We start from the raw sequence: 41,104 nt of genomic DNA on the forward strand, positions 1-41,104 counted from the left end.
GACTCGTCGCGGTGCGTCGGCGGTACGTTTATCTGCCTACTGGTGAACACTGTCGCACCGTGCGTAACGAATCCCCGGTGTCGCCCACACCGCCGGCGCGTCCGCTGTCCCCCGGACGGGGGCGCGACCTCACCCGTTAGCCCCGCGAGCGCGCGGCCGGGCGGGCGCCCTGCCGCCTGACGGAGCGGCCGTGTGCCGGCGGGCCTGCCGCGTGACGGAGCGGCCGTGCGACGGGCCGGGCCCGCGCCGGCGGGCCGCTTCGGCCGTCCGTCAGAGGGCCTGGGCCTCCGTGGTGTGATCGACCAGCTCGGCGAGGTCGACGGCCTCGGCCATGGCGCGGAAGCCGTGGTCGTTCGGGTGCAGCCCGTCGCTGGAGTCGAAGCCGGGCAGCAGCCGGTGCGGCGCCGCCGGGTCGCGCAGCACTCGGTCGAAGTCGACCACGGCGTCGAATATGCCCGCCGTCCTGATCTGGTGGTTCACCTGCTGACGTATCTGCTCCAGCTCCGGCGTCCAGCCCGGATGCCCGCCGAACGGGGCGAGCGTGCCGCCCAGCACCCGCAGGCCCTCCGCCCTGGCCTCCTCGGCCAGCCGGTTCAACCCGTGCACGATCGCCTGGGCGTCCGTCGCCCGGGGCTGGAGCAGGATGTCGTTGATGCCCAGCTGCACCACCAGGGAACGGGCGCCCGGCTGGGGCAGCACGTCGGTGTGGAGCCGGCTCAGCCCGGCCGCGCCGTTGAACAGGCGGTCGGGTGCGCCGTCCCGCAGCAGCCGGTTGCCGCTGATGCCCTGGTTGAGCACCGCGAGGTTCGGCGCCTCGGCGTCCCCGCGCAGCCGCGCCGCCAGGAAGTCCGTCCAGCGGCGGTTGGCGCCCGGCGTCGAGGTGATCCCGTCCGTCAGGGAGTCGCCCAGCACCACCACGGCGCCGTCGGCCTGGGAGGTGAAGACCTGGACGCCGGTGAGATAGCGCCAGACATCGGAGGCGTGGGCGAAGCCGGAGCCCGACAGCCGGCTGGTCTGGTCGCCCCGTGCCAGGTAGTTGGGCTGCTGCGCCATCCGGTGGTAGGTCACGGGGCCCGAGGACTCCGGCGTGTAGAGGGAGACCAACAGGTCAGCGGCGTGCGGCAGTTCGAGCGGGGCGGCGTCGGACAGCACCGAGCCGCCGGCCGGCACGGTGACCGAGGTGCCGTCCCCGAACGTGACCCGGTGCATCGTGCCCTCGTGCGCGGCGGCACCGCCGAGCGCGGAGGAGAGCGCGACCGTGACCCGGGTGAAGGTGACCGGGCGGCTGCCGTAGCGGTTCGACAGCTCTATCCGCACCCCGTTGCCCCCCACGGAGGTGCGCACCACGTTCCTGATCGTCTGGTCCGGGAGACCGTCCCTGGTGCCGGGCTCGGCGCCCGACGGCGCGGCCGACCACGTGGCGACCCACTCGCCCTGGGCAGCCGGCACCACCTCGGGCGCCGAAGGCGCCGGGGCGGCGATGTCCACCCGCTCCCCCCGCCCCGTGCCGATGGCAAGGGCGACCCCGAGCAGAACCACAAGCAAAGCGGCGAGCAGGCCGAAGGCCCCTCGCTTACTGACCACTCCCACGCGTCGATGATCCCACGAGCCACTCGGGCGGGCGCACCGACTGTCCACAGGTTGCGGATCATCACACCGGCCTGTGGATGGCGGATGCGGTGGAAACGGCGGAACGGGGGATGATGCGGGAACGGCGTGCGGGGTGTGCGTCGTTGCCAACGGCGAACGCGGAGGGAGCGGATGGCGATGCGGACCGAGGGCGCCGAGCGCGCCGTGGGCGGGGGCGCGGAGCGCTCCGTGAGCGCGAGCCAGGCCGGCGTGCTCACCGCCGCCGACGAGTTGAAGCGGCGCGGCCTGCGCCGGATGAAGGGGGTCGCCACCGGGCTGTTGGTGGTCGTCGCGGTCGTCTACGCGCTGGCCACCTGGGCGGAGCACAGCGGGGCCGGCCCCTGGGCCGGCTATGTGGCGGCGGCGGCCGAGGCCGGGATGGTGGGCGCGCTGGCGGACTGGTTCGCGGTGACCGCGCTCTTCCGCAGGCCGCTGGGCCTGCCCATCCCGCACACCGCGATCATCCCGACGAAGAAGGACCAACTGGGCCAGTCCCTCGGCGAGTTCGTCGGGGAGAACTTCCTCTCCGAGGAGGTGGTCAGGGACAAGCTGCGCTCGGTCGAACTGGCCCAGCGGCTCGGTGACTGGCTGGCCGTACCGGCCAACGCCGACCGCGTCACCGCCGAGTTGGCCACGGCGGCGCGCGGCGGGCTGCGGGTGCTGCGGGACGCGGACGTCCAGGCGGTGCTGGGCGAGTCGATCACCCGCAGGGCTGGCGCCCAGGAGGTCGCGCCCACGCTCGGCCGGCTGCTGGAGAAGACCATCGCCGACGACGGCCACCGCAGGCTCGTCGACCTGGTGTTGGAGGCGGCGCACACGTGGCTGACCGCGCACCGGGACTCGGTGCTGGACGCGGTGGCCGGCGGCTCGCCCGGCTGGACGCCCCGGTTCGTCGACCGCAAGGTCGGCGAGCGGGTCTACCGCGAGCTGCTGCGCTTCGTCACCGAGGCCAGGCAGCAGCCCGACCACCCGGCCCGGGCCACGGTGGACCGTTTCCTGGCGGACTTCGCGCAGCAGTTGCAGCACGACCGGGAGACCAGGGAGCGCGTCGAGCGGCTCAAGAACGACCTGCTGAACCGGCCGGCCGTGCAGGATCTCATCGCCTCGGCGTGGAGCGCGCTGCGGGCGATGATCCTGGACGCGGCGGAGGACGAACGCAGCGCGCTGCGGCTGCGGGCGCGGTCCTTCGTGCTCACCACGGGCGGGCGGCTGGCCTCGGACGAGCGGCTGCGGGCCAAGCTGGACGGCTGGGTCGCGGACGCCACCACCTATGTGGTCAACGGCTACCGCGCCGAGATCACCTCGTTGATCACGGACACGGTGGCCGCCTGGGACGCGCCGACGACCTCCCGCAAGATCGAGCTGCACATCGGCCGCGACCTCCAGTTCATCCGCCTCAACGGCACGGTGATCGGGGCGCTGGCCGGCCTCCTGATCCACGCGGCCACGCGGGCGTTGGGGGGTTGACATGTCGTCCCTGCCGGGCCATCGCGGGATCTCCTTCGGAACGGCCTTGCCACGGGCGGCTGTCGTAGAATCGCCGGCACGAGCGGCCGTGATGGAACTGGCAGTCATGCTGGGTTTAGGTCCCAGTGCGCTTCACGCGCGTGAGGGTTCGAATCCCTCCGGCCGCACCGTTGGCCTCGCGCCACCGCCGAGACGGCGGGCCCCCGGCACCCGTCGACGGATCGGGTGCCGGGGGCCCAACGCGGTGCCTCAGTCGAGGAGTTCGGCCTCAAGGGTGATGGGGGCGCCGGCCAGCGCCTTGCTCACCGGGCAGTTCTCCTTGGCGGTGTTGGCGGCCTCCTGGAAGCCCTCGGCGGTCAGGCCCGGCACCTTCGCCTGGACCTTCAGCACGATGCCGGTGATGCCGGTCCCCGGCTGGAAGGTGACGTCGGCCGAGGTCCGCACCGTCTCCGGCGGGGTGCCGGCGCCGGCCAGCCCGTGCGAGAGCGCCATCGAGAAGCACGCGGAGTGCGCGGCGGCGATCAGTTCCTCGGGGCTGGTCCGCCCCTCGGGGGCCTCCGCGCGCGAGGGCCAGGTCAGATCGAAGGTGCCGAGCCCGGACGAGTCCAGGTTCACCTTCCCGGCCCCCTCCATCAGAGAGCCTTCCCAGTTGGTCGTCGCGGTGCGTGTGGTTGCCATGGGCGATCCTCCCGAAGGAATAACCAGAAGCAGGTCGCGTACACGCTATCGCTGCGCCGCCCACGCCCGGAAAGCGGCGGCCCGAGCCGCCACCCGGCCTACCGCCGGGCGGGTCCCGGCGCGGAGCCGCGCCGCCGCCGGTCAGCCCAGGGCGGCGACGAGCGCCAACGGCACCCGGGCGGCCAGTTGAGGATCGCTTCGCACGCAGGACGGGCAGGCATGGATCACCCAACCCCCTCCCGAGAGGCTGACCTCCAGGCAGGGGAGGACGAGCTCGGCCGTCTCCTCGCAGCTTTCGCGGAACGGCGGTTCGGGCTGGGCGGGACTGCTGGGGGAGACGGGCATGAACGCTCCTTGGTCAACGCGAGCAACGGTTGGTGCGTTCAGCCTCGTTGGTTGTGTGCGGCCCCGACAGGGACGCGACGTCCCCGTTCGGTGGCGTTAGGTGACTGGTGCTGGCGCGTCAGGTGACACCCAGGAGGTCGGCCAGGCGGCGCAGGCCCGCTGGGGGATGAGGGACGGCGGACAGGTCGCGGACCAGGGAGACGGCCAGGGTGTGGTGTCTGATCCAGGTTGGTGCGACGCGATCGAGTCGCTCCAGGACGCGGACCGCACTCGGCGCGTCACCCAGGTCGGCATGGGCCCAGGCCACGTCCAACAGCAGCCAGGTGCGCCAACTCGGCGGCACGTCCGCGCTCAGCCGCATTCCCTTCGCCAGGGCCAGCGCCTCGTCGGGACGCGCGTGTTGCACGGCGAGCCGCACGCGTTCGATGCGGACCGAGGAGCGGGAGAAGACGGAGACCAGGCGGCCGTCCGCCGACGGGGGGAGCGCGGCCAGGCGACCGGCGGCCGCTTCGGCGGCGGTCATCATCTCGTTGGCGCGTTCGTAGTCGCCCGCGCGGGCGGCGGAGGTGGCCGCCGACATCAACAGTCCGCCCCAGACGCGGACCCCGTCCGTGGTTCCGGCGTGTTCGTGCTCGACCTGATCCGCCGCGTGGACCGCGAGGTTCCAGGCGTCGTCGAGGCGGGCCTGCCGCTGGTATGACCAGGCCACCGAGGTCGAGATCATCCCCGGCAACAGCGGGTCGGACGACAGTTCGGCGGCGGTCATCGCGCGTTCCAGGGCGGCGAGCGCCAGGTCGGTCCTGCTCAGGCGGATGGCCAGATGGCCGCCCAGTTGCAGGGACTTGGCCAGCAGCCCGTGCCCGGCGGCGCGCTGGCGGTCGTTTCCGGCGGCGGCGGCGAAGCGGGCGTTGTTGATGAGCCCCGGCAGCCGGGCGAGTACGTCGTCGAACGTCGCGGCGTGGTAGAGCGTCCAGGTCTCCGCGATGGACGCCCGCAGCGCACCAGCCGAGAGGCCCGCCTCGCTGGGTTCGGGCGGGCGGCCGAAGAACGGGGGAGCGATGGCTCGGCGCAACGTCACCAACTGCGGCGGGTCGGGCTGTTCGACCGAGACGGCGGGTGGTTCGCCGAGCAGCGAGGTCAGCTCCACGCCCAGCCCGTGGGCCAGCGCGTGCAGGGTCGGCAGGCGGGCGGAGTGCTTCCGCCCCTGCTCCAGCTTCTTCACCACATCGACCGACACCCCGGCCCGCTCCGCCAACTGCTCCTGGGTGAGCCGGCCGATCCCGCGCAAGCGGGCGATGCGGTCGCCGAGTTGAGCCATGTGTCCAGGGTAACGACGTCGATACCGGGCAGATCCGTGCGCGCGACGGGAGGAGTCGTGTCCGATGACGAGGGGCACGGATCACGGTTGTCGCTGCCGAAGGCGGGACGGACGAAGCGCCCATGGCGGGGGCTCCTGAGCATCGCGGAGGGCGCTCGGGTGCAGACTGAGGGTCAGGCGGCTCCGGGGCTCGGGTGTCGGGGCCGGTAGGCGCGACGCGTGAGGAGTCGTTCGGTGTCCGTGGTGAAGATCAACGTGTTGGAGGTTCCCGCCGAGCAGCGGGAGGAGTTGGAGCGGCGGTTCGCCGGGCGGGCCGGGATGGTGGAGAGCCAGGACGGGTTCGAGTGGTTCGAGCTGCTGCGGCCCGTCGAGGGGACGGACCGGTATCTGGTGTACACCCGCTGGCGGAGCGAGGAGGACTACCGCAGGTGGGCGGAGGGCTCGATGCGGCAGGCCCACGGCGGCGGCAACGGAAGCGGCGGCAACGGAAGCGGCGGCGCGGGGCGGAGGCCCGCCGCGACCGGCTCCGAGCTGTGGTCGCTTGAGGTGGTGCGGCAGGCCGCGCCCAAGGGCTGAGCCGGGGAGGGCCGGGGCGCCGCCCGGCCCGGGGCGGGCGGCCTCAGATGGTCAGCGACAGCAGCGTCGTGGCCGCCTGGCGGTTCAACTCCTCGGCGGCGCGGCGGAGTCGGTGTGCCTGGCCGACCGGCAGGGACAGCGCCAGGCACCCCACGGTCGAGCCGGCCGTCAGCGGCACCGCCGCGCACAGCGTGCCGATCGCGTACTCCTGGAAGTCCAACACCGGCATCGTCGGCGGCTGCCGCTCCAGCGCGCTCAGCAGCACCCGCCGGTCGGTGATGGTGCGGGAGGTGAGCCGGGCGGCGCGGTGGCGGGCGAGGTGGTCCTCGCGGCCGTCGTGGTCGAGCTGGCTGAGCAGGCACTTGCCGATGGCCGTGGCGTGCGCGGCGGAGCGGAAGTCGACCCACTCGTTGACGACCGGCGCCTCCGGGGTGTCGGAGATCCGGGGCACCTCCAGCTCGCCGTCGGCGTAACGCGCCAGGTACACCGGGGCGTTGAGGGAGTCGCGCAGCGCGTCGAGGGCGGCCTGGAGCCGTTCGTCGCGGAACCGCCGGCGGCCCTCCTCGCCGTCGTCCCCGACGCCGCCGAGCATCAGCAGGACGCGCCCCGGGGCGAAGACCCCCTCGACCGGCTCCTCCACATAGCCCTCGGCGAGCAGCATCCCCATCAGGTGTTCCCGCTGGTCCGGCGGGAGTCCGGCGGCCTGGGCCAGGTCGTCCGCGCGTATCCCGTCCGGGTGCCCGGCGATCGTCTCCAGCAGTCGCAGGGCGTATCGCACCGAGTGGAACGGGGCCGTGCGCCCGGGCGTTGTCGCCACGTCGTCCTCCTGCCAGCGTTCACGAGAGCCCCGCGTCGCCGGGACGCGGAGGGCTGAGCATCCACCAGCGTAGCGAGAACGGCCCGGGTGGTGCGCCGGTTCACGAAGGAAGAAACGGCGCCCCACCGGGGCCGGCCGACCCGCGCGCGGCCACCGGCCCGCGCGGCCGCCTACGGCGGCGTCCACAGCGGCGTCCACGGCGGCGTCGCCTACGGCGGCGCCGCCTGAAGCGCCGTCGGCTGAAGCACGTCGGCTAAAGCACCGTCGCCAGGAACTCCTTGGTGCGGTCGTGCTCCGGCTCGCTGAAGATCTTGTCCGGGGAGCCGGACTCCACGATCTTCCCCTTGTCGAACATCAGCACCGAGTCCGAGATGTCCCGCGCGAACGACATCTCGTGGGTCACCACCAGCATCGTGATGTCGGTGGAGAGCGCGATGTCCCGCAGCACGTCCAGCACGCCGGCGACCAGCTCGGGGTCCAGCGCCGAGGTCACCTCGTCGAGCAGCAGCACCTGAGGCCGCATCGCCAACGCGCGGGCGATGGCGACCCGTTGCTGCTGGCCGCCGGAGAGCTGGCTGGGGTACTTGTCCAGGTGCTCGGAGAGGCCGACCAGTTCGATCAGCTCCTTGGCGCGCTGCTCGGCCTCGTCCTTGGACAGGCCCAGCACGTGCACCGGCGCCTCCATCACGTTGCGCAGCACCCGCATGTTGGGGAAGAGGTTGAAGTGCTGGAAGACCATGCCGATCTTCTTGCGCACCTCGCGCACGTGCTTGTCGCTCGGCTTGACGAGCTTTCCGTTCCGTTCCTCGTGGGTCAGGTACTGCCCGTCGACGGTGATGGTGCCCTCCTCGGGGGTGAGGAGGGTCATCAGCAGCCGCAGGATCGTGGTCTTGCCCGATCCCGAGGGGCCGATCAGGGTGACGTGCTTCCCGGTGTCGACACAGAAGTCGAGCTGGTCGAGCACCGTCACGTCGCCGAACCGCTTGGTGACGTTGTCGAACCTGACCAGCTCCTTGCCGGCGGCCCGGCTGGACGACTCCGACGGGGCCGACGAGGCGGCCGGCGCCGTGGCGTCGGTGTCCCCGGCCGTGGCGCTCCCGTCGTTCTTCAGGACGTTCTCTGGGTTTTCAGCTGGTGAGGGCAAGACGACGCTCCAGAACTCGGATCAGCAGAGAGGCCGGGTAGGCGATGACCAGGAAGGCGATGCCAACGACGGTGTACGCCTCGATGGTGAAGGTGGTGTTGCTGAAGTTCTCGGCCGCTCCGAGCATGTCCATCGCCCCGATGACCGCGATCATGGGGGAGTCCTTCAGCATCGCGATGACGTAGTTGCCCAGCGCGGGCACGACGCGGCGGATGGCCTGCGGCAGGATCACCGCGATCCAGGTGCGGCCGCGTGGCAGGCTCAGCGCCGTGGCCGCCTCCCACTGGCCGACCGGAACGCCGGCGATGCCGGCCCGGTAGACCTCCGCCGTGTACGTCGAGTAGTGCAGGCCGAGGCCGATGATGCCGGTGGTCAGCGCCGACATCGACGGTCCCCACTCGGGCACCACGAAGTACAGGAAGAACAGCTGCACCAGCAGCGGGGTGTTCCGCACGAACTCGGTGAACGCGGTCACCGGCCAGCGCACCCAGGCGTAGGGCGCGCGCTGGGCCATGGCCCAGACCAGGCCGAGCGCGAAGGCGATCAGGCTGCCCAGCGCCAGCGCCTGGAGGGTGACCAGCAGCCCGTCCCAGAATTCGGGCATGAAGTCGTTGACGACATCCCAGTCCCAGTTCACTTGGCCGCACCCCCCGTGGTCAGCGCGCCCGAGCCCTCACCGGCGCTCTCCCGCAGGGAGAGCCTGGCCAGCAGGCCGCCGCGCGGCTGCGGCTTGCCGACGTTCGCGTTGGCGCGCCGCTCGATGACCCGCATTCCACGGGTCAGGGTGAAGGCGAGCACGAAGTAGAGCACCAGCAGCAGGGTGTAGATCGGCGCGGACTCGTTGGAGCCCAGGCGCACGAGGTTGCCGGCGTAGGCCATGTCGGCCACGGTGATCACCGAGACCAGCGCGGTGCCCTTGAGCAACTCGATCAGCAGGTTGTTGAACGGCGGCACCATGTCGGGCCAGGCCTGCGGGATCTCGATCCGCCGCAGCCGCTGCCACCGGGTGAAGCTCAACGCGATCCCCGCCTCGCGCTGCCCTTCCGGCACGGCGGCCAGCGCGCCGCGCACCACCTCGGAGCCGTAGGCGCCGTACGTCAGGCCGAGCGCCAACACGCCGGCGAACATGGGCACCAGCCGCCACTCCAGCAGCAGCGGGAGCGAGAAGACCAGCCAGAACATCAACACCAGCGCGGACATGCCACGGAAGATCTCGAAGTAGCAGCCCGCGAGGAAGCGCACGATCCACAGCCGCGAGGTGCGCAGCGTGCCGATCGCGAACGCGACGACCACCCCGAGCGCCGCGCTGTAGAGCGTCACCTGGATGGTGATCCAGATGCCCGGCAGGAAGTAGTTGGTGAACATCCCCTCGGTCATCATCAGCAAAGCTCCTCAGCGGTGAGTTCGGTCATCTCCGCCTCGGTGAAGCCGAAGGGCGCCACGATCTCCAGCAGTTCCCCGCTCTGCTTGAGCTTGTGCAACTCGTCGTTGAACGCGTCCCTGAGGTTCCGCTCGGACGGCCGGAATGCGAACGCCCCCGCGCCGTACGCCGGTTCGCCGTCCACGATGGGAACGAACGGCTCGGTGGACTCGACCCGACTGTTGCCCTCGACGACGTCCATCACGGTGACGTTGGTCCCCGCGAACGCGTCGGCCCGGCCCTGGCTGACGGCGTCGAGGCCGGCCACCTGGTCGGGAAGGATCAGAATCTCGCCGCGCGGCACCCCGGCGGCCACCGCGTACTCGATCTCCGCGTAGGCCTGTCCGGTGGCCAGGGTCAGGCCCTGCTCGGCGATGTCCTCGTATCTCGTGATGTTGTGGGGATTGCCTGCGGGAACGATGAAGGAGTCGGGCATCTGGTAGTCGGGATCGGCGAAGAGAACCTGCTCGCATCTCTCCGGGATGATGTACATCCCGGCCGAGACCACGTCGAAGATCTGCGCCTTGAGCCCGGGGATCAGGGCGCTGAAGTCGACGGGGACCGGTTCGACGTTGTCCACACCCAGGCGCGAGAAGATCACCTTGGCGATCTCGGGCGCCTCGCCGGTGGGCTCGCCGTCGTCGTTGATATAGCCGAAGGGGGGCTCGCTGGCGATGCCCACCTTGACGGTGCCCCGTTCGCGCAGCCGCTCCAGCAGATCGCCCCCCTCCACCGCGTCCTCGGCGGCCACCCGGCTGCACCCGGTGGCCGCGAGGCCGCCGAACACCGCCAGCCCCGTCAGCAGGGAGCGGCGACTGAGCCCGGTCTCTCGGCGTCCGTTCTGAAGAAAAACTCTTGTCGGTGGAGCCATGGGCGCGCGGCTACCCACACCCTTCACATCTATGCGGGCCCGACTGTGGTCCATGTCTCACCGTTGCGAGGTCGTTACGCGCGTCCCACGCAGGCCCCACGCGCGCCCCTCAGGGGCGCCGTGCGCCACCGCGCGCCAGCGCACGCCCGCGCAGCGTGAGCACGACGGAGGCGCTCGTCGCCGCCAGCAGCGAGGCCAGCAGCACGGCCGCCTTGACGTGCTCGGTCAGCTGGTGCTCGCCGACGAAGGCGAGTTCCGCGATCAGCAGCGCCACCGTGAAGCCGATCCCTGCCAGCAGCGCGCCCCCGACCAGGTCGGGCCAGCCGAGCCGGGGGTCGAGCCGGGCCCGGGTGAGGCGGACGGTGAGCCAGGTCGCGCCGAGGACCCCGAGCAGCTTGCCGAGGAAGAGCCCCAGCACCACGCCCACCGCCTCCGGCTCCCCCGCCATCTCGCCCAGCGCGGCCGGCGAGACCGACACCCCGGCCGCGAACAGCGCGAACAGCGGCACCGCGACGCCGGCCGACAGCGGGTGCACCAGATGCCCGACGCGTTCGGCCGGGGTCTGTTCCTCGCCGGCGCGCGGGGTGGCGCGCAGCAGCATCCCCAGCGCGACGCCGGCGACGGTCGCGTGCACCCCGCTGTGGTAGGTCAACGTCCAGACGGCGCCGGCCAGCGGCAGATACCAGTACCAGCCGTGGACGTCCCGCGTGTGCAGCAGCCGGTAGAGCGCCAGCCCGGCGACGGCGCCGGCCAGCGCCCACACGTTGAGCCCCGAGGTGAAGAAGACCGCGATCACCAGGATGGCGAGCAGGTCGTCCACGATCGCCAGGGTCAGCAGGAACGTCCGCAGCGCGCCGGGCAGCCGGCGGCCGACGACGGCCAGCACGCCCAGCGCGAACGCGATGTCGGTGGCCATCGGCACCGCCCAGCCGTCGGCGGAGCCGCCCCGGGCCAGCGCGAAGGCCAGGTAGACCAGCGCCGGGGTGACCATGCCGCCGACGGCAGCGACCACCGGCAGCGCCGCGGCGGCCGGGCGGCGCAGCTCGCCGACGGTCAGCTCGCGCTTCAGCTCGGTGCCGGCCACGAAGAAGAAGACGGCCAGCAGCCCGTCCGAGGCCCAGTGCCCCACCGACAGGTCCAGGTCGAGGAGCGGAACGGCCAGGTGGTGGTCGCGGACCGTCGCATAGCCCTCGCTCCACGGGGAGTTGGCGAGCACCAGCGCCACGGTCGCGGCGACCAGCAGCAGCAGGCCCCCGGTGACCTCAAGCCGCAGGAACTCGGCGAGCGAACGGCGGTCGCGCACGGCGGGCGAGGGGGATGTCATGGGTGCCTTCCTGGTGGACGAACGACGACAGCGACTCGCCGACCAGACTTCCCGGCACACCCGGGCGCGGCTCTCGGCCACGCCCTCGCCGCCCACCGTACCCCGGGGCGTCCGGCGTTGGCTCAGGTCGGTCCGTTCAGCGCGTGGAGCCCGTTCGGCCCGGGTCAGGTCAGCTCCGCGAACGCCTCGACGGCCGCCGTTCTGCCGGTCACCACGATCACATCGCCCGGGTGCACGACGGTCTCGGCCGTGGCGTGGGTGAACTGCTGCCCCGGCCGCTTGACGCCCACCACCGTCACCCCGTGCTCGCGGCGCACCCCGCTCTCGCTCAGCGGCATCCCCGTGGTGGACCGCGGCGCGATGGTCTTGACCAGGGCGTAGTCGTCGTCGAACTCGATGAAGTTCAGCATCCGGCCGGTCACCAGGTGGGCCACCCGCTCGCCCATCTCGTGCTCGGGGAGGATCACGTGGTGGGCGCCCAACCGCTCCAGGATCTTGCCGTGTTGGCGGCTGATCGCCTTGGCCCAGAGGTTGCGGACGCCCAGCTCCAGCAGGTTGGAGGTGGTCAGGATGCTGGCCTCGATCTGGGTGCCGATGGCCACCACCGCGCGGGGGAACTCATGGACGCCCAGCTGCCGGAGCACCTCCTCGTCCGTGGCGTCGGCCAGCACCACATGGGTGAGCACGTCGCGGTGCTGCTGCACGAGCCGTTCGTCGGAGTCGATGCCCAGCACATCCCAGCCCCGGCGCATCAGCTCCTCGGCCAGCGAGGTGCCGAACCGGCCGAGCCCCACCACGGCGACCCGCTGGTCGCGGTGGTGCTCGGCCGGCGCGTGCGTGGCGGCCGCGCGCTTGCCGCGCCTGCGGCGCATGGCGTGCAGCTGTGAACTCATGGCGCTCCCGTCACATGGTCTGGCGTCACCCGATGATCGGCCGCTCGCGCGGCAGCCGGTACCGCTGTTCCCGCACCCGCATCGCCAGCGCGGACACCAGGATGATGGGGCCGATCCGGCCGACGAACATCAGCACCATGATGATCAGCTGCGCCGCCGTCTGGCTGTCGCTGACCAGACCGGTATGCATTCCGACCGTGCCGAACGCTGAGACGGCCTCGAACACGACCAGTTCGGCCCGGACATGGATCAGCGACATCAGCGTCACGATCGCGACGACCAGCACCACCGCGCTCAGCAGGGTCACGGTCAGCGCCTGCCGCACCACCTGCGGGGAGATCCGCCGCCCGAAGAGCCCGGCCTCCCGGTGGCCCCGCACCTCCGCCAGCACCGCCGCGCCGAGCACGGCGACCGTGGTCACCTTGATCCCGCCGGCCGTTCCCGCGCTGCCGCCGCCGACGAACATCAGCACCGACGTGCCCAGCAGCGTCTCCGGCTCCATTGCGGCGATCTCGGTGGTGTTGAAGCCGGCGGTGCGGGCGACGGCGGAGTGGAAGAACGCGTTGAGCACCTTCTGACCGACGTCGAACGGGCCGAAGGTGACCGGGTTGTTCCACTCGAAGGTCAGGGTCAGCACCCAACCGGCCACCAGCAGGCACGCGCTGGTCGCCAGCGTCAGCCGGAGGTGGAGCGACCAGGGCGTCGAGGTCCGCACCCCGCCCGCGCCGCGCCGGCGGGTGCGGTAGCGCAGCAGCTCGATGATCACCGGGAAGCCGAGCCCGCCGGTCAGCGCGGCGGCCGCCAGGGGCAGCAGCGTCCACGGGTCGCCCGCGAAGCGGCTGAGGCTGCCCGGATAGGGGCTCAGCCCCGCGTTGTTGAACGCCGAGACCGCGTGGAAGACGCCGTGGTAGAGCGCCCGCCCGAACGGTTCGCCGTGCCCCAGCGTGAAGCGCGCGGTCAACAGCACGGCGGTGACCGCCTCCACGGTCACCGTGATCAGCGCGATCCGCCCCAGCAGCCGCCGGATGTCGCCGCCGCCGGCCGAGGTCTCGGTGTCCAGGCTGAGGGTGGTGCTCAGCCGCAGCTTCCCCGCGACCAGCAGCGCCAGCAGCGAGGCCAGCGTCATGATGCCGAAGCCGCCCACCTGCACCAGGACCAGCACCACCACGTCCCCGAAGCCGGACCAGTAGCTTCCGGTGTCCACCACCAGCAGCCCCGTGACGCAGACCCCCGAGGTCGCGGTGAAGAGCGCGGTCAGCAGCGAGGGCGACTCCCCGGCCGTCGAGGCCATCGGCAGGCTCAACAGCGCGGTGCCGACCAGGATCACGCCGAGGAACGCCAGCACCACCAGCCGGGCCGGGTGGGTCTCCGCGATCCAGCGCCGCAGGGGGAGGGCGAGATGCGCCACGACGTGCCCGTTTCCGTGTCTGCCGACGGGGCCGTTGCCCGGCCGGACCGGTGTCGAGACTGATCGCCCGTCAGCATAGTCCCGACATGGGGCGGTTCATGGGTGAATGAACGGGTTCGCGATCCCCGTGGTGCGACGCCTCGCCCGTTCGCGCGGGCCCGTTTCTGTGACCGGTAGGTGGAGGGCCCCCGCGATCCTGGGGAAGGTCCGGGCGGCGGCGCCGGGGCGGCGGCCGGGTCGGTGATCCGATGCGCGCGGCCGTCTGACGTGCGCGTTCGGCCACGGCCACGCACGGATGGAGGCGAACGGAGGTGGGATGCGATGACGGTTCGCGGACCGACGTGGTCGGGAAGCGCACTGGCGCGGCGGGGCGTTAAGGATGTATTAATGGAGGACAGGTGACCTTGGGGGGGTGACATGGCGGACTTCTTCGCGACGGCGCTGGAGTTTCCCGCCGTCGTCTTCTCCATCCCGCTCGCCGTGGTCCTGCTCTACTGGCTCTTCGCCCTGGCCTTCGGCGTGGGCGCCGGGGCCGTGGAGGCGGCCGACGGTGCCGCCGACGCCGGCGGCGGCTTCGGCTGGTTCGGGCTCGGCGGCGTGCCGGTGGCCGTTCCGCTGTCGCTGCTGGTCGCGTTGGCCTGGTTCGGCTCCATGGCGGGCGGCGAGCTGATCGACAACGAGGTCGGTCGCGCGCTGGTGCCGCCCGCCGCGCTGCTGCTCGGCTGGGCCGGGGCCTGGCTGGCGGTCCGTCCGCTGCGGCGGCTCTTCGCGCCGGAGTCCGGGATCTACCACCGGGACTTCGTCGGCCGGGTCTGCGAGGTGCGCACCAGCCGGGTGACGGCCTCCTTCGGCCAGGCCGAGGTCGCCGCCGACGACGGCGGCACCGCCATCGTCCAGGTCCGCGCCGAGGGGCCCGAGGCCGCCGAACTGGCCGCCGGGCACCGGGCGTTGATCTACGGCTACGAGGCGGACGGCGGGTTCTTCTGGGTCGCGCCCTATGACGCGGGCCCGCTGGACCCTGGCCCCGACGAACCCGGGCCCGGTCGAAACCGGGCACTGGACTGACGCGTCCTCACCTGTAAGCCACCGCTTCTCACCGCTTCTCACCGAACTCTTCGCACAACCGTGGCGGCATCTCGCCGCGCGCGACCGGCCGGGGGCCGGCCCGCGCCCCGCCGCCGCGACCGAAGCGTTGCCCACACAACGCCGACCGGACGCCGAGCCGGCGTCCCACGAACGGCCGGAAGTCCGCGACTCGTCGCGGCGGCGCGGGCCTGAGGCCCCGTCGACTCGAACACACAAGGGGGGCCACCCATGGACACTCTCGGGACCAGCCTCGGCGTGCTGATCGCCGCGGTCCTGATCATCATCCTGGCCACGTTGTTCCTGCTCACCCGCCTCTTCCGCAAGGTGGAGCAGGGCAAGGCGCTGATCGTCTCCAAGGTGCGCAAGGTGGACGTCACGTTCACCGGCGCCGTGGTGCTGCCGGTGCTGCACCGGGCCGAGGTGATGGACATCTCCGTCAAGGCCATCGAGATCGGCAGGACCGGCAAGGAGGGCCTGATCTGCAAGGACAACATCAGGGCCGACATCCGGATCTCGTTCTTCGTCCGGGTCAACAAGACCGTCTCGGACGTCATCAAGGTGGCGCAGGCCATCGGCACCGAGCGGGCCAGCGACCGGTCCACGCTCCAGGAGCTGTTCAACGCGAAGTTCTCCGAGGCGCTCAAGACCGTCGGCAAGCAGCTCGACTTCGCCGACCTCTACACCAAGCGTGACGAGTTCCGCGACCGGATCATCGCCGTCATCGGCACCGACCTCAACGGCTACAGCCTGGAGGACGCGGCGATCGACTACCTGGAGCAGACGCCGCTCGGGCAGCTCGACAGCAACAACATCCTGGACGCCCAGGGCATCCGGAAGATCACCGAACTCACCGCCGCGCAGCACGTGTTGACCAACGAGTTCCGGCGCAACGAGGAGAAGGAGATCACCCGGCAGAACGTCGACGCCCGCGAGGCCGTGCTGGAGCTGGAGCGCCGGCAGGCCGACGCGGAGATCAAGCAGCGCCGCGAGGTCGAGACCGTCCGCGCCCGCGAGGAGGCCGAGACCGCGCGCGTCCAGGCCGAGGAGCGGCTGCGCGCCCAGGCCGCGCACCTGAAGACCGAGGAGGTCCTCGGGGTCCAGAACGAGAACCGCGAGCGCGAGATCGCCGTCGCCCGGCTCAACCGGGACCGGGTCGTCGCCATCGAGAACGAGCGGATCGAGAAGGACCGGCTGCTGGAGGTCATCGCGCGCGACCGGGAGACCGGCCTGTCGCGGATCGCCGCCGACAAGGAGATCGAGGGCGAGAAGCGGGAGATCGCCGACGTGGTCCGGGAGCGGATCGCGGTGGAGAAGACCGTGGCGCAGCAGGAGGAGGAGATCAAGCGGCTGCGCGCCGTCGAGGAGGCCGAGCGCGGCCGGCAGGCCGTGATCATCGCGGCCGAGGCCGAGGCGCAGGAGCGGCTGGTCAAGGACATCAAGGCCGCCGAGGCGGCCGAGGCCGCGGCCGCGCACCGCGCCAACGAGAGCCTCACGCTGGCCGAGGCCAAGCGGAAGGCCGCCGAGTTGGAGGCGCAGGCCGCGATCCGGCTGGCCGAGGGCAAGCGGGCCGACGCCGCCGCGCCCGGCATCGCCGAGGCGGAGGTCCAGGAGCGGATGGCGCAGGCCATCGCCGCCACCAGGGCGGCCGAGGCGGAGGCCGCCCGCCAGATGGGGCTGGCCGAGGCCGAGGCGCTGCGCGAGAAGATGGGCGCGGAGGCCACCGGCCTGAAGGAGAAGGCCGAGTCGATGGCGGCGCTGGACGCGGCCAGCAGGGAGCACGAGGAGTACCGGCTCCGTCTTGAGGCCGAGAAGGACGTCCGGCTGGCCGGCATCGACGTGCACCGGCAGATCGCGGAGGCGCAGGCCACGTTGGTCGGCGCCGGGCTGGAGAACGCGAAGATCGACATCGTGGGCGGCGACTCCGTCTTCTTCGACCGGCTGGTCGGCGCGATCTCGGCGGGCAAGAGCGTGGACGGCTTCCTGGACCGCTCCGAGCACGCCCGCACCCTGGTCGGGCCGTGGCTGGACAAGGACGGCTCGACGTTCACCGACGACCTCTCCCGGATGGTGGGGGGCCTGGGCGCCGGCGGGCTGCGCGACCTGACGCTGGCCGGGCTGCTGAGCGGGCTGATCTCCAGGGGCGGCGACAACGCGGGCCAGCTGAGCGGCCTGTTGGAGACGGTGCGCGCCCAGGGCCTGGGCGACACCCGGCTCTCCGAACTGGCGGCGGCGGCCGGACCCGCCGTCAACGGCCGCCCCGCCAGGGGCGAGGGGCCGGTCCTGGAGAAGCAGCCGTAGGCGGGGCGCGGCGGCGGTCGGCACGGCGCACTGACACATGGGGGGAGCGAGGGTGGAGACGCGGGAGCGGGAGACGGCCATGGCCGAGACCGAGGCCCCTGACCGGGGCAGCTACGAGGTGCTGCGGGACCGACTGCGGTCCGCGGCGGGCGAGTTGGGGGAACGGACCCGGCGGCTGAACGCGGAGCGGGTCGCCACGTTCGGCGGCGGCGATCTCGAACTGGTCGCCACCGACCGGCTGCGCACCGAGCGCGACAGCCTGCCCCGCGACCTGGTGCGGGTCGGCGGCGCGCTGCTCTTCGGATACCGGGTGCCGCCGGCGCCGGGCCAGTCCACGGGCGTCGCCGAGGTGTTCCGGCTCTACCGGCCGGCCGGCGACGGCTTCGCGCCGGCCGGGCCCGAGGCGGTGCCCGGGCTGCTCGACGACCCGGCGTTCCAGCGGGACTTCGCCGACCTCTTCCGCTACTTCCAGCAGTCCGCGCTGCTGCGGCTGCGGACCGTCGGGAGCCTGCTGCTGGCGGTCTTCCGCACCGGCGAACGGGTCGACGACATCCGGGTGTTGCGCTGGAAGATCCACCCCGACGGGCGGCCCGAGTACGTGGACGCCAAGGGCGAGCGGGACCATGTGCCGCCCGACCCGGACGAGGTCGCGTGGACGGCCACCACCCGCGACGACCACGTTCCCGGCGCGGCGCCCGGGCAGCCGCCGCACATCGACATCGACGGCACCCTCCGGCTCGCGACCGCCGGCGGCACCCTGCGCCTCTCCCTCGCGGAGGGGCCGGACGGCGAGGCCGAGGAACGGCACAGCGAGCCGCTGGCCGAGCCGCTCCAGTCGCTGGCCGACGCCCAGGTGCACTACGCGCGCGTCGGCCCGCTGCTGCTGCTGAAGGTCCTGCCCTACAACGAGACCGAGCACCGCCATCTGGTGCACAACACCCGCACCGGCGAGATCATCCGGCTCGACGGCATCGGGCAGGGCTGCCGGGTGCTGCCCGAGGACCAGGGCGTGATCTTCCCCGGCGGCTACTACCTGTCGGCGGCGCCGGCCGGTTCGGCCGCCCGCACCTTCGACCTCGACACCGAGGGCCTCGCGTTCGAGCGGCTGCTGCGCTCGCCCAACGGCGAGGACCTGCTCTACGTCTTCCGCGCCGACGCGCGCGGCCGGGCGCTGCTGCTGCCCTACAACCTCATCGACAAGGCCGTGCGGAACCCGATCCCCTGCCTCGGGTTCGCGCTCTTCGACGACGGCCGCCTCGTGGTCTGCCGCGCCGAGGCCGCCGAGGCGTCGCGGGTGCACCCGGTGCAGCTGTGGGCGACGCCGTTCGTCAGCGAGGAGCACGCCGCCGCCCAGCCGGCCGGCACCGGGCCGCTCGCCAGGATCGGCAACGCCGACCTGGTGCGTGGCATCTCCGACGCGTTCACCGTGGTGCGGATGGCCACCGAACTGGAGCCGGACACCGCCGTGTTCGAGGCCGTGATCGCCGCCTGCGACCGGCTGACCGACCAGTACCACTGGCTGGGCCAGCCCCAGACGCAGGCCCTGGCCGAGCCCGTCGCCCCCCTGCGCGCCACCGCCGAGCAGGTCATCGCCGAGTACGAGCGGGTCCGCCAGCTGCGCCGGCAGGCCGCCGCCGCGCTCGCCGAGGCCGAGACCGACATCACCGGGCTGGTCCGCCGGGCGCGCGGCGAGGCCCCGCGCGGCGCCGCCGACTGGGTCACGCTGCTGACCCGGCTGCGCCGCGCCCAGGGCCACCTCGCCGCGCTCCGCGACACCCGCCACATCGACACCGCCGCGCTCGACCGGCTCGACGCGACGCTCGTCGAGTCGCTCGCCGCCACCGGCCGCCGCGCCGTCGCGTTCCTCTCCCGGGACGACGCGTTCGACGAGACGCACGCCGCGATCGCGGAACTCGCCGAGCGCGCCGGCGCCGTCGAGAGCGTCGCCGACGCCGAGCCGCTGGGCGCCGAGATCGCCGAGCACGCCGACGAACTCCGCACCGTCACCGAGGTGATCGGCACCCTGGAGATCGCCGACGCCGTGGTCCGCACCGAGCTGCTCACCCGCATCGGCGAGGTCACCGGCGCCGTCAACCGCGCCCGAGCGGTGCTCGACGGGCGGCGCCGCGAGCTGCTGGAGACCGAGGGCCGCGCCGAGTTCGCCGCCGAGTACGCCCTGCTCGGGCAGGCCGTCACCGGCGCCCTGGCCTCCGCCACCACCCCCGAGGAGTGCGACGAGCACCTCGGCCGGCTGCTGCTTCAGGTGGAGAACCTGGAGGCCAGGTTCGGCACCTTCGACGAGTTCCTCGCCCAACTCGCCGACCAGCGCGAGGAGATCTACGAGACCTTCGCCGCCCGCAAGCAGGCCCAGCTCGACGAGCGGGCCCGGCACGCCGAACGGCTGGCCGCCTCCGCCGAACGCGTCCTGGACACCGTGGGCCGCCGCGCGAGCGCCCAGGGCAGCCTCGACGAGATCAACGCCTACTTCGCCGCCGACCCGCTGGTGGCCCGCGTCCGCGCCACCGCCGACGAACTCCGTTCCCTCGGCGAGGAGGTCCGCGCCGACGAGATCGACGGGCGGCTCACCGCGCTCCGCCAGGAGGCCGGCCGCACCCTGCGGGACCGCGCCGAACTCTTCGGCGCCGACGGCACCATCCGGCTCGGCCGCCACCACTTCACCGCCGCCACCCAGCCCATCGACCTGACCCTGGTGCCGCACGACGGCGGCCTCGCGTTCGCCGTCACCGGCACCGACTACCGGGCCGCCGTCGCCGACGCCGAACTGGCCGCCGCCCGGCACTTCTGGGACCAGCCGCTGGCCTCCGAGTCGCCCGAGGTCTACCGCGCCGAGCACCTCGCGGCCAGCGTGCTCGCCGCCGCCGACCCCGACGAGCTGGCCCGCGCCGCCACCGAGGACCACCTCACCGCGCTGGTCCGCCGGTTCGCCGAGGCCGCCTACGACGAGGGCTACGACCGGGGCGTCCACGACCACGACGCCGCCCGCATCCTCGCCGCCGTGCTGAGGCTCCGCGAGGCCGCCGGGCTGCTCCGCTACCCGCCCCGACTCCGCGCCTGCGCCCAGCTGTTCTGGGCGCACGGCACCACGGGGGAGACCCGCCGCGCGCTGACCGTCCGCGCCCAGTCGCTGGCCCGCGCCCGCGCCACGTTCGGCGCGACGGGCGCCGTCGACGCGCTCGCCGCCGAACTCACCGACGCCGTCGACGCGTTCCTCGCCGCCCTGCCCGAGGACGCGGGGCTCCCGGCCAGTGCCCCGGCGGGCGTCGGCGGCTATCTGCTGGAGGAACTGGCCGCCGGCGGGCCCGCGTTCGTCACCAGCCCCGCCGCCGGCGCGCTGCGCGGCGACTTCCACGCGGCGCTCGGCGAGGCCGGCGTCAAGGAGCTGACCCAGGACCTCGCCGCCGTCGGCGCCGACCTCGCCGCCCGCCACCAGCTGGTCACCGCCTGGCTGACCGCGTTCACCGGCGCCCGGGGCCCAGGCGACGAGAGCTTCCCCGACCTGCCGGAGGCCGCGGCCCTGGAGCTGACCGCCGACACCCTGGAACACCGGCCCGTGGACGCCCCGCTGACCGCCGTGATCAGCGGCCTGCTCGGCAGCCACCCCCGGCTGGAGCGCGGCGAACTCCCGCTGCGCCTCGACGAGTTCCTCACCCGCACCGAGACCTTCAGGACCGAGCGGGTGCCAGCCCACCGCGCCTATGTCCGCCGCCGCAACGCGCTGCTGGAGACCGAACGCCGCCGGCTGCGCCTGGAGAGCTACCGGCCCCGCGTGATGCCGGCGTTCGTCCGCAACCGGCTGCTCGACGAGGTGTATCTGCCGCTGGTCGGCGACAACCTCGCCAAGCAGCTCGGCGCGGCCGGCGCCGAGCGACGCACCGACAGCCAGGGCCTGCTGCTGCTCCTCTCCCCGCCCGGCTACGGCAAGACGACGCTGATGGAGTATGTCGCCGCCCGCCTCGGGATGGTCTTCGTCAAGGTGGACGGGCCGGCCCTCGGCCACCACACCACCTCGCTCGACCCGGCCGCAGCGCCCGACGCCGCCGCCCGCCGCGAGATCGAGAAGCTCAACTTCGCGCTGGAGATGGGCAACAACGTCCTCCTCCACCTCGACGACATCCAGCACACCTCGCCCGAGCTGCTCCAGCGGTTCATCCCGCTGTGCGACGCGCAGCGCCGCATCGACGGGGTGCGCACATCCGACGGCGAGGCCGTCAGCCACGACCTGCGCGGCAAGCGCTTCGCCGTCGTGATGGCGGGCAACCCGTTCACCGAGTCGGGACACCGCTTCCGGGTCCCCGACATGCTGGCCAACCGGGCCGACGTGTGGAACCTCGGCGAGGTGCTCACCGGCCGGGAGGAGCTGTTCGCGCTCAGCCACATCGAGAACGCGCTGACCGCCAACCCGACGCTCGCCCCGCTCGCCTCCCGCGACCGCGCCGACATCGAGCTGCTGGTGCGGCTGGCGCGCGGCGACGAGACCGCCTCAGCCGAACGGCTCCGCCACCCCTACACCCCGGCCGACCTGGAGCAGATCCTCGCCGTGCTGCGCCGGCTGCTGCGGGTGCGGGACGTGATGCTCAGGGTCAACGCGGCCTATATCGCCTCCGCCACCCAGGAGGACGCCACCCGCACCGAGCCGCCGTTCCGCCTCCAGGGCTCGTACCGCAACACCAACCAGATCGCCGAGCGGATCGTGCCCGTCCTCAACGACGAGGAGCTGGAGGCGCTCATCGACGACCACTACCGCGCCGAGGCGCAGACCCTCACCACCGGCGCCGAGGCCAACCTCCTCAAACTCGCCGAGCTGCGCGGCCGGTTGACCCCGCAGGAGGCCGAGCGCTGGGCCGAACTCAAGGCCGCGCACGTGGCGCGGGCGGCCGCCGGCCCCCTCAGCGGGCGAGGCTGATCGCGGTGGCCACCAGATAGCACCCGCCGAAGAACGCGACCAGCCGCACCACCCCGGCGCCCACATACCGCCAGTAGAAGCGGCGCAACGGGGAGGCGTTCTCCGGCAGTCGGGCCAGGGTGACGGCGGGGGAGCGGCGGCCCCCGCCCGTCATCCGCCACAGCCGCTCGGTGTGCAGCGCCGGTATTCGCCAGCCGGCCAGCACGCCGCTGATCACCATCTGGTGCCGCAGCCAGGCCAGCTCGTGCCGCCAGCCGACCTTCCGCACGCGCGGCACCCGGTCCGCAGGCTCCCGCCACTTCAGGAAGCAGTACCGGAAGCACAGCGACCAGCCGACCGCCAGCGTCACCGCCGTCGCCGCCACCGGCCACCACTCGCCCGGGTCGGCGAACACCGGGGCCAGGGTGGCCAGGGTGCCCACCACGGTGAGTATCCCGACCGCCCAGCCGGCGAGCGTCCAGCGGAACCTGACGAACGGCGCCGTCCGCATCCCGCGCACCAACTCCCGCTGGTCGCGCGGGCGGAACGCGGTCAGCCGCTCCGTCGAGCGGTGGTACAGCTCCTGCGCGCCCCGCCACAGCGGCTCGGCCCGTGCCGGGCCCAGCGGCGGCAGCGCGTACAACTGCCGCAGCACCGCGTCCCGTTGCTCCTCGCCGGCGCGGAACTCCGCGCCCAGCGGGCCGTGCCGGGGCGTCAGCCGGCGCAGCGCCAGCCAGGCCAGCCACAGCAGGCCGGCCGCCACCGGGACGCCCGGCAGCAGCCAGCCCGCGTAGGCGCCGACATCGCTCAGCGGCACCGCGACGCCGACCAGCACCGCGCAGGCGGCGACGGGGACGGCGACCAGCGCCAGCAGCAGCGGCGCGGCGCCCGACCGCTCGTAGTGCTGCCGGTCCAGGGCGACCAGATAGTCGTTGATCGGCCGCAGCCGCCCCAGCCAGTCCCCGTCTCCCGTGCTCACGCCCATGGCCACCATGATGCCCGCCACCACTGACAGGCCGGCCGCGCGGCCCGTCCGACCGCGCGGCCACGGGGCCACGGGGCGACTAGCCGCGACCGCCCAGCGGCTCCCGGGTCAGCACCACGTCGCCGCCCTTGCGGGCCTTCGCCACCGTGTCCTCGTCGAACGACACCGTGCGCGCGATCCGCGCCAGATGGTCCGCGAAGACCGAGGTGTGGTGCACGGTCGGCGTCGAGATGGTGAAGTAGACCGTGTAGTCCCTCGGCGCCGGCACCGCCAGCTGGAGGAAGGACACCCCCAGCTTCGGCGGCGGCCCCTGCCCGATCCCCGGCGGACGGGGAAAGGTCATCGACCGCAGCGAGACCGACGTCACCCCGGGACCGACCGGCAGCTTGGTGGCCAGCAGCGTGTCCTCGGGGCCGCGCAGCCCCTTCGCCAACCGCTCGTCCACATCGGCCAGTTCGGACTCGGGCACCTCGCGGAAGTACTCCTCCTTCTTGGCCCGGTAGATCGACTCGGCGCAGATCAGCGCCGACTCGTGCCGGGTGGGCAGCAGGCCGACGACCAGCATCCCCAGCGCCAACGAGCCGTTCTCCACGCTGATGTGGACCGCCGTCTTGCAGATCTCCTCGACCTGCAACATCGGCAGCAGGCGCGGCATGTTGTCCATCGCGTAGGTCCGGCCCTCGCCGCCCACGGTCGGCAGCAGTTGGTCCAGCGTCTGGGACCACTCCTCCGGCGAGGGCGAGTCAGGCAGCGGGACGTAGCTGTCCGGGACGCGGGCGGTGAAGCAGACGGGTATGCCGTCCTGTTCGCCGGACGTGGCCGGCGTCGCGGTCCTGGTGGGTGCGTTCACGCCGCCACCTCAAGCCCGCTGATGAACGACGAGTCCGCGCCGGTCAGGATCGCGTCCGGGTTGACCGCCGCCGGCACCACCTCGGGCATCGGCACCGGATCGCCCGGCGGCCGCACCTCCGGCATGGGTATCGGGTCGTTCGGCAGCTCCACGTCCGGCATCGGCGCCGGCTGCGAGGGCCCGGACGGCGGCGGAACGAACGTCGCGTCCGGCGCCATGTGCTCCCCGGCCAGGTCCCCCAGATCGCGGAACGGGCCCAGGATCGGCACGTCGCCGAAGGTGGCGCCGTCGTCCTCCATGCGCCGCCGCTGGCTCTCCGCCGAGCCCAGGTTGCCCAGGACGTTGCCGGCCCAGCCCATGCCCTCGCCGACCAGCGTCCAGGCGCCGCCGGCGCCCCTGATCCCGCTGAACATGCCGCTGCCCAGGCCCGCGATGCCGGTCGCGCCCCTGGCCGCGCCGGCGATCCCCGCGCCCAGCACGCCGAGCCCGCCCGTGGCGACCGTGATCAGGTCGAAGCCGATGGTCTCCCAGGTCACGCCCTCCGCGCCGCCGGCCATCGCCATGCCGTGGAAGAGCAGCCCGGCCACGCCGGCGCCCAGGCCGATGTAGCCGCCGATGGTGCCGATGGCGCCCAGGATCAGCGCCGCCGTGCCGCCGCTGGCCACGAACAGGCCGATCACCGCGACCGCCAGGCAGATCACCCCGACCACCATGGCGATGTCGGCGAAGATGTCACCGATCAGCTTCCAGGTGTTGGGGTCCATCATGAAGTCGACGATGTCCGAGACGACATCGGCGATCTTGTCGAACAGCCCCGGCTCCGGCGGCGCGTCGTCCGCCGCCCTGGAGAGCGCCCGCGAGGTGTCCTCGGCCGAGGCCAGATACTCCTCGTGCAGCTGACGGGCGCGCTGGATCACCTCGTTGAGCGCGGCGTTCGCGGAGTTCAGCGCGCTGTCGCGGGCCCGCTCGGTGTCCTCGTGCTCGGAGAGTTCGTCGTCGTCCATGTCCGAGGTGTCCGAGGGCAGCGCGTCGACGGCCGCCTGCGCGCTGTCGACCTGCGCCCGGGCGCTGGCCGCCTCCTCCTCCAGCTGGCGCGCGACCGACTTGAAGCGGTCCAGGTCGTTGACCCACCACTCCAGGGCGCGGGCGGCGACGTCCAACGCGTTGACGGCGCGCTGGAGATACGGCGGCACCTCGTCGAACGCCTCGCTGAACGCGTCGGCCGCGCGGCCGACCCAGATGCCGCTTGAGGTGTTGATCGCGGTCATCGCGGTGTGCGTGTTCGAGCTGAGGGTCGCCACGTCCCGCATCGTCGCGGCCACCGCCTCGGCCGCCGGGAGGTCCCCGGGGCAGGGGTCGAAGCCCAGGTTCGGGTAGGAGTCGCTCATCGTGGCCTAGCCCCCGCTCCCGCCCTCGGAGAGGGCTCGTTCCAGTTCCTCGTCGGTGGCCGTGTAGGTCTCCGCCGCGTTGATCGCGACGTCACCGATCCCGCTGGTCAGCTCCGACAGTTGGCCGAAGCCGTAGTCCCAGGAGTCGGCGAAGTCGTCGCACCGGCTGGCCAGTTCGGACGGCCCGATGCTGGCGGCGCTGGTGCCCGAGAGGCTGCGCGAGGCCTCCCGCATGTCGTCGCCGCTGGACTCCAGCCGGGCCGCCAACTCCCGTACCTCGTCCTCGAAGAATCTCAAGAAGGACATCGCGTCCGTACTCTCCCCGTTCTCTCCCCGTTGTCCCCATGTGGTGCCCGTTCCGTGCGGGCCGCTCGGCATCGCGAGGGCCGCGTGTGGGGCCTGTGCCGCGGGCGCGGCGGGTGCCCCGACATGCGAAGGGGCGGTGCCGGATGCCGTGAGACACCCGCGCACCGCCCCGGACGAAGCAGGCGAGGTCAGCCGCCGCGGATCGCGCCCTCAAGGCCCTCGTCGGTCTCGCGGTAGGTGTCGGCCGCGGTCTTGAGGTAGGTACCCATGCCCTCAAGACCCTCGATCACCTTGCGAGCACCCGTGGTGAACTCACGGTAGGACTCGTCGAAGGCACGAGACGCCCGGCTGGTCACGAAGCCGGTCGAGACCAGGTTGTCGATGTAGCTCTGGAGCGACGACAGCTTCTGGTCGATCTGCTCCCGCTCATCGATGAGTCGGTCACCCGCCTCCTGCATATCGTCATAAGTCACATCCATATCGCTCATGGCGGTCCCCTCCTCTGGCCCAGGCGGAAGGCGTCTTCCTCCCGCGTTCATGAGGTAACTCACGGCGGTTCGCGGTCCGTGGACCGTACCGCGCCACTCAGCCTACGTGCGCGGCACTTGGGACGAAAGCCCGGTCTCGGTGCCTTCCTCGCGAGTCGTTCGCGACCTCAACGACACCAAGGACGCGGGTCGTTCCCCATCGGTTGCATCCAATCTCCAGATCTTCCGGGGACGGTCCGACGCGCTCCTCCCACGGGTCAACACACCACCCCCGCGCACCCCACGCGCCGGCTTCCGCCCCCCGCGGCGCGCGCCCCGTACGCCGCCGTCCGTTTCGCGCCCCCCTTCGTCCCCGTCTCGCTTCCGGAGCGGGCAAAACTGCGGCATCGTGGAAGAAGCAGGCAACCAACGGGAACCAAGCGCGTTTTCCGCGTCATCTCCGACCGTGGCGGTGACGCCGGCCGTGACCTTCGGCCACCGTTCGGGGGGCCATCGACCGCCCGGCGCACCGTCGGTGCGGGATGCGATGATGAGCGGGTCTTCCAGCCAACTGGAGGCCGTGTCAGCAACGGGAGGATGAGTGTGCGCCTGACCCTGACAGTAGTAGACCCGGTCGGGGGTCATCGGGCCGATACCGTGATCGACGCCGACCCGGAGACGCAGATCGCGGACCTGACACCCGAGTTCGCCCAGGCGGTCGGCAGCCGGTTCGCGCCGGCCCAGGCGGGCGGGCCCCAGGGATACGCGGAGGCACCCGCCGGCGCCCACCTGTTCGTCAACGGTGAGTACGTCGACCCCGGCCTGACGCTGGCCCAGTCCCCGCTGCGCGAGGGCAGCGTCGTCAGCCTGCACAACCCCAGCGGCTGCTGGCCGCCGGAGCCCAACGGGCTGGTGGAGCTGCGCGTCGTGGGCGGCCCCGCCGCCGGCGCCGTGCACCGCATGGGCGTCGGCAAGCTGGAGATCGGCTACGGACAGCAGGTCCACATCCACGTCCCCGACCCCACGCTGCCCGAGCGCGCCATGACCCTGCGGGTCGCGGCCGACGGCACCTGCCGGGTCACGGTGTACAGCGACGAGCAGCCGCTGATCGACGGCGAGCCGTTCTTCCACGACGAGGGCGACCGCGCCGTCTGGAAGCTCGGCAAGCAACTCTCCGTCGGCGACTCCCTCTTCGAGCTGACCCCCTACTTCCCGCCGGACGCCGCGCTCAAGGTCTCCGAGGACGGCGCCGGCCTCGACTACAACCGGCCGCCCCGGCTGCTGCCGCCCGAGCGGCAGACGCAGTTCCAGCTGCCCAAGCCGCCCGGCGAGCGCGAGAAGCGCCCGCTGCCCTGGCTGATGGCCATCCTCCCGGTCGTCGGCGCGGTCGCCATGGCCTCCATCACGGGACGCTGGATCTTCCTGATGATGGCGTTCATGAGCCCGATCATGCTGCTGTCCAACTACTTCATGGACAAGAAGCGCGGCCGGATATCACACGCCAAGAAGGTCGAGGAGTACAAGGAGCGCAAGGCCAGGATCGAGAAGGACGCGCGCGACGCGCTGATCGCCGAGCGGTTCGCCCGCCGGCACGCCGCGCCCGACCCGGCCACCGTGCTCACCCAGGCCACCGGCCCGCGCACCCGCCTCTTCGAGCGCCGCCGCACCGACGACGACCACCTGCTGATCCGGGTCGGCACCGTCGAGTTGGACTCCGAGGTCGTCCTCACCGACCCCGAGCAGGACGAGCACAAGCGGCAGGTCGCCTGGAAGATCGCCGACGCCCCGGTCACCCTCCCGCTGCGCACCCTCGGCGTGATCGGCTACGCCGGCTCCGGCGACTCGGCCCGCGCGCTGGCCCGTTGGACCGTCGGCCAGATCGCCGTGCTGCACAGCCCGATCGACGTCCAGTTCGTGCTGCTCACCGACGGCACCGGGCAGTACAGCTGGGAGTGGACGCGCTGGCTGCCACACGCCAGGCCCGCCCCCGAACACGACACCAACCTCCTGGTCGGCAACGACGCCGAGACCATCGGCGCCCGCGTCGCCGAGCTGACCGCCGCGCTCGACGCCCGGCAGAAGGCCGCCAAGCAGGCGCGCACCGGCGGCGGCCCGACCTCCTTCAAGGACCCGGACATCGTCGTCGTCTTCGACGGCTCCCGGAAGATGCGCTCCCTGCCCGGCGTGATCCGGCTGCTGCGCGAGGGCCCCTCGGTCTCCATCTTCGCCCTCTGCCTCGACGACGAGGAGCGCTTCCTGCCCGGCGAGTGCCAGGCCGTGGTCATCGCCGAGCCCAACCCGGACCGCGCCGCCCAGGGCGGCACCCGCAGGCCCGGCTTCGCGACCGGCTTCCACACCTTCCTCGCCGTCCCCGGCAGCGCGTTCCCCGGACAGGGCCCGGGCTCGGCGCCCGCCCCCGCGATGACCGCCGACCGGCTGCGCGTCGAGCAGACCGGCGCCTGGCGCATCAGGGGCGTGCGGCCCGACTGGGTGCTCCCCGAGTGGTGCGAGCTGATGGCCCGTTCGCTCAGCCCGATCCGCGACATCAGCGGCGAGTCCGAGGACGCGGCGCTGCCCTCGTCCTCCCGGCTGCTGGACGTCATCGAGATGGAGCCGCCGTCCGCCGGGGCCATCGCGGCCCGCTGGCAGATGGGCGGCCAGTCCACCGAGGCGGTGATCGGCGAGTCCTACGACGGCGCGTTCGCCATCGACCTGCGCAGGGACGGCCCGCACGGCCTGATCGCCGGCACCACCGGCTCCGGCAAGTCGGAGCTGCTCCAGACGATCGTCGCGTCCCTGGCGGTGGCCAACACCCCGGAGAACATGACGTTCGTCCTCGTCGACTACAAGGGCGGCTCCGCGTTCAAGGACTGTGTGCAACTCCCGCACACCGTCGGCATGGTCACCGACCTCGACAACCACCTGGTGGAACGCGCGCTCTCCTCGCTGGGCGCCGAGCTGACCCGCAGGGAGCACATGCTCGCCGACGTCGGCGCCAAGGACATCGAGGACTACCAGGACCTGATGCGGCGCAACCCGGGCCGGCTGCCCGCGCTGCCCCGACTGCTCATCGTGATCGACGAGTTCGCCTCGATGGTCCGCGAGCTGCCGGACTTCGTGAAGGGCCTGGTCAACATCGCGCAGCGAGGCCGTTCGCTCGGCATCCACCTGCTGCTCGCCACCCAGCGGCCCAGCGGCGTGGTCTCCCCGGAGATCCGCGCCAACACCAACCTGCGGATCGCGCTGCGCGTCACCGACGGCAGCGAGTCCTCCGACGTGATCGACGCCCCGGACGCCGGCTTCATCGCCAAGTCCACGCCGGGCCGCGCCTATGTCCGGCTCGGGCACGCCTCGCTGGTGCCGTTCCAGTCCGGCCGCGTCGGTGGCCGCCGGCCCGGCGCCGTCGACCCGGTGGTCTCCCGACCCTGGTCCGGCCAGCTGGAGTGGAACAACCTCGGCCGCGCCGCGCTGAAGAAGCCGCCGGGGGCCAAGTCCCAGGAGGAGGAGATCACCGACCTCAAGGTCCTGGTCGACGCGATCATCGAGGCCGACCGCCAGCTCGGCTTCGCCAAGCAGCACAGCCCGTGGCTGCCCGCGCTCGGCGACACCGTGCTGCTGCGCGACCTCGAACACCCGGTGCCCCAGGGCGCGTTGCCGGCCGCCCCGTACGGCGTCGAGGACCTTCCCGCGCAGCAGGCGCGGCGCTCGGTCGCCATCGACTTCCGTTCCTTCGGGCACATGCTGGTCGGCGGGGCGCCGCGCAGCGGCCGTTCCCAGCTGCTGCGCACCATCGCCGGCTCGCTGGCCTGGATTCACTCCACGGCCGACGTCCACATCTACGGCATCGACTGCGGCAACGGCGCGCTCAACGCCCTGACCAAGCTGCCCAACTGCGGCGCGGTCGTCACCAGGAACCAGGTCGAGCGCGTCCGCCGGCTCATCCGCCGGTTCCGCCAGGAGATGGACCGCAGGCAGGAGGTGCTCGCCGCCGACGCGCTCGCCGACATCAACGAGCAGCGCGCCGCCGCCGAGCCCGACAAGCGGCTGCCGCACCTGGTGGTCCTCGTCGACCGCTGGGAGGGCTGGGTCTCCACGCTCGGCGAGATCGACCACGGCGCGCTCACCGACGAGATGTTCGTGATGATGCGCGAGGGCGCCTCGGTCGGCATCCACGTGATCATCGCCGGCGACCGCAGCGTCCTCTCCGGGCGGATCTCCACGCTCACCGAGGAGCGGTACGCGATGCGGCTCTCGGACCGGTCGGACTACTCCAACATCGGGATGCCGGCCCGCAAGGTGCCGGAAGAGGTCGCCGACGGCCGCATGTTCAGGAACCAGGCGCTCACCGAGATCCAGGTCGCCGTCCTCGCCGAGGAGCTGTCCGGCCAGGCACAGGCGGCGGCGCTCGGCGCCATCGGCGACTGGGCGACCGAGCGGGACGCGGCGGTGCCGCGCTCCCGGCGGCCGTTCCGCGTCGACGTCCTGCCGAGCCGGCTCACCTTCGCCGACGCGTGGGAGATGCGGGACCCGGAGGCGTCGAACTCCCGGCTGTGGGGCCTCATCGGCGTGGGTGGCGACGAGCTGATGGGCTACGGTCCCGACCTGGCCCAGGGCACCCCGGCGTTCATCATCGCCGGCCCGCCCAAGTCGGGGCGCTCCACCGTCCTCACCATGCTCGCCAAGTCGTATCTGGCGCAGGGCGTGCGGGTGGTCGTGGCCGCCCCGAGGCCCTCGCCGCTGCGCGACCTGGCCGGGCAGGACGGCGTCATCCAGGTGTTCACCGGCGACGACCTGTACGAGAAGGACCTGCGCGAGGCGGTCTCCACCTCCTCGGTGGAGAACCCGATCGTCGTCCTCGTCGACGACGGCGAGGACCTGCGGCGCTGCGACGCGGCGGACGAGCTGAAGGCCCTGGTCACCCAGGGCGCCCAGCTCGGCCGTTACCTGGTGCTCGGCGGCGACGAGGGCGAGATCTGCGGCGGGTTCTCCGGCTGGCAGGTGGACGCGAAGAAGGCGCGCCGAGGCGCGCTGCTCTCGCCGACCACCCACCGCTCGGGCGAGCTGATCGGCGCGAAGCTGCCGCGCAGCGCGGCGGCCGAGCAGCCGACGCCGGGCCGCGCGATCCTCCATCTCGGGGATGGCACGGCGTTCTCGGTGACGACGCCGGCGCCGTGACGCGTCGCTGACGGATCGCACGGTCGGCTTTCGCGCGGTTGGCCCCGAGGTCCCCGTGCTCCGCGCCCCAAGGGGGTGCGGGGCACGGGGACCTCGGCCGTGTGGGGTGGTGCGCGTCGCCGGCGCCGTGGCCGGCCGCCTCGGCCGGAGTGTCAGTGGCACCGGTTACGCTCCGAACATGCGGAGTGAGGAGCGGATAATGACCGACGGCCGGATGGCGAGCGATGACCAGGTTCCCCGGGGCGACCTGACCGGCGGGGTGCCCGAGGGGGTGCTGGGCGCGGGGCTGGGGGTGCACTTCGGCGGCGGGGTCAACATCGCGATGAAGATCCCCGCCCCCGACTGGGCGGCGACCGTCGCGTTCTACCGCGACACCCTGGGACTTGAGGTCGTCGACGAGGCGGAGGGCGAGGCCACCGGCACCGCTACCGTCTCCCACACCGTCGCGGTGCGGTTCGGGCCGACGACGCTGTGGCTGGACCGCGTCCCCGGCGCGGCCCGCTCCGACGTGTGGCTGGAGCTGCGCACGCCCCACCTGGAGTCCGCCAGGGAACGCCTCGCCCGCGCCGGCCACCAACCCCTCGACACGGTCGAGCCCTTCACCGCCCCCGACACCCGCGCCCACTGGTACCGCAACCCGGCGGGGGTGGTGCACCTGCTGACGGAGGAGTGACGGGGGTCTCCCGGCGGGGAGGCCGTGGCACCGGGGTCAGGAACGCAGTGCCGTCATGCGTGCTCATTCGGTAACGTTGACAGAACGCTGGAAAACGAGCCTGGGGGGATCGTGGCGCGACCGACTGACTGGTCTCCGGTGGACATGGATCGGGACCCGACACCCGGTGACCCGGACGAGGTGCGCGAACTCGCGGACGAGTTGCGGGAGTTCGCCGACAATGTGGCGGAGGCGCTGGGCAAGATCCGCGGGTTGGCCTCGGAGCGTGCGGTGTTGGACTGGGCGGGGTTGTCCGCGGACGCGTTCCGTTCCGAGTTCGAGGGCGTGCCGGACAACCTGACCAAGCTGGAGGACAGCTATTCCCTGTGCGCGCGGGCACTGCACACGTACTGGCCGAAGTTGCAGACCGCGCAGGGCATGGCGGACCGGGCGTTGGACCGGGCGATCTCCGCGCAGGCGGATCTCGCGTCCGCTCAGTCGGCGTTGGGGGACGCGCGGGATTGGGTGGGCCGGGCCGGTGATGAGGCGGAGCGGCTTCAGCGCGAAGGGGAACGGGAGAACGTCGAGCCGCCGGACGAGGCCGACGTCCGGGCGGCCGCCCGCGACCAGCAGGCAGCCGAGGCCGCCGCCGGCGCGGCCAGATCCCGGGTCAACGATGCCGAGGAACGCCTCGCGGCCGCCCGTCAACTCGCCCAGGACGCGCAGGAGATGCGCGAGGAGGCCGCGCGCGAGTGCGCCCGCGACATCGACGAGGCGTCCGACGCCGGCATCCAGAACCGGCGTTGGTGGGAGAAGGCCATCAAGTGGGTGACGGACAACTGGGACACGCTGGTCGACATCTGCAAGGTCATCGTCGCCGTCCTCGGCGTCGTCGTGATGATCATCGGCGGCCCGCTCGCCTGGGTCGTCCTCGCCGCCGCCCTGGTGGTCCTCGCCGACACCCTCGTCAAGTACGCGCGCGGTGAGGCCGGACTCCTCGATGTCGCCTTCGCCGCGCTCGACTGCATCCCGGGGATGAAGGGGCTCACCACCCTGGGTGGACTGGCTCGGGGGATGCGGTCGTTGGCGTCCACGGGATTGCGTGGTCTCGGGCGGGGCGCGCTCGGGCTGGGGCGGAATCTGCGGCAGCGGGGCGTACAGATGTTTCGCCGCAACGCCTGCGGAGACCCGGTCGACGTGGCCACGGGTGAGCTGCTGATGTCCGCCACTGACGTGGAACTCCCCGGCGTGCTCCCTCTGGTCATCGAGCGGCACCACATCTCCACCTACCGGGACGGCGGCTGGTTCGGCGCCTCCTGGGCCTCCACCCTGGATCAACGCCTCGTCCTGGACGAGTACGGCGTGCGGCTCTTCACCGCAGATGGCATGAGCCTGCTGTACCCCCGCCCGATCCCCGGGGAGTCGGTGCTGCCGGTGGAGGGGCCTCGGTGGACCCTGGACTGGGACGGCCAATCCAGCAGCCCGATGGCCGTTCACCAACGCGAGAACGGCCGAACGCTCCATTTCGCTCCGATCCAGGGGCGGCCTGGTTCGGTGCTACCGCTGAGCGCGATATCGGACCGGAACAACAACCGCATCACCATTGCCTATGACGAGCATGGTGCGCCGACCGATGTGGTCCACACCGGCGGCTACCACCTCGGGGTCACCACCCGCGAGGGCCGCATCACCGACCTGCGACTGCTCAACGACGCCGGGCAGCCCAGACTGTTGCGGTACGACTACGACGAGGCCGGGCTGCTCGCGCGGCTCACCAACTCCTCCGGGCAGCCGCTGCGCTTCTTCTACGAAGGCCACCGACTCGCCCGCTGGGAGGACCGGAACGGCTACTGGTACGCCTACGAGTACGACGCCGACGGCCGCTGTGTCTTCACCACCGGCACCGACCGCGCCCTCGAGTACCGCTATACCTACGACTCCGCCAACCACCGCACCACGGCAACCAACTCCCTCGGCCACCACACCACGTACGAGTTCAACGACAGCTACCAACTCATCGCCGAGACCGACCCCCTCGGCCACGTCAACAAGCGCACCTACGACCGGTACGACCGGGTCCTCTCTCTCACCGACCCTCTCGGCCGCACAACCCGCTATGAGTACGCCGACATTGGCGACGAGGTTGCGGTGCTGCGGCCCGATGGTCACCTGGTGCGGGTCGAGTACAACGAAATCGGCCTGGTCACCTCGTTCATCGAGCCGGACGGAGCCAGGTGGGAGCAGGGATTCGACGCCGCCGGCAACCGCACCGTTCTCGTCGACCCGGCCGGCAACCGGACCCGCTACACGTATGACGCACGTGGCGGCCTGGCCACCATCACCGACGCCGCCGGCGCCACCACCCTGGTGCGGTGCGACCCGGCCGGCCTGCCCATGGCGATCACCAACCCGCTGGGCGAGGTGACCATGTTCCGACGCGACGCGTTCGGGCGGATCACCGCCACGACCGACCCGTTGGGCAACACCACCCGAACCTGCTACTCCCCGGAGGGCTGGCTGTTGAGCCGGATCGACCCGCTGGGCGGCACGGAGATCAGGACCTGGGACGGTGAGGGCAACCTGCTCACCCTCCAGGACGCCAACGGTGGCCTCACCCGCTATGAGTACGGCGCCTTCGACCAACTCACTGCCCAGACCGGCCCGGACGGCGCCAGGTACGAGTTCCTGCGGGACACCGAGCTGAAGTTGGTCCGGGTGACTGGCCCACACGGCCGCACCTGGGACTACACCTACGACGACGCCGGCCGCCTCATCAGCGAGTCCGACTTCGACGACCGGACCGTCAGCTACACGCTCGACGCTGCCGGACAGCTCGTGGCACGCAGCAACGCCCTTGGCCAGACGGTCGGTTACGTACGCAACGCTGTAGGCGACATCATCGCCAAACACACCGGGGACCACGACACCAGTTACGTCTACGACCCCGTGGGACGCCTGCTTCGCGCCGTTGGTCCGGACTGTGAGCTGGTCATCGAACGGGACCGACTCGGACAGGTGCTGACCGAGACCGTCAACGGGCGGACGCTGGCGCAGACATATGACTGCGTCGGGCAGCCGGTCAGGCGCATCACACCGAGCGGCCACACCAGCGCCTGGGCCTACGACGAAAGCGGGCGCCCGGTGTCGCTGGACAGCGCGGGCCACACCGTCCTGTTCGAGTACGACGGTGCAGGCCGCGAGGCGCGCCGCGAACTCGACCACGGCGTCGCCCTGACCCACGCATGGGACCCGGCGAACCGGCTTGCCAGGCAGGAGGTGGTGGCACCCAGCCGGGCCGCCTGGACCCGCTCCTTCGTATACCGTGCGGACGCTTATCTGATCGGTCTGGAGGACAGCGACCGAGGTCGGTCGGTTTTCGGGCTCGACGCGATCGGCCGCGTCACCGAGGTCTCGGCGCCGGGGTGGAGTGAAACATACGCGTACGACGCGGCGGGCAACCAGGTCTCCGCCGACTGGCCGGCGCCGGCCGGGAACGCGTCGGGCGCCGGGGGGCGGCACTACGAAGGCTCTGACCTGCGAGTGTCAGGTCGCATCCGCTATGCCTATGACGCCGCTGGCCGCACCGTGCTGCGGCAGCGGGTGCGGCTGTCCAAGAAGCCCGCCAGCTGGCGCTACGAGTGGGATGCCGAGGATCGTCTGACCGCTGTCACCACACCCGACGGCGCCCGTTGGGAGTACCGCTACGACCCGCTGGGCCGCCGCGTGGCGAAGGAGTCCAGGGCCGCGGACGGCACTCCGGGCCAGTTCGTCGAGTTCACCTGGGTGGAGACAACTCTGGTCGAGCAGACCACGCGGGCGGCGGACGGCCGGTCCCGGACGGTCACCTGGGACTATCTAGGGCTCCATCCGCTGACCCAGGTCGAGCAGGTCTCGCAGAGCGAGATCGACCGGCGCTTCTACGCCATCGTCACCGATCTGGTCGGCGCTCCGACTCATCTCGTCGACGAGGATGGCGGCATCGCGTGGGAGGCCCGCACCACTGTGTGGGGAGCGTCGGCCGGAGGCGACGACGGGGCGGGCACGCCGTTGCGATTTCCCGGGCAGTACCACGACGCGGAGACCGGGTGGCACTACAACCTGCACCGCCACTACGACCCGGTCACCGCCCGATACGCCTCGCCCGACCCGCTCGGGCTGGACCCGGCGCCCAACCACTACACCTACGTTCACAACCCACACACTTGGACCGACCCGCTCGGTCTCGCCGCGCACCCCACCGGGCTGAAGAACGCCTCCGCTGGGCTGAAGAACATCTTCTCCAACGGAAGCGTCCGGAGCCGGCCGATCATCGAGATCCGAGCGGCTCTGCTCGACGACGGCTTCGTCAGGCAGCTCGCGAAGAACAAGAAGGGCTACCTCTACACCAACCCGGCGGGCGAGCAGGTGCGGATCATGCGACGGAACGGCAACTGGGACATCCGGATACAGAACAGCGCCGGCAACAACCTTGACGAGTTCGGCAATGTGGCTCCCCCCGCCCAGACTCACGGCATCAACGTATATTCACGGTGATGACAGAGACAGACGGGACACCAGGGATGGTGAACAGCGCCCGGCACAGGCTCGACGCGCTGCTGAGTGAGTGGAGCTCCTTCGAGGAATGCCTGCTGCACGACGTCCGGCCCGTGCACTTCGGGTTCGGGGTGCGGATGGACATCAACCACGTGTGGGGGCCCGACGGCCAGGTCCGGCCGGATGCTCTGGAACGGCCGGTGCTGGTCCGCCTGTTCCTGATGGGGGTGCAGCGGCTCGAATTCACCGGCGCCCTGAACCACGCGCAGCTCGCCGATCCCGAGCAGCTCGACTGGGGCCTGACCGAGATCGCTGTGGTTCGTCGGTTCGACGTCCCGGATCTCGTCGGGCTGGCGGTCGAGTGGGAGAGCGAACGTCAACTCCGCGTGTGTTTCGCCGATTTCCTACTGTCAGTGCCCGACGCCTAGCAGGGCACCGGCCGATCTGGTGCCGTCACGCGAGCCGGGTGGACGTCATCGACGCGGAGGCGGGCGAGGCTGTCGGGAAGGCCGACCCCGGCGCGGCGCCTGTGCTGCACCTCGCCGCATGGAGCTGATGACCTCGGGGACTGGCAGATGGTCGACGACGACCAGCAACGCGGAGCAGGCGACTGCGGCTGAGCTTTGGTGGGGTGTGTGGTTGGTTGTGCGCGGGCGGTGACTAAGCTGGGATTCGCTCGGATGTGTGACTCGCCTTCTGTGATACGGAGTTGCTGTGGCTCGTCGGAACAGGATCGTGTACGGGGCCGTGGTCGCGGCCAGCGCGCTGGTGCTGACCGCGTGCGGTGGGGATGGGGACTCGGCTGAGGACGACGAGATCGCGGGCGTCCAGACGCCGACCGAGGAGTCGGAGCCGGAGGAGAGCGCGGACCCGGAGCCGACGGAGGAGCCGGAGGACGGCCGCCCGGAGATCGACCTGGGGCCGGACTTCGAGAATGTCTATGAGGACGAGCTGACGGGTGATCCCGTCGTGGACGCGGCGATTGGTGATCTTCAAGGTTTCCAGGATGCGGTAGCCGAGGCCATCGTCACCCACGAGACCAACCGGCCAGCATTGCGCTATTTCATTGCTGGCGAAGCCCTGAATCAGGTCATCACCATGATGGATGGCGTGCACGAGGATGGGCTGACGTCGACCGGAACCGCCCGTTACTACAACCAGAGCGTCAACCTCGTGGATGATGCTTCTGCCACTTTCAGTTTCTGCCGTGATTTCCGGGAGGTGGCCACGGTGGACTTCACGACAAGAGAGTTGGTCGAGGAAGCCGATGCGACCGCCGCGCCGTCCTTGTACACCGGACGGTTGGAACTGAACGACCTGGGTGTCTGGCAGACCGTCGGCTACGACCTGGAGTCAGATTCGCAGTCATGCTGAGTAGTCCACGGCTGAAGTACCTGGGTTCCGGCCTCCTGGTCATTTTTCTCATGGCCGTCTCCACACCTGCATGGGCCGACATCCAGCAGGACGGAGATGAAGAGGTGACGGGGAGTTCGGACGGCCCGACCATCGATGCGAGTGCGGGTGTCGCTCGGATCACCTACACCCCGGCCGAGCCCGGGCCGGGGTCCGGGCCCTCGGTGGGTGCCACGTCCTGGTCGCCGCCGGCCTGTTACTACGCGCCGACGTACTCGCCCGAGGAGTTCCAGGCGTACTGGGACGAACTCTCCCGCGAGTTCTACAACTCCGGACATCTGCCCGAGGACAAGGAAGCCCTCAGGCAGTCCCTGGAGGACTCCTACGGGGAGGATGGCGAGTATCCCAACTTCAACGTGGACCGGCAGGGGGAGGGGATGTTCTGGCAGGTGGTGCGGAACGACAATCACCCGGATGCGGACGCTCGTTGGGCGTGTGAGTCCCGCACCTTCTGGGTGGACTTCGGGGACCCGCCGCCCGCCGATGTTCCCGAGGTGGTGGACGTCGAGATGCTCGCCGAGTTGGCGTACGAGCGGATTCGGGTGCCGGACACCGAGATCGAGATGAACCCGGGCGGGGCGCAGACCGTCAATCTCGCGACGTGGGTCTGGCTAAGGCGGGGGGAGTTCGAGCCGGTGTCGGTGACGGCGTCGCTTGACGACTACGGGTTGTCGGCGACGACGACCGCGACGCCGGTGGGGTTGACGATCGAGCCGGGGACCGGGGACGCCGTGACGCACCCCGGTTCGGGGGAGTGCGCGATCGACGCGGCGGCGTACCGGGAGGGGGCGGAGGGCCATGAGCCCCCGTGTGGGGTGACGTATCTCCGGTCCACCCCCGAGGGCGGCGCCTACGAGTTGACCGCCTCGGTGCGGTGGGAGATCGCCTGGGAGGGCTCGGACGGCTCCGGCGGCACGCTGCCGGACGGGGTCTTCGAAACCACCTACGACGTGACCGTCGACGAGGTGCAGACGATCGTTCGGTGAACTCTTGTGACAGGGGGCGCGCGGGGTGCGATATGTTGCGCGACCGCCGTTGTAGGCGCCGCGAGCGGACTGATAGCGTGCGAATCACCGGATAGGGTAATGAGACCGTTCTTTTGCGTGAGCGTTCAGGCGATGGCCGTGAACGCCGCCTCCACGTGGGAACCGGGGTTGGCGGATGAGAACTGAGGACCGGGTCACCACGGCTGCGAAGAAGTCGATCGCCGTTGGTCCAGTGGCCGGGGATCGGCTGCCCGCTCCCCCGCGCGAGCGCAAGCCCGCGTTGGCGGCGCTCGCCGCGCTGTTGGTGCTGATCGGCGCCCTGGGCGCCACGGTGCTGGTGATGCGCGCCGGCGACCGGGTGGAGGCGATCCGCATCACCGAGCGCGTCCCGATGGGTCAGCGGATACCGGAGTCCGCGATGGAGTCGGTGCTGGTCGCCGAGGACGACGCGGTGAGCTATGTCCGTTGGGAGCAGCGGCAGACGGTGATGGAGAGCCTGCGGCCCACCACCGACCTGGTCGCCGGCACGGTGCTGGTCGGCGAGATGCTCACCGGTGAGCCGACGCTTCCCGAGGGCGAGGTCATGGTCGGGGTCTCGCTCCAACCGGGCCAGTTCCCCTCGGGACTTGAGGCGGGCGACACGGTCGCGGCCTACTGGGTCGGCGACGACGGCCCCGCCGGCAACGCCGAGCAGGAGGACGCGCAGCAGCCCAGCCAGGACACGTTGTTGACGGACTCGGCCCAGGTGGTGGCGATCCACGGGGACGGCGGCGGCAGCGGGAACAGCACGCTGCCGGTGACGCTGCGCGTGGACGAGGCCGTGGTGGCCGAGTTGACCAGGGCGGCAGCCGCCGGCGACGTGTCGCTGGTGGTCGTCGCGGCCCCCGCCGAGTGAACGACGACCGCGGAGGGGGCGAGGGACCGGTGCGCGGGGGAGGAACGGGGAGCGGATGGCGCTGATCGCAGTGGCCGCTGACAAGGGCGCGCCGGGTGTGACCACCACGGCCGTCGCCCTGGCCGCGCTCTGGCCGCGCCGGGTGCTGCTGGCGGAGATCGACCCGGCCGGCGGCGACCTGGTGTACCGCTCGGTGACGGAGAACGGCCGCCCGCCCGACCCGACCACCGGGATTCTCTCGTTGGCCGCCACGGCCCGCAGGGGCGTCGTCGCCGAGCAGCTGTGGGACCACGCACAGCGGCTCTCCGGCGGCCTCGACGTGCTGGTCGGCCTCGCCAACTCGGACCAGGCGGCCGGACTGACCGGCCAGTGGGGCGCGTTGGGTCGGGCCTTCGCCGAGCTTGCGCAGTCGCCGCACCACGAGGTCGCCGCCGACGTGCTGGCCGACTGCGGGCGCCTGGACGCCGGTTCGCCGGTGCACGCCGTGCTGCCGCACGCCTCGGTGCTGCTGCTGGTGACGCGTTCCTCGCCCGAGCAGATCGCCCATGTCCGCGACCGCGCGGCCGCGTTGCACAACAAGTTGCACGGCGGCCAGCGCGGCACGGCGCAGTTGGCGCAGCCGCAGATCGGGGTGGTGCTGGTGGCCGACCCGCAGCGCGGGGAACGGGTCGCCACCCAGGTGAACGAGATGCTGATCGCCTCCGGCACCGGTTCCCGGGTGGTCGGCCTGCTGGCCGAGGACCCGGTGGGCGCCGAGCAGTTGGCCGGGCGCAGGCGCGGCCGGCTGGAACGGTCGCTGCTGGTGCGCTCGGCCCGCCGGGTGGTGGCCGATCTGCACCAGGTCTACCGCTCGGAGTTGACGCCGTCGGGCAGTGGCGCGACCGGCCCGCAGCAGGTGCCGCCGCCCGGCGCACAGGGCGTGCCGGCGCCGCAGGGCGCGCCCCCGGCGGGCGGGTACGGCGCGCCGGGGAGTTACGCGCCCCCGCCCGGATACGGCGCGCCCCCGCCCGGGTACGGCCCGCCCCCGCCCGGATACGGCGCGCCCCCGCCCGGCTACGCCGGTCAGCAGCCGACCAAGGGCGGTCAGATGCCGAGCCCGGCCGGTCAGATGCCCAATGCCGGCGGGCAGGCGCCGCACGCGTCGGGACAGCAGACGTACGCCTCCGGTCAGCCGGCCTACCCCGGCGCCGCGACCGGCCCCGCCGGTCAGCCCGGCGCCGACGCCCACCCCGGGACCACCGACCACGCCCAGGCCGTCGGCCAGGCGCCCACCGCCG

The 41,104-nt window shown here is 72.0% G+C and carries 31 protein-coding genes and 1 tRNA gene; 15 read left to right on the forward strand and 17 right to left on the reverse strand.

From position 1 onward, the window contains the following. Positions 1-270: 270 nt before the first annotated feature. The gene (locus tag EBN88_RS08490; protein WP_233580534.1) at positions 271-1,590 is read right to left on the reverse strand and encodes an SGNH/GDSL hydrolase family protein; all 1,320 of its coding nucleotides are present in this window, start codon (positions 1,588-1,590) and stop codon (positions 271-273) included. Positions 1,591-1,761: 171 nt separating this feature from the next. Between EBN88_RS08490 and EBN88_RS08495 the strand changes: the two genes are divergently transcribed. Together EBN88_RS08495 and EBN88_RS08500 are read left to right on the forward strand one after the other, a co-directional pair. Then, the gene (locus EBN88_RS08495; protein ID WP_122183189.1) at positions 1,762-3,096 is read left to right on the forward strand and encodes a DUF445 domain-containing protein; all 1,335 of its coding nucleotides are present in this window, start codon (positions 1,762-1,764) and stop codon (positions 3,094-3,096) included. Between the two features lie 82 nt (positions 3,097-3,178). Then, a tRNA-Leu gene (locus tag EBN88_RS08500) sits at positions 3,179-3,263 on the forward strand. An 82-nt stretch (positions 3,264-3,345) separates the two neighbouring features. Here EBN88_RS08500 and EBN88_RS08505 read toward each other — a convergent pair. The 3 genes from EBN88_RS08505 to EBN88_RS08515 all read right to left on the reverse strand — a co-directional run bounded on the left by EBN88_RS08505 (position 3,346) and on the right by EBN88_RS08515 (position 5,437). Beyond that, the gene (locus EBN88_RS08505) at positions 3,346-3,774 is read right to left on the reverse strand and encodes an OsmC family protein (RefSeq protein ID WP_122183190.1); all 429 of its coding nucleotides are present in this window, start codon (positions 3,772-3,774) and stop codon (positions 3,346-3,348) included. Positions 3,775-3,915: 141 nt separating this feature from the next. After that, entirely contained in the window at positions 3,916-4,119 is a 204-nt protein-coding gene (locus EBN88_RS08510; protein WP_122183191.1) for a hypothetical protein, read from the reverse strand. Between the two features lie 118 nt (positions 4,120-4,237). Beyond that, positions 4,238-5,437 (reverse strand): helix-turn-helix domain-containing protein, encoded by a 1,200-nt coding sequence (locus EBN88_RS08515; RefSeq protein ID WP_122183192.1) that lies wholly within the window; start codon positions 5,435-5,437, stop codon positions 4,238-4,240. Positions 5,438-5,671: 234 nt separating this feature from the next. Between EBN88_RS08515 and EBN88_RS08520 the strand changes: the two genes are divergently transcribed. After that, positions 5,672-6,013: an antibiotic biosynthesis monooxygenase family protein gene (locus EBN88_RS08520; RefSeq protein ID WP_122183193.1), complete on the forward strand. Its 342-nt coding sequence runs from the start codon at positions 5,672-5,674 to the stop codon at positions 6,011-6,013. A gap of 43 nt (positions 6,014-6,056) precedes the next feature. On the opposite strand, the gene EBN88_RS08525 is transcribed toward EBN88_RS08520, so the two are convergent. Then, on the reverse strand, positions 6,057-6,830 hold the full coding sequence (locus EBN88_RS08525) for an IclR family transcriptional regulator domain-containing protein (protein ID WP_122183194.1): 774 nt from the start codon (positions 6,828-6,830) through the stop codon (positions 6,057-6,059). A 90-nt stretch (positions 6,831-6,920) separates the two neighbouring features. On the opposite strand from EBN88_RS08525, the gene EBN88_RS30450 reads away from it, so the two are divergent. Further along, positions 6,921-7,058 (forward strand): hypothetical protein, encoded by a 138-nt coding sequence (locus tag EBN88_RS30450; protein ID WP_158621338.1) that lies wholly within the window; start codon positions 6,921-6,923, stop codon positions 7,056-7,058. A gap of 25 nt (positions 7,059-7,083) precedes the next feature. On the opposite strand, the gene ehuA is transcribed toward EBN88_RS30450, so the two are convergent. The 7 genes from ehuA to EBN88_RS08560 form a co-directional block, all read right to left on the reverse strand. Beyond that, a complete protein-coding gene (gene ehuA / locus EBN88_RS08530; RefSeq protein WP_233580539.1) occupies positions 7,084-7,839 on the reverse strand; it encodes an ectoine/hydroxyectoine ABC transporter ATP-binding protein EhuA in 756 nt (251 codons plus the stop codon). Between the two features lie 118 nt (positions 7,840-7,957). Next, complete coding sequence (ehuD, locus tag EBN88_RS08535) at positions 7,958-8,611, reverse strand: ectoine/hydroxyectoine ABC transporter permease subunit EhuD (RefSeq protein ID WP_122183195.1); 654 nt, start codon at positions 8,609-8,611, stop codon at positions 7,958-7,960. Beyond that, positions 8,608-9,354: an ectoine/hydroxyectoine ABC transporter permease subunit EhuC gene (gene ehuC / locus EBN88_RS08540; protein ID WP_122183196.1), complete on the reverse strand. Its 747-nt coding sequence runs from the start codon at positions 9,352-9,354 to the stop codon at positions 8,608-8,610. Before ehuC ends, ehuD begins: the two co-directional genes overlap by 4 nt. After that, positions 9,354-10,265 (reverse strand): ectoine/hydroxyectoine ABC transporter substrate-binding protein EhuB, encoded by a 912-nt coding sequence (gene ehuB, locus EBN88_RS08545; RefSeq protein WP_122183197.1) that lies wholly within the window; start codon positions 10,263-10,265, stop codon positions 9,354-9,356. Before ehuB ends, ehuC begins: the two co-directional genes overlap by 1 nt. A 109-nt stretch (positions 10,266-10,374) precedes the next feature. Further along, on the reverse strand, positions 10,375-11,589 hold the full coding sequence (gene nhaA, locus EBN88_RS08550; RefSeq protein ID WP_122183198.1) for a Na+/H+ antiporter NhaA: 1,215 nt from the start codon (positions 11,587-11,589) through the stop codon (positions 10,375-10,377). A gap of 164 nt (positions 11,590-11,753) precedes the next feature. Further along, positions 11,754-12,482 carry a potassium channel family protein gene (locus EBN88_RS08555; protein WP_122183199.1) on the reverse strand — a complete coding sequence of 243 codons (729 nt, stop codon included), beginning with the start codon at positions 12,480-12,482 and terminating at the stop codon, positions 11,754-11,756. 25 nt (positions 12,483-12,507) lie between these two features. After that, entirely contained in the window at positions 12,508-13,890 is a 1,383-nt protein-coding gene (locus EBN88_RS08560; protein WP_233580535.1) for a TrkH family potassium uptake protein, read from the reverse strand. A gap of 417 nt (positions 13,891-14,307) precedes the next feature. Between EBN88_RS08560 and EBN88_RS08565 the strand changes: the two genes are divergently transcribed. From EBN88_RS08565 to EBN88_RS08575, 3 genes are all read left to right on the forward strand, one after another. Beyond that, positions 14,308-14,955: a hypothetical protein gene (locus EBN88_RS08565; protein ID WP_122183200.1), complete on the forward strand. Its 648-nt coding sequence runs from the start codon at positions 14,308-14,310 to the stop codon at positions 14,953-14,955. A gap of 249 nt (positions 14,956-15,204) precedes the next feature. Beyond that, on the forward strand, positions 15,205-17,274 hold the full coding sequence (locus EBN88_RS08570; protein WP_122183201.1) for a flotillin family protein: 2,070 nt from the start codon (positions 15,205-15,207) through the stop codon (positions 17,272-17,274). Positions 17,275-17,353: 79 nt separating this feature from the next. Further along, positions 17,354-22,198, forward strand: coding sequence for a DNA repair ATPase (locus EBN88_RS08575; protein ID WP_122183215.1), 4,845 nt, complete (start codon positions 17,354-17,356; stop codon positions 22,196-22,198). Here EBN88_RS08575 and EBN88_RS08580 read toward each other — a convergent pair. From EBN88_RS08580 to EBN88_RS08600, 5 genes are all read right to left on the reverse strand, one after another. Then, the gene (locus EBN88_RS08580) at positions 22,182-23,162 is read right to left on the reverse strand and encodes a hypothetical protein (protein WP_147472683.1); all 981 of its coding nucleotides are present in this window, start codon (positions 23,160-23,162) and stop codon (positions 22,182-22,184) included. The genes EBN88_RS08575 and EBN88_RS08580 overlap by 17 nt on opposite strands. 79 nt (positions 23,163-23,241) lie before the next feature. After that, positions 23,242-24,012 (reverse strand): hypothetical protein, encoded by a 771-nt coding sequence (locus EBN88_RS08585; RefSeq protein WP_122183203.1) that lies wholly within the window; start codon positions 24,010-24,012, stop codon positions 23,242-23,244. Continuing rightward, complete coding sequence (locus EBN88_RS08590) at positions 24,009-25,400, reverse strand: WXG100 family type VII secretion target (protein WP_122183204.1); 1,392 nt, start codon at positions 25,398-25,400, stop codon at positions 24,009-24,011. The genes EBN88_RS08585 and EBN88_RS08590 overlap by 4 nt, the downstream gene beginning before the upstream one ends. A 6-nt stretch (positions 25,401-25,406) precedes the next feature. Then, positions 25,407-25,706 carry a hypothetical protein gene (locus EBN88_RS08595; RefSeq protein ID WP_122183205.1) on the reverse strand — a complete coding sequence of 100 codons (300 nt, stop codon included), beginning with the start codon at positions 25,704-25,706 and terminating at the stop codon, positions 25,407-25,409. Between the two features lie 188 nt (positions 25,707-25,894). After that, the gene (locus EBN88_RS08600; RefSeq protein ID WP_199742299.1) at positions 25,895-26,185 is read right to left on the reverse strand and encodes a WXG100 family type VII secretion target; all 291 of its coding nucleotides are present in this window, start codon (positions 26,183-26,185) and stop codon (positions 25,895-25,897) included. Between the two features lie 591 nt (positions 26,186-26,776). Here EBN88_RS08600 and EBN88_RS08605 point away from each other — a divergent pair. The 8 genes from EBN88_RS08605 to EBN88_RS08640 form a co-directional block, all read left to right on the forward strand. Further along, entirely contained in the window at positions 26,777-31,348 is a 4,572-nt protein-coding gene (locus tag EBN88_RS08605; protein ID WP_122183207.1) for an FtsK/SpoIIIE domain-containing protein, read from the forward strand. 178 nt (positions 31,349-31,526) lie between these two features. Then, positions 31,527-32,021, forward strand: coding sequence for a VOC family protein (locus EBN88_RS08610; RefSeq protein WP_233580536.1), 495 nt, complete (start codon positions 31,527-31,529; stop codon positions 32,019-32,021). Between the two features lie 111 nt (positions 32,022-32,132). Continuing rightward, positions 32,133-36,533 (forward strand): DUF6531 domain-containing protein, encoded by a 4,401-nt coding sequence (locus EBN88_RS08615; protein WP_147472684.1) that lies wholly within the window; start codon positions 32,133-32,135, stop codon positions 36,531-36,533. After that, positions 36,533-36,961, forward strand: a complete 429-nt coding sequence (locus EBN88_RS08620) for a hypothetical protein (RefSeq protein ID WP_158621339.1) — start codon at positions 36,533-36,535, stop codon at positions 36,959-36,961. The genes EBN88_RS08615 and EBN88_RS08620 overlap by 1 nt, the downstream gene beginning before the upstream one ends. Before the next feature lie 307 nt (positions 36,962-37,268). Next, the gene (locus EBN88_RS08625) at positions 37,269-37,907 is read left to right on the forward strand and encodes a hypothetical protein (RefSeq protein WP_147472685.1); all 639 of its coding nucleotides are present in this window, start codon (positions 37,269-37,271) and stop codon (positions 37,905-37,907) included. Further along, on the forward strand, positions 37,901-38,932 hold the full coding sequence (locus EBN88_RS08630) for a hypothetical protein (protein ID WP_122183211.1): 1,032 nt from the start codon (positions 37,901-37,903) through the stop codon (positions 38,930-38,932). The genes EBN88_RS08625 and EBN88_RS08630 overlap by 7 nt, the downstream gene beginning before the upstream one ends. A gap of 175 nt (positions 38,933-39,107) precedes the next feature. Next, positions 39,108-39,827 (forward strand): hypothetical protein, encoded by a 720-nt coding sequence (locus EBN88_RS08635; RefSeq protein WP_233580537.1) that lies wholly within the window; start codon positions 39,108-39,110, stop codon positions 39,825-39,827. 55 nt (positions 39,828-39,882) lie between these two features. Continuing rightward, positions 39,883-41,104, forward strand: a 1,222-nt coding sequence (locus EBN88_RS08640; protein ID WP_233580538.1) for a MinD/ParA family ATP-binding protein, incomplete at its 3' end; no start/stop codon positions are given.

The sequence above is a fragment of the Streptomyces triticirhizae genome (assembly GCF_003696235.1).
Taxonomy (GTDB): Bacteria; Actinomycetota; Actinomycetes; order Streptomycetales; family Streptomycetaceae; genus Streptomyces; species Streptomyces triticirhizae.

What these genes read in the sequence shown, in the direction of transcription:
- EBN88_RS08495 (WP_122183189.1), top strand. Translation starts at nt 1,762, where the DNA reads ATGGCGATGCGGACCGAGGGCGCCGAGCGCGCCGTGGGCGGGGGCGCG.
- EBN88_RS08505 (WP_122183190.1), bottom strand. Translation starts at nt 3,774, where the DNA reads ATGGCAACCACACGCACCGCGACGACCAACTGGGAAGGCTCTCTGATG.
- EBN88_RS08510 (WP_122183191.1), bottom strand. Translation starts at nt 4,119, where the DNA reads ATGCCCGTCTCCCCCAGCAGTCCCGCCCAGCCCGAACCGCCGTTCCGC.
- EBN88_RS08515 (WP_122183192.1), bottom strand. Translation starts at nt 5,437, where the DNA reads ATGGCTCAACTCGGCGACCGCATCGCCCGCTTGCGCGGGATCGGCCGG.
- ehuC (WP_122183196.1), bottom strand. Translation starts at nt 9,354, where the DNA reads ATGATGACCGAGGGGATGTTCACCAACTACTTCCTGCCGGGCATCTGG.
- ehuB (WP_122183197.1), bottom strand. Translation starts at nt 10,265, where the DNA reads ATGGCTCCACCGACAAGAGTTTTTCTTCAGAACGGACGCCGAGAGACC.
- nhaA (WP_122183198.1), bottom strand. Translation starts at nt 11,589, where the DNA reads ATGACATCCCCCTCGCCCGCCGTGCGCGACCGCCGTTCGCTCGCCGAG.
- EBN88_RS08555 (WP_122183199.1), bottom strand. Translation starts at nt 12,482, where the DNA reads ATGAGTTCACAGCTGCACGCCATGCGCCGCAGGCGCGGCAAGCGCGCG.
- EBN88_RS08565 (WP_122183200.1), top strand. Translation starts at nt 14,308, where the DNA reads ATGGCGGACTTCTTCGCGACGGCGCTGGAGTTTCCCGCCGTCGTCTTC.
- EBN88_RS08570 (WP_122183201.1), top strand. Translation starts at nt 15,205, where the DNA reads ATGGACACTCTCGGGACCAGCCTCGGCGTGCTGATCGCCGCGGTCCTG.
- EBN88_RS08575 (WP_122183215.1), top strand. Translation starts at nt 17,354, where the DNA reads ATGGCCGAGACCGAGGCCCCTGACCGGGGCAGCTACGAGGTGCTGCGG.
- EBN88_RS08580 (WP_147472683.1), bottom strand. Translation starts at nt 23,162, where the DNA reads ATGGGCGTGAGCACGGGAGACGGGGACTGGCTGGGGCGGCTGCGGCCG.
- EBN88_RS08590 (WP_122183204.1), bottom strand. Translation starts at nt 25,400, where the DNA reads ATGAGCGACTCCTACCCGAACCTGGGCTTCGACCCCTGCCCCGGGGAC.
- EBN88_RS08595 (WP_122183205.1), bottom strand. Translation starts at nt 25,706, where the DNA reads ATGTCCTTCTTGAGATTCTTCGAGGACGAGGTACGGGAGTTGGCGGCC.
- EBN88_RS08600 (WP_199742299.1), bottom strand. Translation starts at nt 26,185, where the DNA reads ATGGATGTGACTTATGACGATATGCAGGAGGCGGGTGACCGACTCATC.
- EBN88_RS08610 (WP_233580536.1), top strand. Translation starts at nt 31,527, where the DNA reads ATGCGGAGTGAGGAGCGGATAATGACCGACGGCCGGATGGCGAGCGAT.
- EBN88_RS08620 (WP_158621339.1), top strand. Translation starts at nt 36,533, where the DNA reads ATGACAGAGACAGACGGGACACCAGGGATGGTGAACAGCGCCCGGCAC.
- EBN88_RS08630 (WP_122183211.1), top strand. Translation starts at nt 37,901, where the DNA reads ATGCTGAGTAGTCCACGGCTGAAGTACCTGGGTTCCGGCCTCCTGGTC.
- EBN88_RS08635 (WP_233580537.1), top strand. Translation starts at nt 39,108, where the DNA reads ATGAGAACTGAGGACCGGGTCACCACGGCTGCGAAGAAGTCGATCGCC.